We start from the raw sequence: 57,671 nt of genomic DNA on the forward strand, positions 1-57,671 counted from the left end.
CCGGAGCATGTTGTGAGAGGCTTATTACCTAGAAATCTTGATTCTTGTGACTAGAAACAAAAACAGCCCTGGTGCGCTCTCGCGCGAGATTGGAAACTCCCTTCCATGCGCGCCCTTACACCAACGCTGGCAATGACACCGCGGTTGATTCGGCAGGGGATTTCGCGCAGGGTCGGCTGTAGGGCATACGCCCCGAGAACATTGGCTCGCGGCAGGACGCTGACCCACACACCAACCGCCGTCCCGCAGACTGGCCTGCAAAAGACCTGCCACGCCCTGCCGCGGGCATCCCAGAAGCCCGCCATGACCTCATGGGAGCATGGGCACCGCCAGGGACTGGGCCACCTGACTCTAGCGCTCCCGCCAGTGCTGTGTCCGGCCCGCCGACGGGACGCCCATGGCTGACGGAGGTCTCGCATGCCTGGTCCCGGGATGGCCTGCGCAGTCGCCGGCACACAAGGGCAAGCATGCGCCCTGCGTGCTGGATGCCATGGGCAGGGCGGCTTTCACCGGGGAGTTCCCGGCGGACAGGCCCGGATACAAGTCGCCCGCCGCGGCCGCTCTCGGCATCGCCGCGGGAGACAATCCCGAACACATGAAGTCGGAGGCGGCATTCGCGTCGCTGTGCGGGGCGGCGCCCATCGAGGCGCCGGGCGGCAGGGCCGTCAGGTACCGGCTCAACCGCAGGGGCAGCCGTCAGGCGAACCGGGCGCTCCACACCATCGCGCTCAGCCGCATGGGGCACGACGGACGGGCAATGATCTGCAGGGGCCACGAGATGCCTCTTGACACACCACAATAGGAGCGTCATTCGGCACACTACCGAGGATGGCGGCGCACCCCTGGTTGGTCGCGAGCCCGTCCCCTGGCGCCTCGCCTGTCTTCCCGCACTCGTCCTGCCAGCTGCGCAGGCAGACTCCCCGTCGGGCACCCCAGCTCTGCGATGGTGTCGGCATGGCCATGGTCGAGTCTGGCGGACGCCCCCATCGCAATCCTCCTCTGCTCGATGCTGTGCGTGCGGCTCCCCTCCTGCCCCCGTTCTAGTCCAGGGCCCCCACCACAGTCCCACTGAACTATCGGCTTTCTGTTGCCAGATTGTCCCTATGGACCGTGCGGGCTGTGCGCGCCGGAAAAGGCGATGCGGAGAAAAGCGAAGGCGCGAGCATCGAAATATCCTGAGCGGCATCATGAGGCGATGTGACGTGGCGCGTGCCGGCAGCCCTTGCGCCGAAGCATGTGATGGGCAGCAGCAAGCCCAACGAGGATGGCAGCCGCCAGTATGAAGGGCAGCGTTCGTATCCCAAGGAGCCCCTCTATGGCATCGCCTGCGCTGGGGGCTTCGGGAAGCCCTGTCGTCCTGTGCGCATGGACCAGCAGCCTGTGGTCGTTGACACCATAGGGGGTGCAGGTCACCAACGTGCAGAGGTCCTTCCCAGGCTGGATCGCAAGAGACTCGGTCTCATCAGGAAGCACGACCTCCGAAGAATCGACCTCATAGGCATATGAGGTGCCGAGGGTATGAATGACGAACACGTCTCCCGGATCGAGACGACGGATGTCATCGAACATTCGTTGCGTATGCGTACCGGAATGCGCAGTCAGCACGGTATGGGTTGATAGGCCGCCGACAGGGAGGCTGCTGCCCTCCAGATGCCCCGAGCCTTCCGCCAGCGCCTCGTCGCTCGTCCCGTGATATATGGGGAGCTCGACACCAATCTTTGGTATCTCGACCCACGCCATCGCGGCATCTTGCCCGCAGGACAGCTGCTGCTCATAATCTAGCTGCTCGGATGGCTCCGAGCCGACGTCTGGGACTTCGGTGACCTCGCCACGGGCCTCCGCGTCAGCAGCCAGTTCCGCCGTTGCCGTCTCCTTCATGCCCTGGTACGGGACGCCCGCCAATGATGCGTTGTACTGATAGGCATGGGCCAGGCAGGACAGCCGTGCTGGGCTGTTGAGGTCGTCTGAGACGCTCGTCATGGACGAAATCGCCCGTGCGTTAGCCCAACGAGCATACAGATCCGTGAGTATCGGTGCTCCCAGGATGGCAAGGCCGACCAGAAGCCCGAGGATGGGCAGTATGGGGGGCTTTGTTGCATGTGTTACTCCCGGCGCTGACATATCCCTCTCCACCTCGGCACACCCCATATGTGCCGCATGGGTGCCGACCCGCATGCAGCATCGGCGCACGCTCAAACGAACATGTGGAGAGGGGCTAGCGTCAGCCCCTCTCCACCTTCTTCTAGGACATCATCGACCTGTCCTGCGCCCCACCCAAACGCTACTCCTTTGCACTCCTGTTACGCTTGGCCATGGCGACAGCGGAGACGGCAACAATCGCGCCGCCGACGATGACGGTGACCATCAGGCCAGACTGGCCGGTCAGAGGCAGGCCGTTGTTCTTGACATCGCTCACCGCGATCGTAACGGTTCCCGTGTTCGCATCGGCAGAGGTCGTGACATCCTGGCTGCCCGTGGAGGCTGCACTCAGCGTAAGCGTGTCATCGACGGTCGTCATATCCTTTGCATTGTCAGTGATGGTGACATCGAAATCGCTTATGGTCTCATAGTCTTCCGGTGCCTTGGTCTCCTTCACGGTATAGGTGCCCGCGTCGATGTGGCTGACGGAGATGGTGCCATCGTTCCCGGTGGTGAACTCGTATGCGGTGTCACCGAGCGACCCGTCCGCCTGGACATACTTGCCGTTGTCGCCCGACGTGTTGTTGGCGTTCTTGACCTGCAGGGTAAACTTTGCGCCGGAAAGCGTACGACCCTGGTTCTGCTTGTCCTTCTTCACAAGGCCCAGTTTGTAGGTGTAGTCCTTGACCTTATCGGGCTTGGTGGAGCCATGCTGATCGGTGTTGGGGTTGTTGGAATACTCGACGTGCACCTCGTTGGGGTTGTTCTGGGAGGCGATGACAGAGTTCGCATTGAGAGATGCCTGGTAGGTGAGGACGACCTTGGACGTGGCACTGACACTAATCGGTGCGCCATTGGTGCCCTTGGCCGCCTTCAGGTCTTGAAACTCGACGGAGAGGGAGCCCGTCGCAGCCGCTACGGTATAGCTGCTCGGGGCCACCTCGGTGTCGTCGATGGCCACGCGGATGGTACCCTGGTCGATGTCGAGGCCAGCGGAGGGCGTGTCCTTGAAGGCGTAATAGTAGGTGTCATAGGTCGCGAGGTTGGAGGCGACGGTGCCCGTGATCTGATAGTCGAGCTTCTTACCCAGCTCGGACGAGGCGGCCTTGCCGAACTCCGCCGCATCGTCGTCCTTGATCTGCTTCTCGACGGTCGGGACGGTCGTCTTCTCCTTGACCGTGACGGCAGACCCGCCGACAATCGCGAAGATGGGCGAGGTGCCGTTCTGGTCAACCTTGCCGGCCACGTCGGCAGTGACAATCAGATAATAACCTTCGGGGAGGGATGCCGCTGTGCCCGGGGTGACCGTGGTCTTGTCCGCGATACCGTCGACGGCGTCGGCAAGCTTGTTTCCGAAGCTCGCATTGTCGAGGATGGTCGTGTCGCTGGTGCCCGTGATGTGCGAGTTGATGAACTCCGCAGCCTGCTGTGCGGAGGCGGAGGCGTCGGTCGGGTCGGCATACGAGCTGTCCTCGGCCTTGATGGCGTTTACGACCGCGGTGCGGACGCCGTCGCTCGCCCAGGCGATGTTGGCAACCGTCTTGCTGCCGCCGCTATCAGTCACATCCCCCGCAAAGATCTGGTAGGCGCTGTATTTGGTGCTCGCATTGTCACCTGAATTGGCAGTGACGGTAATCTGTCCCGTCACACCGGGAGCGGCAAGAGCCACTACCGGCGTAAAGGTCATCGAGAGAGCCATCGCGGCAGCGATACCCGCGGTTACTGCTTTTCTTGCAATGCCTTTGCGTTCCATGTTCCTCACCTTTCCGGGCACTATGCCCTTTTTCCGCTACTTGCGGCTTCAGTGGAAGACCCAGCATGCTCAGGCGTCTCCGCCCTTGCATGCCTTCGAGCCCTTACACCCATTCCAACTGCAAACACACCTGCTATCAGCAATGTGGCAGCGGCAAAGAGATACGGAAGGTCTCCCGTCTGCGGCAGTAGGCCAGACACGCCTTCTGGCATCGGTGGCCACGTGGGGCCACCGGGAGGGGTCTCTCCCGTTGGAGTGTTCTTGATCTGGACGACGGCATGTCCCGCCGAGGCGCTGACGTCCTCCACGGCCGCCGCTTGGCTGGCGGCCAGCACGGCCAAGCTCTTCCGTGCGCTATCCCCGCTAAGCGACACATCGACAGGTGCGCCTAGGGTTTGATAGCCCCCGGGAGCCTTGGCCTCGATGAGCTTATAGTCACCCAAGCCAAGTGCGCGGACATAGATCATGCCGTCCGAATCGGTCACGAAGCGCCTGGCGCCATCTTGCGAATCCGACCACGTGTCACCTGCCGTGAGATACTTCCCGTCGCTTCTCTGGACGACGAACTCGGCTCCCGCAAGCACCGTGTCTGCATCGCGCGACGACGTCTTGCGCACCCTCAGCTCAAAGGAATAGACATTCGTCCCATGGTCCTCTGTCTTACCCACTCCTTCTGCGGAAGGGTCACGTGTGTATTCGATATGGGCAGCGTTCTTGTTGGGACTCCCATACCCCATCGTTGCCTTCGAGACGTCAAGTGTCGCATCGTACTCGAGCACGACCGAATCGCCCTGCACGTACCCTGGATATACGCCCTTGAGGTTATCGATGGAGACAACCAAAGACATACCCCCTTCAGGCGTACTCTGGGACGAAATCGTAAACCTGTCGGTAAGGTCAGCCTTCTCGGTGCCGTCTGCCTTAAGGACCCTCACTCGTATGGATTCCGTCCTGACGACGATGCTGGCATCCATGGTGTCCGCAAAGCGGTACAGGTAGGTGTCATAGCTGCCATAGCTCACAGGAAGCGTGCCCGTGATGCGGTAGTGCAGCGTATCGCCAACCCCAGCCGTGACGGAGTCGGAGTAGTCCCCTATCGAGCCGTCACCCTGCCGCTTGGCGACCTCCTTGCTGCTCGAGGGGACCGAGGGCTTCTCGTTGACTGTGTTGGCCCCTGGACCAACCAGAGCGCAGACTGGTACCGTGCCGTCACCGACGATTAGCCAATACCCCTGATGGAGGGGGACGTCCTCGTTTGCGTTAAGCGACACGCCCGTCGAGCCGCTCTGTTCGGCAAGGCCCCTCAACCGAGTGGCAAAGGAGAAGTCGCTATCCTCGGCGACCTGCTCTCCGATCCAATTGCGCACAATGCGGGGGTCCGAGGCGCTCTGGCTCGCATCCCGCCACTCCGGCATGGCGGTCAGACCCTGATAGAAGGCACCCGACATGGCACCATCGAAGGAGGGGTTCGCGAGCGAATTGCCATCGGCCGTTCCCGATAGCAGGCAATATGCCGTATAGGAATGCTCGGAACTCGAATTGACCCGAAGTGTTGGTGCTTCCTCAGCCAATGCAGGCCGAGTGAATCCCATGCAAGACAGGGCCGCTACCGAAAGGACCAGTACGGCCATAGCCATGATGCGCCCCACGAGGCCCCGCTGCCTAGCATGCGTCATCACTCGTCATCTCCCTTCTTGAGCGAGTCAAGCCAGCCGAGGCCATCTCTTCTCCAGAACACGACCAGCGCCGTCACCAGAACAAGGGTTCCCAGACCTATTGGCCAGCCGAGACCATTGCCGCCCGTCTGGGGCAACGCACTCGCAGCCGTATTGGTAAACGTGTTGTTTGAGGTATCAAGGCCAAACAGGCTATCCGTCTTGTACGTTGTCGTGGTCGTAAGGTTCCCTGTGCCATCATCGGCGACTGCAACCTCCACCAGGCACGTATGCGTATCATATGTCACGCCAGGCTGACCATCATTCACCTCGACAATCCGGTACGTGAAGGTCTTACCGTCATCCGATGCGGAGTAGCTGATGGGCGAGAAGGCAACCATCCCATTCGCGTCGTTATGGGCCGTCTGCAGCGTATGCCCCTCGGCGTCTCTCAGCTCGAAGGCAAACTGCCCATCGGCCAGTGAGGCACCCTTGAGTATCTTGGTGGCCTCCAGACTGATGCTGCCGCTCGTCCCATATGCATTCGTAAACGATGCCTCAGAGGAATCCCCCAGTGCTATCGTCCCTGTCGTGCCTCCCGAGGAGGCCAACGTGAACCCATCCGGCACATCAATCTCTTGCACCTCGTATGTCGCGTTGGCGGGGAGATTGGCGAGCACGACGTGCTGACCGTCCTTCATGGAGACCGTGCCGCCGTCTCCGACTTGCCCGGAAGCGCCGCCCACCGCATTGCCCTGCGCATCGTACGTTGCGTAGGGGTAGCTTCCTGGCAGCGGGTTGCCACTGCCGTCCTTGAGGGACAGCTTGAAGTGGAAGTCCTTGCCTTGGGCAGACGTCGTGGCTCCCTCTACGGCCTTGGAGATGCCGAGACTTCCTGTCTTTGACGTATTGTCGAAGCTCATGGTGTCGACGGATGAGCCATCCTTTGTGATGACAGGCGTGGCGACCACGGCCTCCTTGCCTTGGGCATCCGTCGTGTTGGTGGGAACGACCTGCACCGTATACGTCGCCTCGTCGAGCTGGTAGGCGTTCGCCACATCTGCGTCATCACTCTGGGCCTCCCGGACGGTATAGGTGAAGGTCTTGCCGAGGTCCTCCTCCTTGTACTCGATGGCGTCAAAGGTGACGTCCCCACCACTATTGGCCTTTGTCTGGAGCACGTTTCCATCGGCGTCGAGCAGCTGGAACTTGAACTTCCCGTCCAGCGAGACGCTCGGCACCGCACCATCCACCGTCTTCGTCGCATGGAACTTGACCGAGGGCATCTTGAGCGTCTTGGTCGTGTTGCCACCGTTGACGCTGTTATACACAGTGGTGCCGTCGGGCACGTCAGTGAAGTCCACGACGAACCGTACGTACTCGGTGTCATCGCCACTGATAGGCTGCTTGTTCCGTATGTGCACGATATGCGCATCGGGGTCATAGCTCACGTCGAACTTGTCGTTGCTCTCGGCATACAGGAACTTCACCCGGCTGTCCTGCAGCTGGTCGTCGAGCTTGATCTCGCCTTCCTGGAAGCCATTGTTGTTCCAGAACTTGAAGGTGTAGGTGACCCACTGGTCGGCAGGGTCCTGCGAAACGACCGTCTTGTCGACACTCTTCTCACCGCTGGCGGCACTGTAGTTATTCCCCTGGAGGACGTAGTTGCGATGCTCCTGATAGGTCTTGTTGTTGGTGTCCTTGTAGTTGATTTCGGCACGGTTGGTGTACTTGACGTTCTCTCCGCCCTTGGCGATGACCCAGTAGTTGATCTGGATGGAGCGATAGAAGAAGCCGGGGTGGCTGAAGGTGAGCCTGTTGCCCTCCGCGGACACCGAGTACTGGCCCGGATCGACCGGAGCGTGGTTGTCCTTATAGACAACCTCGATGGCATGGGAGGTGTCGAAGGTCATGCCGTCAGGAAGGGTGTCCACGACGGTGACGTCGTGCATCCACGCCATCTTCTGATTCACGTACAGGCGGTACTTGAGGCTCTGGTCGCTTGTCGAGTCATAGACTCCTGTCTGGGCGGCGTTGTTGCCCCGCCCCTCCGAGTAGTCATAGTCGCCGTACTGGACCTTGCCCCCGTTGTCCATCGCATCCTTCATGATGGCATCGGTGTACGTGCCCGAGGTCCCGCCGGCGCTACCTGTAGGGATGACCGTGATGCGCAGGGCATCTCCCCCCACCTCGATATCGTCCGAGGTCTCCGTGGTAACGTCGGCTGTGGTCACGAAGGCCGAGAACGATCCTGTGAGCGAGGCCTCGGCGTTGGGGCCGAACACCAGCCTGTAGGTGCCGTCACCATTGTCCACCACTTGCTTGAAGTGCTGGGGTGAGACGCTTATGCGCACGCTCTTCGCAATATCCTGCGGAATGCGCACGGTCACGTAGTCGTCCTCGTGGACCGAGTTGAGGTCGATGTCATACTTGACCGAGACGATTGCCGTCGACCCGGCGGAATAGGAGGTCTTGCCCGACGTGATAGTGGCGTGGAAATGGGAGCTCGTATCTGACCCAAGGGCATTGGGAGACGAGGCGAGCCTTCTGGTAGATAGTGGCGCCATGCCCGTACCAGGCACGCCAACCGCTTGATCGCTCGTTGGACCTATAGCGGCTGCACTCTCGTCCTCAGGCGTCCACTGGGCATACAGCGTAAGGGTATCATCCTTGACGGCATCCGAAAGGGCCACCGTCGCGTCTTGCCCGTTCTCTTGAAGGCTATAGCTCCAGCCGTTGAGCACTGCCTTGTCGGGCACGGCTATGGCAGGCATGGCCTCGTTCTGCTCGGTGGCTGCATCGTCCTTCACGTCAGCGCCATCAGCCGTTGTGGACCATCCCACAAACCTATAGCCCGGGCGCGTATAGCCACATGCAGGCAAGGCAAGCGACCAGGTGCCACCGGTGCCCTCGCTCGTGGCGACGACGTCCTCCATGGATCCGTCGCTTGCCGCATTGGCATCAAAGCACACCGTATGCCTTGCGAGCTGTGCAGGGGTGGCAACGTCACCGCCAGTGGTGCCTTGGCTCGCAACGGCATCCTGTAGGCTCGCCGTATCCGGCATGCTAGAGGCCGATGCGATGGCCACGCCCTGGCATACGAACAGCGCCATCACCATAAGCAAAATAAACCATACATGGTGCCTCGTCTGTCTCTGCCCACTACTCATAGTGACCCATTTCTACCTCGATGCCGCAAGCTCACGTACAGTGGACTGCTGTGTCTGCACGCATGCCAGACGTATGCTTTCCCACTTGTCTCCCCCCCGCTCTCGGAGGTGGCTCCTGGGCAAGGCGATGCCTTTAACATGCCGATGCGCTGAGTCTACCCCCCCCCCCCGAAAAACGCAAGGGCGAGTTCTGGCGAACGGCGTAATCTTGTGATTGGGATCCCATATTCCACACACCAGGTTGCGTTTTCGGGAAAGGCGCGAATCGGCGCCGGGCCGGAGGGAAGGGACCCGCGAGATGGAAAGCGGGAGACCCACGGAAGGGGGCGGGGGCGCCTGTCGCCGCCTGAGACGGTGGACAGGGCGGGCACCACGCAGATTGTCTGCAGCAGGCCGCCTAAGGACGAACGCATGCACCATCGAGCGCCAGCGCAAGGCACGGCTCCGTCGGATGGAGTCCCCGAAGGAGGGGAGGCGCGAGGTCGCACCCAATGCCGTGGACCGCGGCTCCATGCGCGGTGGGCCGCCCAAGGCCGTCTCGACGGGCATAGCCTGTCTGCCTGGGCGAGACGGGTTCGGCTGCCCGTCCGGCATCATCGACTACGAGACTGGCGTGGTCCTCGCCCACGTGGCGTCGGACTCCATGGAGGGGCGGCTCGTGCTGGACACACACGACCAACCCAAAGGCGCCAGTCTGCCTCCCGACGCCTGGTCACGCAGCGGCCGGGGAGCCCATTGCACGGCACGCTCCCCCCACGAAAGGCCCGCTGGGAGCCGACCAGTCGATGTCGCGGAAGGCGTGCTGCTGGGACGCGCCCCCATGGAGTCGTCCTGGGGGCAGGATGGGAAGCGAGTCGGCGATACGAGCGCCCTGACGCATGAGCAGATCTCCGCGCTCGTCGACGACTGTATCGACTGCTATGACAGCGGGAGGGGTCAAGCCCGACTGGGCTGGCTCACGCCAATGGGGTGCGCCGCATCGCCCGTCGCCTAGGAGCGTGCGGAATCAGGGGCCACATCAGAGGCGGGCGGGCCCGGCGCGGCCACCGGGGCCATCCTCGAGGGGGTGGCACCGCCCCCGCCCGAGGAGGAGCGCGTCGGGCCGCGGACGGCGCGACGCGCACCGTCGCCGTCGGAGGGCCGGGGACGGACGGGAGGACCCGCACGCATGCAGCCCGCAGGACGCCCGAGGGACGCCCCCAGGCCCGGGGCGATGCGATGCGCCAGGCGACACGCCGCACGCGAGCTCTGCCACGACACCATCGCCCAGAATCGCACGTTGGAAAACGGCTTGACAATTAGAAGGGCATCACAGGCGCGTCCCAAGACCTGCTCGTGAGAAGGGCCATCGCGGGAGACGGCGTGCGGCCGCACCGACCCTGCGACCTGTAACGAGTTCCTCGGGAAGACGGCACACGATGCAGGGTGGCGTGACAACGGTCGACACAGGCGTGGAGGCCGATAGGATAGAAGGTGCTCGCTTTAAAAATGCCGTCATGACCTCAGGGGGTACCCTCACAGGAGGCTCCGCTTGGGACACTCCACAGCCTCGCCTACTTGCCCTCCGGAAGCCCCTTTTTGCCCCTCGCTGCACCGTCAGCCTTGTCCGCCACCGTCTGGGCCTCTTCGCCCCAAGCGCGCAGCGCGTCATACACCGCCTGTGCCACCTCAGTCGGCACGCCCGGTACCCGCGCGATGTCCTCCACGCTTGCGGCACGCAGCCGTTTGAGGGAGCCAAAGCGACGCATGATGGCCCGCTTGCGCTTGGGGCCAACGCCGGGAACGTCATCCAGCACGGAGACGGTCATGGCCTTGTCGCGTAGCTCGCGGTGGAAGGTGATGGCAAAGCGGTGGGACTCGTCGCGCACCTGCTTGATGAGGTAGAGCGAGGCAGACCCCGAAGGAAGCACCACGGGCGTCTCGTCCCAGGGGACGAACACCTCCTCGTCGGACTTCGCCAGGCCGCACGCGGGAATATCGAGCCCAAGCGAGGAGAGCTGCTCCATGGCAGCCGTGAGCTGGGGCTTTCCGCCATCGACCACCAGGAGGTCGGGACGGGACCCAAAGCGCTCGTCGACCATGCGGTCGGGCGCATAGCGACGGGCGAGGACCTCCGACATGCTCGCGAAGTCGTTTGCCTCGGTAAGCGGCGTCTGGATCTTGAAGCGCCGGTACTGGGACTTGTCGGGACGACCGTTGGTGAAGACGACCATCGAGGCCACGGTGAAGCGACCGTGCAGCGTGGAGATATCGAAGCACTCGATGCGCATGGGCGGCGCGTCGAGCGCAAGGGCGCTCTCCAGCTGGAGCAGGGCCTGGTTTGTGCGGTCGTCCGCATAGCCCGTGCGCACCATGTAGCGCATGAGCGCGTGGCGGGCGTTGGCCGCCGCCATGTCGAGCAGATGGCGCTTCTCGCCTCGCTGTGGGCGATGGATGTGGCAGGCGCGCCCGCGCTTCTCGGCGAGCCACTCGGAGAGAAGCTCGGCGTCGGGCAGCTCCACATCGATGTCGACCTCTGAGGGGATGTCGGCCGTCTCGTCGTAGTAGCGCTTGAGGAAGCCGCCCTGGAGCTCCAGCTCCCCCACGTCGGCTCCCTTATCCAGGATGAACTCGACGGTGCGCACCGTGCGACCCTCGCGCACCACGAAGACACAGGCGGCGCTGATGGTCTCCTCTCGGTAGAAGCCGATGAGGTCGAGCGAGACATCCGAGGAGAACATGACCTGCTGTCGGTCGTCGAGCGCGTTCAGGCTCTCGAGGCGCGCCTTGAGGCGCCCGGCCCGCTCGAAGTCGAGGTCTGCTGCCGCCTCGCGCATCTGCTCCTCCACGGCCGAGACCACGTGCGAGCGCCGCCCGGCGAGAAAGTCTTCGACCTGCCGCACGTGCTTGGCGTACTCGACGGTGTCGATGGCGCCCACGCAGACGCCCGGCCCCTTGCCCATGTGGTAGTCAAAGCACGGGCGTCCCGTGCGCGCGAGCGCCAGGTTGGCGATGGAGGCCTCGTCCGGACGCCGCTCGAGCTCGCGGCGGCAGCGCTTCCACTCCGCGCACGTGGCGATGCAGATGGGCACCACCTTGCGCAGGGTGTCGATGGTATCGCGGGCGGCACGGGCATCGGTGTAGGGACCAAAGTAGCGCGTGCCCTTGCGATGGTGCTCGCGGGTGTACTTGATGGCCGGAAAGACGTCCGACTCGGTGATGGCGATGTAGGGGTAGCTCTTGTCGTCCTTGAAGTCGACGTTGAAGTAGGGGTGATACTGGGCGATGAGGTTGCGCTCAAGCACCAGCGCTTCGTGCTCGGAGCCCACCACAACATAGTCGAACGACCTCACGACCTGCATCATGAGGGGGATCTTGTCGCGGTCGTCCTGAAGCGTCACGTACTGGCGCAGGCGTGCGCGCAGGTTCTTTGCCTTGCCCACATAGACAACCTGCCCGCGCGCGTCCTTCCAGAGGTAGCAGCCGGGATCGGCAGGGGCATCGTCCACCTGGCGGCGGAGCTCAGGCAGGCTCTCCTCAAGGGAGCGCGCATCATCGAAGTCGGGACGTGCCCCGGGATCGCGAATCGTCATCGTGCGTGGCACCTTCCTGCAGGCAGCCCAGCCATCAGAGCTGGTCCGGCTCGGGAAGGTAGCGCTTGAACTTCGAGAGCTGGTGGCAGAAGTTGACCCTTGCCCAGAAGCGCTGGGCAAGGGAGTCCTCTGGCCAGTCAAGCGCAAAGCGGGCCGTGTGGTTGTCGTAAGCCTCAAGCACGCGCCCCTTCACCGGGACGTCCGGCATGCAGCGCTCGATGACTGCCTTGGGAACCCCCACATAGGCCCAGCCGTCCCCAGGCTCCACAGGCGTGGGGTCTACGCCGAGGACGACGTCCTCCGCCTGGATGCGGGCATAGTTGATGCCCGAGAGAAGCACGAGCCAGGAACTGCGACCGGGACGAGCGTTGACCTCGAGGAAGCGATAGCTGCCATCACGCGCGTCGTACTTGGCATCGAAGCAGCACATGCCGTGATAGCCGACCTTCTTGAGGAAGCGTGCCGCAGCGGCGCACATCTCCTCGTTTGGCTCGGGGACGATGGCAACCGCATTGCCAATGGCGCATGGATGGTGGTCCTCAAGGCCCACGTGGCAGCAGACCGTAAAGACCGGGTTGGAGTCCTTGTCGACGTAGCAGTAAAGGGCGTACATGTGCGAGTCGCCGCCGGGAACAAGCTCCTGGACTATGAGACTGTCGCCATAGCACGACTCCTGCAGCGCGGAGTAGACCTGGCAGAGCTCCTCCCGGGTCTGGATCACGAAGACCTTCTTCTTGCCCTCGAACTCTGCGTAGTGATAGTGCGCCGAGTTGGACGGCTTCGCGACCAGGGGGTACGTAAAGCCCTCGTCGTTTGGCGTGGCACCCGCAAGCGAGCAGTCGAGGAAGCGCGTCTTGGGATAGGACATGCCCACCTCTTCGCACACCTCGTAGAAGTTCTGCTTCTGGGTGACAAAGTCGAGAACGCCGAAGTCCACGACCGGTGTGTAGTACCAGCGCTCAAGCTCAGGCTTGTGCTTGGAGACGATGCGCGCGTAGAAGTCGCCGCAGGTCACGAGAAACGGCACGCGGCCTTCCACGCAGAGCTGGTCCCCCACCCGCTTGAGCAGCGGGATAAGTACGTCTTCAGAGTCGACGCCCGCTTCGACGCGATAGTCGGCAAATCTCGTGCGGGAGATGGACTTGATGTCCGAACCCGCATAGATAATCGAACGGACGCGGTAGGCCTCCCAGAAGGCACGAACGTACGCGTAGCAGGAGTAGTCGGCCCCCAGGATGACCGGCTGGATCTTCTGGGCAAGCTCGTCCCTACTTGCGACGTTGGGCCTCTGAGCCATGCTTGGATTACCTCCGGTTCTGCCTACTTGCGGCGGGCGTCAAGCTCGCCAGCCAGTTCGCCGAGGGAAATGCCGTACTTCTCGGCGACAACAAGCATGTGGTAGAGAAGGTCGCCCATCTCATAGCGGATGTGGTCATGGTCGTCGTCCTTGCAGGCCATGATGACCTCGGACGACTCCTCGGCGAGCTTCGAGAGGAGCTTGTCGCCCTTCTCGGGCTGGAGGAGGAGCGCAGTGTAGGACTCGTCTGGGGACGCCGAGCGCGCCCTTGCGTGGATGACGGCGGCAAGCCCCTCCAGGGTCTTTCCGATGTTGCCATCCTTGACGTTTGCAGTCCTAACGCCCATCTTCTTCTCCCTTGGTCCGTGCGAGCAGCCTGTCTAGTGTACGGCAAGGCCGCCTGCGGAATGTGCAGGCAACGTAGCGCTTGCGATAACGCTCACGCGAGAGGTGCCTCGCGGAAGAAGCAGCTGCGATGCCTTGTGTGACAGGCAGGGCCCGGGGAGTCCACCACATAGACGAGGGTATCGGCATCGCAGTCGACGAGGACGCGACACACCTGCTGCATGTTTCCGCTGGTAGCTCCCTTGTTCCAGAGCTCCCTGCGCGAGCGCGACCAAAACCAGCTGGTGCGCGTCTTGGCGGTGAGCTCGAGCGCCTCGCGGTTCGCCCAGGCAACCATGAGCACCTCACCGGTCCCCTCCTGCTGCACCACCACGGGGACAAGGCCATGGGCGTCAAATCTCACGCACGCAGGGAAGTCATCGCACGGCAAGGTAGGCTCACCCGCGTAGGCAGGCGAGACGTTCGTGTCATCTGTCATGGGTCTCTCCTTCTCGAAACGGCATGCGTTGGACGTGATCGCAAGGCTCGCCTTAGAAGTCGAGCCTCACCGGAATGCCCTGGCTTGCCATGTACTCCTTCACCTGGCGAACCGTGTACGTGCCAAAGTGGAAGACGCTTGCAGCGAGAACCGCATCGGCCTCGCCCTCGATGATGCCCTCGGCGAAGTGCTCGAGCATTCCCACGCCGCCCGATGCGATCACAGGAATGCCCACCGCACGGGACACGGCGCGCGTGAGCGGAATGTCGAAGCCGTCCTTGGTGCCGTCGCGATCCATACTCGTGAGCAAGATCTCGCCGGCGCCGCGGCGCGCGGCCTCCTCTGCCCACTGGACGGCGTCGATGCCCGTGGGGATGCGCCCGCCCGCGAGATAGACCTCCCACTTGTCGTCCTGTCCCACCTGCTTGGCATCGATAGCCACGACCACGGCCTGGCTCCCAAAGGCCGTGGCGGCACGCGTGATGAGCGTGGGATCGCGCACGGCGGCCGAGTTGATGGAGACCTTGTCGGCACCCGCGGAGACCATCACGCGGCACCCCTCAACGTCACGGAAGCCGCCACCAACCGTATAGGGAATGTGCAGCTGGCTCGCCGCACGGGAGGCAAGTTCGACCGTGGTTGACCGGTCGTCTGACGTTGCGGTGATGTCGAGGAAGACCACCTCGTCGGCACCTTCGCGGTCATACTTGGCCGCAAGCTCCACCGGATCACCGGCATCGCGAAGGTCGACGAAGTTCACGCCCTTAACGACGCGGCCGTCCTTGACATCCAGACAGGGGATGACCCTCTTTGTCAGCATGGTTACTTCCCTTCGGCAGGGCCTCTTCGCACCTCTCGCCAGGCTCGGCACTCGCCACCTTTGGCGGCTCGCTCGCTTTGCGACTCGCCAGGCGAGAGGTGCGAAGAGGCCATCAAACGAAACCAACACGTACAAGGGTCATCCCCTGACTGGAGTCTGGACCAGGGCCTGACCTTCTGGAAGAACAGAGAGCAGAGAGACGAGCAACGACCAAAACCAGAAGCCAAGTGGCGCTGTGCGAGTGCGCGCTGAGCCATGCGGGAGGACCGGCAGGCACCCCACGCTTACCCGCACGCGGCGAGAGCGTCCTCAAGCGTGAGCGTGCCCTCGTACAGCGCCCGCCCCGTTATGCAGCCCTCGATCACCTCCGGCCCCAACGCCGCAAGGGAGCAAATGTCCGCCGCACTGGCAATGCCTCCAGAGGCGACTACGGGGAACCCCGCAACTTCGGCGATGTGGCGATACGCAGACGCATCAATGCCCGTCTGCATGCCGTCGCGCGCGATATCGGTGAAGACAAGGTGGCGAAAGCCCATCTCAGCAAGGCGCGCAACCAGGTCGTCTGCCGCAAGGGAGCCTCCCTCGCGCCAGCCGTTCACCTTCACCACGCCATCTTTCGCCGCAACGTCTGCCACTGCCATGTCGCCAAACTCGCTGGCTGCCTGGCGGGCGAGCGCAGGGTCGCGCACGAGGGCCGTACCCATGGCAATGCGACGGGCCCCCAGGTCGGCAAGGCGTCGCATGGCGCCCATCGAGCGCACGCCGCCGCCCGCGTCAACCGAAATCCCCTCGACCTGGCAGATGGCACGTATCGCCTGCGCGTTGGCATCGCGTGCGGCCTCGCCTTCGCCGAGTGCGCTCGAGAGGTCGACCACGTGCACCCAGGTGGCCCCACAGGCGAGAAAGTCGCGCGCTACGGCAGCCGGGTCGTCTGAGTAGACGTCCATGCGCGAGCGGTCGCCGTTCGCAAGGCGCACGACACGGCCGCCCACAAGGTCTATTGCCGGAAAGAGAATCATCGGACACCTCCCGCGCGGACTATGTCCACGAAGTTGGAGAGCACCGCCAGGCCCGTGGCCGAGGACTTCTCGGGATGGAACTGCACGCCAAAGATGGAGCCGGAGGCAACGGCTGCGCCAAAGCTCCGTGCATAGTGCGTTTGGGCAGCCACCAGTGTTGGGTCGACGTCGTCGGCAAGCGCGTAGGAGTGCGTGAAGTAGAAGTTGGCACCTGAGGGGACGCCGCGCAGGAGCCGCACGTTCTCGCCCGCTTGGGTGGGATGGACCTGGTCCCAACCCACGTGCGGCACCTTGAGCCTCCCCGAGCGAAGGCGGGTGACCGAGCCCGCGAAGAGCCCGAGCCCCGCAACCCAGCGGTCATCGCCAGGAGTGCCAGCCGCGACCGGCTCCTCGTTCTCGCGCGGCAGGCCCCTCTCGCCAGAGCGCTCCTCGCCACGCGCAAAGAGGAGCTGGAGCCCCAGGCAGATGCCCAGGAAGGGAACGCCGCGGCCCAGGGCGTCGAGAATCGCCTCGCCCTGGCCCGAGGCGTCTAGGTACTCCATGGCGTTCTCGAAGCTCCCGACACCAGGAAGTACCAGGCCCGCGGCCGCAGAGATGTCTGCGGGGGCGTCGGAGACAACGGCCTCGCCGCCCACCGCAGAAAGGCCATGCTGCACCGAGAGGAGGTTTCCCTTGTGGTAGTCGATGACGACGATCTTCGCAGATGCCATCAGAGCGCCCCCTTTGTGGACGGAATCCCCTCCACGCGCGGATCTGGCTCGACAGCTGCCCTCAGCGCGCAGGCAAACGACTTGAACGTTGCCTCAAGGATGTGGTGGGCATTCTCGCCAGAGACCTCATGCAGGTGGACGGTCACGCCTGCGTCACGCGCCAGACCGCAGAAGAACTCGTGGCCAAGCTCGGTATCGAAGGTGCCCACCTTCTGGGGGCCAATGGGTACGTCCCAAAAGAGCTCGCCGCGCCCGGAGATGTCGACGGCAGCCATGACCAGCGCCTCATCGAGTGGGACCAGGGCGTCTCCAAAGCGGCGGATGCCGCGCTTGTCGCCCAGTGCCTCGCGGAGTGCCTGCCCTAGCACGATGCCCGTGTCCTCGACGGTGTGGTGGTCATCTACCCAGGTGTCGCCCGTAACGTGCACCGCAAGGTCGACGAGCGAGTGGCGCGAGAGCGCCGTGAGCATATGGTCGAAGAACCCCACACCGGTCGAGATGTCAGAGGCCCCCGTGCCATCGAGGTTTACCGAGACCTCGATTGAGGTCTCGGCAGTATTTCGGGATACGCTTGCCATGCGTGACATGCTCATTCCCCCTTAAGAATCGACGTGAGCGCACCCACAACCAGGTCGTTCTCCTCGGGCTTGCCCACGGTGATGCGCAGGCAGTCCTCAAGGCCGGGCGTGGATGAGAAGTCCCTCACCAGTATTGAGCGTTCGTCGCGCAGCCGACGCCACGCATCGTGGGCGTGCGGAACGCGAACGCAGATGAAGTTTGCCTGGCTGGGCCACACGCGCACGCCCAGGGACGCAAGGTCTGCAAGCGTTGCGGACAGGCGGGTGCGGTCCATGCGAATCGCCTCGATGGCCGGCAGGAAGGCATCGCGATGCGTGACAGCCGCAAGAGCCGCTGCCTGGTCAAGCACGCTTACTGAGTAGGGCTGGCGCACGGCGGCAAGCGCCGCCACCACGGGCGCGCTCGCAAGCACGTAGCCCACGCGGGCACCCGCAAGCGCAAACGCCTTGGAGAAGGTGTGCAGTACGGCAAGGTTGTCGTAGGTTGGGAGCAGGTCCTCTACGGAGGAGCCGGGATCGGCAAACTCCATGTAGGCCTCGTCCACAAGCACGATGCCCGGGCACGCCTCGCAGAGCCTGCGCACGCCGTCACGCGGGAAGAGGTCGCCTGTGGGATTGTTGGGCGAGGTCACCACGACAAGCGTCGCCGTGCGCGCAGCCTCGACCAGAGCGTCCACATTGGGCGCAAAGTCCTTCCCGCGCGCCACCTCGATCACGGGCGTCTCGACCATCGAAGCGTAAAGACCGTAGACCGAGAAGGTGGGCGGACAGCTCACCAAGGCGTGTCCCGCCCCGCCAAACGCCAGGAAGAAGTTGAAGAGAAGCTCGTCTCCACCGTTGCCAATGATGACCCGCTCGGGCACCACATTGTGCCACGCGGCAATCTGGGAGCGCAGCTCGCCGCCAAGCGGCACCGGATAGCGGTTCCACGCGGCCTCGGTCACGGCCGCCGCCAGCGCGGGCGCGACCTCGGGCGGGATTCCGTAGTTGTTCTCGTTTGCCGAGAGAATCACGTCCACGGGCGAGAAGGCCGGATCATAGGGATCGAGCGCCGCCGCAGACGGCCGCATGAGGGCGCGGACCTCGGGTGTTATTCCTGCCATGTTCCCCTACCCCTCGTACCCCGGAAGCTTTGGCACGCCCGGCGCGTCAAGCGCGCGCGGCCACGCGGCGTGCGCGGCATCCTCGCAGGCGGCAGCCGCGTCTGCAAAGCACTTCTCGCCACGCACTGCCAACTGCACGCGCAGGCCCGCCGAGAGGGCATGCGCCCAGAGACCCTCTGCCTGGGCCATGGCCTGGACGGCGGGTGCGTCGGCGAGAAGCCCCTGTGGCGTGTACGAGATGACGCTCGAGCGCTTCTGGAAGTCATAGACGCCCAGGGGGTTGGAGAAGCGTGCCGTGCCGCCGGTGGGCAGCGTGTGATCGGGACCGGCCACGTAGTCTCCTAGGGGCTCTGAGCTCCAGGCGCCCACAAAGATGGCACCGGCGTTTCGAACCTGGCCGAGAAGCGACATGGCGTCCTCGCAGTGAAGCTCGAGGTGCTCGGGCGCAACCACGTTCACGGCCTCCACGGCATCGGCCAGCGTGGCGGCGACCACTATCACGCCACGGTTGTCGAGCGAGGCGCGCGTGATCTTCTCGCGCGGGCTCTGCGAGACCAGGCGCTCGACGGCGGCAAGGACGCGGTCCGGAAGCGCTGCGTCTGAGGTCACGAGGTAGCAGGAGGCCATGGGGTCGTGCTCGGCCTGGGCCATGAGGTCTGCTGCGACCACAACCGGGTCGGCTGAGGAGTCTGCCAAGACGCAGACCTCAGAGGGGCCGGCAATCATGTCGATGCCCACGTCGCCCGAGACGTGGCGCTTTGCGGCGGCCACGTAGGCGTTGCCGGGTCCCACGACCTTGTCGACGCGGGGGATGGACTCGGTGCCGTAGGCCACGGCTCCGATGGCCTGGGCGCCACCCACGGCAAAGACCTCATCGACACCGGCAACGGCAGCCGCGGCTAGCGTGTATGCCGAGAGCGTGCCATCGTGCTGCGGCGGCGTCACCATGACCACGTGACGCACGCCCGCAACCTTTGCCGGAATGGCATCCATGAGCACCGTGGAAGGATACTGCGCGCGGCCGCCTGGCACGTAGATAGCAACGGAGTCAATCGGCGTCACCTTGACGCCCAGGATGGTGCCATCGGGGCGCGTCTCAAACCAGGAGTTCTCGCGCTGTCGCTCGTGGAATTCGAGAATCTGCCGGTGGGCGCGGCGAAGGGACGAGAGAAACTCAGCGTCCACCATGCCGGGAGCGGCATCCACCAGCTCCTGCGGGACGCGGAAGTCCTTGGGGCAGGCGCCGTCGAAGCGCTGGCAGTACTCGCGGACGGCGGCATCCCCCCGCTCGCGCACGTCGTCCACGATGGCAGAGGCACCCTCCATCACCTCGTGGGGAAGCGCCCCCGAGCGGTTGAGGTCTGCCTGCGTAAGCGCCTGACCGGCGGCAAGCGTGATCCTTCTCAAGGCTACTCCCCTCCCGCGACCCCGGCGAGGCGCGCCGCCAGGTCACGAATCCTCTTGTCGCATCGGTATGCGGCCGGTCCCGCAAAGAAGCGGGCGGTGCACTCCATTACCTCGTCGACAACCACAAGGTCATTCTCGCGAAGCGTCGTGCCCGTGGCCGTGATGTCTACGATGCAGTCTGTCATGCCCACGATGGGTCCAAGCTCGATGTTGCCGTGAAGAGTCACGATGTCCACCTGCTGGCCGATGGAGTCGTAGTAGGCCTGCGTGATGCGTGGGTACTTGGTTGCCACGCGAACGGTGCCGCGCCAGGCGTAGTTGCGCTCAGCGAGGCCCACCTTGGCACGAGGCTCGGCCACCACGAAGCGGCAGCCACCAAAGCCAAGGTCGACCAGCTGGAGCACGTCCATGTTGGCCTCCACGAGCGAATCGCGCCCGCAGATGCCGCAGTCGCAGCCGCCATGGCCCACGAAGGCCGGCGCATCCTGGGCGCGCACGATGACGTACTCCACGTCTCCCTCGCGCACCGTGAGCTGGCGGCCCGGATTGCGCAGGCCCTCGACAGGAAGGCCCGCTGCCTCGAGCACGCGGATGGCACCTTTGAGGAGGGACCCCTTGGGGACGGCGATGCGCAAGGGCCTCTCGGCAAGGCGCACTCCAGGCGTGACCACGCCCGACTCGCCCGGCTCGCCGAGAATCTCCTGCAGACGCTCGAGCGAAAGGGCAAAACCGCAGGCAGCAGTACCTTCTCGGCCGAGATTTGCCAGCACCGCGTCGTAGCGGCCACCGGAGGCCAGAGACGCTGCGATGCCTTCGGCGTAACCCTTGAAGATGATGCCGGTGTAGTAGTCGAATGAGTTGATGATCGAGAAGTCGAATGATGCGCGACCGCCAGAGAAGAGGTCCTGAAGCATAGCCACCAGGCGGTTGAGCTCTGCCGTGCCGCGGGCGGCCTGCTCGACACCCGCCTCCTCAAGCAGCGCATCGAGCGTGGAGGCCACTTCGGGGCCTCCCACCAGACGCGGAATGCCACAGATGGCCCGGGCTGCGGCAGGACTCAGCCCGCCTGCCGCAGTGGCCTTCTCGACTAGCCCGTCCAGCGAAACGAAGTCCGAGTCATGCACCAGGGCAAGGGCCTCTTCGCGGAAGCGGGCGTTGGGCGCACAGGCATCGAGCAGGGCCTTGAGCGGCGTGACCGACCCCAGCACGATGTGCCACGCCGGCACGTCAAGCACATCGAGCGTATCGGCGAGAAGGCGCACGACCTCGTGCTCGGCTGCGGCGCCGTCGCCGCCCACGAGCTCTACGCCCAGCTGCGTGAACTGGCGCGGCTGGCCCTTGAGCGACGACTCCTCACGCACGACCGGTGCCTCGTAGCGAAGACGCACCGGGAGACGGTCCTTCCGCACGCGGGTGGCCACCATGCGTGCGATGGGCAGCGTGAGATCCGGGCGCAGGGTGAGAAGGCTGCCGTCCACGTCGAAGAGCTGGAAGGGCAGGCCCTTGATGCGACCCGCGCGTTCGAGCGCGTCACGTGACTCCAGAAGCGGCGTCTCCACCGGCAGGTAGCCATGCGACGAGAACACCTCGCGCACGGTGCCGGAGATGCGCTCTCTCGCGAGCGCCTCCTGAGGAAGGATGTCTCGAAACCCGCTTGGTGTGCCTGCTATCACGCCTGCCCCTCTCCTTCTGGTACGTAGAGCATACCGCTCCGCCGCGACAGAAATTGCCGCGAGGCGCCTGCGGCCTGTGCGGTCGTACGTGCCTCACGGCCATCTGACGCACCCCCTCGGGCGTAAGTCACTTTAGCATACTAAAGTGCTCATGGCCGTATGGCGACTTGGCGCACAGAGCGTTAACCGTCCATTCATACGGGACCGGAGGAAGGAAGGGTGCCGGAGGGCGGCCGGAGCGATACCGGGAATGCGCAGGCAGTGCTTCTCGGCAGTGAATGTGCACGGTTTGCTCGCCTGCCGCCAATGCCAACGCGTCCCGTATTTTTTAGACGTTTACGGCCGTCTAACCGGCGAAATCTCACGAGGCCAATACCAACCCGTAAGTTTTCGACGGTTAGGGCAGGCTAAACGTCCGAGAAATCGCTAACCGGCGAAAAAGCGAGCCTCTTCGGCAGTCCCCAAGAATGCGTTCGACTGAACCGTCGGTACCTCCCAAGCTTTGTGTACGGCTTCGTTCAATGACCTTAACGCCTGGCCCCCTCAAGCGCCACAGCCACTGACGTCAAACTACATGCAGAACGTATGTTTGTATCGAATGTGACGAACATGTGTTCTATCTCTGATAAGATTGATTCGGCACTTCGGCTTGTGGTATAAGGAAGGTGGTCTTCCCACGTGGAGGGCTTCCGAAAGCCGGGGGTTTCCCCCCGGCATTTTTTATCTCGGGGGAGGCCATTCCGTGAAGGAGCTTTCCATATTTGTAGATGAGTCCGGCGATCCGGGGACCGAGTCAAAGTACTACCTCATCGCTCTCGTCGTACACGAGCAGAAGAACGCCATCGAAAAGTATGAGGACAACTACAAGGCCGCCCTTGCCAGGCAAGACCTAGAGGACATCCCCCTGCACCTCTCCCCGCTCATGAATGGGCACGATGTATATCGCAACCTAAGCGTTGGCATGCGCAAACGCCACCTTGCGGCGTTTCGCGTCTTCATGCAGTACCTTCCGTTCCGGTATGCCGCGTTTGCATATAGGAAGGATGAGCTCGCCAACGGCCCACTCGCTCCAGGAGGGCTTGTGCAACGCGTTCGGAGAGACCTCACGATTCTCCTACTCGACCATCTTGAGTATCTGCAGCAGTTTGATAAGGTCAAAATCTACTACGACAACGTCCAACCCCTTGTCACCAAGGCACTCCACGATGCCGTTGCCCATGCCCTTGCAAAGGACGCCACAATCTATCGAGATGCCACTCCTCAGCGCTATCGCCTCTCCCAGGTTGCCGATTACGTCTGCACAATAGAGCTCGAGGCAATTAAGTACTCCGGCTCTGAGGAAACCGCAACAGACAGGTTATTCCTTGGCACAAAGAGAAGCTTCGAGAAGAATTTCCTAAAGAAGATAAGGAGGCATTCCTTGCGTTAGGCAGATCAGGACCCGTCCCCTGGGGGCAATGGCGGAAATGCGCAGACGGCGCTTATCAGCAGTGGATGTGTACAGGCTTCCCACCTGCCACTAGTGACAGCTAGGCTTTTCAAAGCAGTACCACCGCTGCACCCCCCTACCGGCGCCTGCGCCGCGTTATGCGTGCAAGGGCAGACCTCACGAAACGGGCCTCGGGCACCTTGAAGAGCATGGCAAGTCCGTAGGTGACCAAAACCGAGGGGATGCCCGCCGCCGCGCAATACACCAGCGAGAGAAACGTATGCCCCTCACAGCTGCCCACCAAAGCAGTGAGCGCCCGAAGCACCACGAAGCCAACACCGGAACCGGCAAGCCCAAAGAGGGCCGACTTCGCAAACGATCTCATCGCCGAGCCAAATCCCATGCTGCCAAGCGTGCCACGCAGGTTCATGATTGTCACGATATCGACCAGCAAGAAGAAGACGAACGAAGTCAGGGCGATCACGAACATGGACACCGCCTCGCCAAACCAAGCGGGGTCGAGCAGCAACAGCATGGCCACCTGACCGGCGCCGCCAACCACGTTGGCCAGCGCATACACGCGCATCCGGCGCATGGACGAGGTGACCTTCTGGAAGTACATGCCAATGCCATAGAGCGGCAGCGCACACGCAAGGCCGCAGATGTAGGCGGCCGTCATCCCAAGCTGGTCAGCGGTGAACTTACCCGCGGCAACCAGGGACGAGAGCGGCATGGAGAACGTTACGAGGTACATGCCAAACGGCACCATGAAAAAGAGGATCTGGCTCATGCCCGAGACGACGCCACGCTTGAATCCATCGATGTCGTCGTGCGCAAAGCGGTCGGAGAGCTCGGTGAACATCGCTGTCGTGATGGGGACGGCGAGAATGGCGTAGGGGAGCGTATACCAGAGGCGCGCGTAGTAGATGACCGACGCACCAGAGACCGAGACCGAAAGCGAGGTGCTCTGCTGCACGGATGTGGTGACAAACGAGGTGATCATCACCACGAGGGACGGAATGCCAATCGAGAGCGTATCCCGCAGCGCGGGGTCATGCCAGTCCACGCGCCAGGTGAGGCGTATGCCATGCTTGCGCAGGGAGGGCATCTGAACGAGGACCTGCACGGCCACGCCGGCGGGGTTGCCAATGGCCAAGATCAGCGTTGCCAGCGTGGGGTTGGCGTTCACAAGCGCGGCATAGAGCAGGAACGACGCCGTGATGACAAAGTTGTTGAAAATCGAGCTCGCGCTGCTCCAGAAATAGTCCCTCTCGGCGTTAAGCACGCCCGAGAAGATCGACGACAGCGAGTAGAGCACAACTTCCACTACGAAGAACCTAAAGAGGTAGGTGGCAAAGCCTGCATCGAAGTCGCTTGTCGCCGAGAAGGACTGCGTCCACACGAGCTGGGCGGCAAAGACAAAGCCCAGGATGGTAACGGCACCCATGAGCAGGATGACGATGGAGACTAGGTTGGACGTGTAGCGGCTGGCCCCCTTGGCCCCCTCGCGCTGCTTGACCGACATGTACACCGGCAAAAACGCCGTGACGAGCATGCCGCCCACAACGATCTCGTAGAGCTGGTTGGGAAGGTTGTTTGCCACCGAGTAGCAGCTGGCCACCATGCCGGCGCCAAGGGCGAAGCTCTGCCCCCAGGTGCGGAAGAACCCGGTGATGCGGCTCACAATGACGAGGAAGCTCATGAGCGCGGCATTGCGGCCAACCTGGTTTTCGGTTGACTCAGGGGCCTTTGATGGCTCGGCAGCGGCGACCGTCTGAGCCGGCATCGCAGCGCCCGCCCCCCTGCCGCCCCTCTTGCGAGCCGGTGCCATATGATTGGGCTTCCAGTTTGAGCTGCTGCTCACGCGAGCCGGCGCCATGTGCCTGGGCTTCCAGTTTGAGTTGCTGCTCACCGGGCCTCCTCTCGGCAGATGTCGGCATAGGTGGCGTCGCAAAACGCCTGGAGGTCGTCGGGGGCAAGGCGCAGCGAGAGCCCGCGCCGCCCGCCCGAGATGCCAATCGTGCCAAAAAGCTGGGCCGTCTCGTCTATGAGCGTGGGAAAGCGCTTCTTCATGCCCACAGGCGAGCAACCCCCGCGCACGTAGCCGGTAAGGCCCTCCAGCTCCCTGGTGGGAAGCATCGAGAGGCTCTTCTCGCCCGCCGTCGCGGCCGCCTTCTTGAAGTCGAGCTCCTCACCCACGGGGATGCAGCACACCACATGCGCGCCGGACGGGGCAACCGTCACCAGCGTCTTGAACGAGGACTGCGGGTCGACACCCGCCTCGAGCGCCATGCGCAGCCCCAGCCCGCGCGTGAGATTATCCTCCTCGACCTCTCGGTACGTGAAGGAGATGCCCGCGCGCTCAAGCTCACGCATGGCGTTGGTCTTCTGGAACTTCTCGCGCCTCGCCATGGCTCACGCCTTCTCGGCAGAGAGTCTCGCGCGGTCACGCTCGAGAATGCGGGCCAGGTAGCGACCGGTATAGCTCTGCGGGACCTTGGCAACCTGCTCGGGCGTGCCGTAGGCCACAACGGTTCCGCCGCCCTCTCCGCCCTCCGGGCCCAGGTCAAGCACGCGGTCGGCCATCTTGATCACATCGAGGTTGTGCTCGATGACAAGGACCGTGTTACCGGCGTCAACCAGGCGCTCCAGCACGTCAATGAGCTGGCGAACATCCTCGAAGTGAAGGCCGGTGGTGGGCTCGTCGAGAATGTAGAACGTCTTGCCCGTCTGCTGGCGGTGGAGCTCCTTTGCCAGCTTCACGCGCTGGGCCTCGCCTCCGGAGAGCGTGGTGGCGCTCTGGCCCAGGTGGATGTAGCCCAGGCCCACGTCGTGCAGGGTCTGCAACTTGTTCTTGATGCGCGGGATGTTGGTGAAGAATGCCAGCGCCTCGTTCACGGTCATGTCGAGCACGTCCGAGATGGACTTGCCGTGGTAGGTGACCTCAAGCGTCTCCCTGTTGTAGCGCTTGCCGTGGCAGACCTCGCAGGGAACGTAGACGTCGGGCAGGAAGTTCATCTCGATTTTGATCTGGCCGTCGCCCTTGCATGCCTCGCAGCGGCCACCAGGGACGTTAAACGAGAAGCGACCAGGGCTGTAGCCGCGCGCGCGGCTCTCGGGCGTGGAGGCGAAAAGGGCGCGCAGGTCGTCCCAGAGACCGATGTAGGTTGCGGGGTTGGAGCGCGGCGTGCGGCCGATGGGGCTCTGGTCGATGTCGATGACCTTGTCGATGAGCTCGATTCCCTCGAGCTTCTTGTACGGGCCAACCGGGCGCTTGGATCGCTGGACCGCGTTTGTGAGGGCCGGTGCGAGCGTGTCCGTGACCAGCGAGCTCTTGCCCGAGCCCGAGACGCCCGTGACCACGGTGAGCGTGCCCAGCTCGATCTTGGCGCTTACGTTCTTGAGGTTGTTTGCTCCGGCACCCGTAATCTTGATGACACCACGTCCGGGCTTGCGACGCTCCTCCGGCAGGCGGATCTGACGCCGACCCGTGAGGAAGGCACCGGTAAGGGAGTCGGGGCTCTCCTCAATCTGTTGCGAGGTGCCGGCGGCAACTACGTGGCCGCCCAGCTCGCCCGCACCGGGCCCCATATCGATCACGTAGTCGGCGGCGAGAATGGTGTCCTCGTCGTGCTCGACCACGATCACGGTGTTCCCCATGTCGCGCAGGCTCTTGAGCGTGGCAATCAGGCGGTCGTTGTCGCGCTGGTGAAGGCCGATAGAAGGCTCGTCCAAGATGTAGAGGACGCCCATGAGCCCGGCACCGATCTGCGTGGCCAAGCGGATGCGTTGCGCCTCTCCGCCAGAGAGCGTGGCGGCGGCGCGGCTGAGCGTGAGGTAGTCGAGACCCACGTTAACCATGAAGCGCAAGCGAGCCTTGACCTCCTTCACGATGGGTACGGCGATTGCCCGCTGGCGCTCGGGAATCTCGAGCGCTTCGAAGAAGGCCAGGCAGTCATGGCACGAGAGGTCGCAGACCTCGTTGATGTTCTTGTCGCCCACCGTGACGGCGAGGATCTCGGGCTTCAGGCGCGCACCGTGGCAGGTTGGGCAGGGCACCTCGTGGATGAAGCGCTCGAGGTGCGTCCTCATGGTCTCCGAGGTGGTCTCCTGGTACTTGTCGAAGAGGATCTTGCGCACGCCGGAGTACGTCGTGAACCAGTGGGTGTTGCGTCCGTCTCGCGTGCGGTAGTCAACGCGGACCTTCGTGGTGCCCAGTCCGTCGAGAAGGGCCTTCTGGACCTTCTTGGGGAGGTCCTTCCAAGGCGTTTGGTCCGAGGCACCAAGATACGTGCAGACGGCCGAGAGAATCTGTGGGTAGTAGTTGGAGTGACCAAAGATCGACCCAAAGACGCCCTCGGAAACGGAGAGCGACGGGTCGTCGATCAGGGCCTCGGCGTCCACGACCTTGCGAAAGCCCAGGCCATCACAGTCAGGACAGGCGCCATAGGGCGCGTTGAACGAGAAGTCACGCGGCTGGAGGTCGTCAATCGAGTGCCCGTGGATGGGGCATGCCAGCGCCAGCGAGTACTGCAGAAGCTCGCCGGGCATAGCCTCGGGGTCGTCGCGGTCGGGCAGGAGGTAGACGCCAACCTTGCCGGCGGCCAGCTTGGTTGCCTGCTCGATGGCCTCCACGATGCGGTTCAGGGAGTTCTCGCGGATAACGATGCGGTCGACCACGACCTCGACGGTGTGCTTGAGCTTCTTCTCCAGGCGGATCTCGCCTTCGAGCTCGCGCACCTCTCCGTCGATGCGCACGCGAGAGAAGCCCTCGCGGCGCAGGTCCTCGAAGAGCTTGGTGTACTCGCCCTTGCGGCCGAGAACGACGGGCGCCAGCACAAGAGCGCGGCGGCCAAGCCCCTGAGCCAGGACCTTGTCGGCAACCTGGTCGGTGGTCTGACGCTCAATCACGCGCCCGCACTCGGGGCAGTGGGGCACACCCACGCGCGCAAAGAGGAGACGCAGGTAGTCATAGATTTCGGTGACGGTGCCCACCGTCGAGCGCGGGTTTCTCGACGTGGACTTCTGGTCAATCGAGACGGCCGGCGAAAGGCCGTCGATGGAGTCGAGGTCGGGCTTGTTCATCTGGCCCAGGAACTGGCGCGCGTAGCTGGAAAGGCTCTCGACGTAGCGGCGCTGGCCCTCGGCGTAGATGGTGTCAAAGGCAAGGCTCGACTTGCCCGAGCCGGAGAGGCCCGTGATGACCGTGAGCTTGTCGCGCGGGATGCGCACGTCGATGTCCTGCAGGTTATGCTCGCGTGCCCCGCGTATGACTATGGAATCGGATGCCATGTGAGGTGGCTCCCCTCGTCGTTGCTTGTGTTTCTGGTGGCCGGTTCCGCGGGATGGCGTTGGGTGCCATCTCTCGCGGACGTTTTTTGCCAGCCTTTGAGTTTAGCTAAGCTGTGCCCCGGAGCACAGCCCCGCCCTTCTCGCACACGTCGCAACGACAATTCATACGGTTGGGCGCCCGGTGTCAGCGGCAGTCGATGCGCCTCTTCCTTCTCGCCTCTCGACTCTCGTCGGGCTTCCACGGGCGGACGTTGTCCGCGACTCTCCGCCGTACCTCCTGCCCTGTCCGCGCCGACCCCCAAGCTGCGCCGCCACGCCCCCTCGTTCTCGAGCGGAATCCGTGACCATGGCCCCCAAGCTCGCGCATAATCCGCTCGCTCTCGCCACCCCCTAACGGGCCGGCAGCACCACCTATTGGCGCCCGGCGCTTGTTACCGGCTCGACGTGACGCCCGGACATTCCCCAGATAACGTCTGCACCAGCTCGACGCGCCGGTAACAACGGCAATCGGGCAGCGCATGTTGTTACCGACTCGCGGCTTCCATCGGACCTCACCTGGGAAAACGAGGAAGGATAATGCTGGGCCGGTAACAACGGGCTCGATCGCCGGGCGAGCGAGGGGGCCTTGTTGCCGGCTCGGCAAGCAAATTGTGCGTATGGCCACCAAGCTCGCGCGCGACCCCCTCACTCCCTCCGCCCCCCGGGGTCGCCCGACCCGACTCGACGCCCTCGCCCCGCGGCACCAATCGTGCGACGGGGGCACAACACAAATTAGCTGTCCTTATGCGCGAGCTTGGGGGCCATGTCCGTGACTTTGGGATTGCGTTTGCCCAGCTTGCGGGAGGTGCGACTCAGGGATTCCGCTCAAGAACGCGCCGCCCCGCTGGGAGTCGCCGGGAGACGACGAGGGAGGGTGCCCCACATATAGCACTCAGACGTAGTCGGAAGCCCCGCCATTGGTGGGGCTTCCTCCATTACTGTGCCCGAAAAGGGCCCGATGCTAGGAGGAGGCTTCGGGTGGGTTGAGCAATTGGGAGCAAACGGCGGCGTCGGGGAATCAGAGATGCGGCCGCGTTCGGGGCCGTCGGTGAGCGGCCGTTGGAGGACGCCGATTGCACGACGGGACTTTCTGTCAGTCCGTCGTTCAGCTCAGCTGAGCAGGACGCCGTTCCGGTTGCTGGACTGCCGATGAGCGGCTCGCCCCTCTCGCCAAACCTAAAGATTCCGATCGTTTATCGGTCCTTCTGGCGGCGGACTCCCTCAGGCCGCGCCCCCCGTGCCCCCGCTGCGGCGACGGGGGCGCCCCGTGAGGGACGGGCGTGCGCCCAACGGGTCCCAGAGGTGGCGCTGCCAGGCGTGCGGCAGGAGGTACGGCTCGCTCGCGGGCACGATATTCGAGCGCACGAAGGCCGACTTCCCCACCTGGGTCGCGTTCGTGTCGGCGATGTGCCGGAACTGCCAGCTCGACGCGGCCGCCGAGCTCTGCGGCATCTCCCACAGGTCCGCCTTCGAGTGGCGCCACCGGGTCTTCGCCGCGGTGAGGACGGGGCAGGACTCGATCGCGCTGTCCGGGCGCGTGCGGATCGACGAGACCTACGTGACCGACGCCTCGCTCATGGGGGACCCGGACTGGAGGCCGAGGAGCGGCCTGACCAGGAACAAGCTCTGCAACACGACAAGGAGAGGTCCCACAGGGCGCTCGTCAGGGCGCTCGGCGGGACCGACGAGGCGTACAAGGCCGACGCCCGCGACCCCGCCTACATCGAGGGGATGCGGCTCGTGAACAGCCTCTGCTCCTGAATCAAGCGCTACCTGTGGCGGTTCCCGGGGATGAGGCCGGAGAACCTGCAGGACTACCTCAACTGGTACGTCTACCTCTTCAGGGCCAAGCGCGACGACGAGATGTGGCCAAAGCTGGAAAGGGTGGTCCGCCACCTGGTGATGACCGACGCCACATACCGCAGGACAGGAGGGTTATAGCATCACCCGTTTGATCTACTGGTAGATTTTTACATTATCCTAATTTTAAAAACACCTAAGAGAACTCTCCATTGGCCGAAAGGCTGTCGACATTGTAGACACATCCAATACATTTTTACTGAGGAGGTGATGAAACCAAACAATGGGCTACATGCAAGTTGGCAAACATGCTTCAGAAACGGGCGATCAAACGAGTGCTCATTGCGATGTTCTAGCACGTTAGATAGGGAAAATCAGATGTCAGGAGGTCTAGATGAGTCGACGCGCGCTAAGTTACTATGCTCTCTTCAGTCTTACTTATACTGACAATGATTTTAGGTTGCATCTTCGGTCCGTCGACTGCGTATGCAGCCGAGCCAAACGGCCAAGAGGAAGTCGAGGCAGCCTTCGATCTCGAACAATATCTGCCCCAATCAAAAACGATATTTCTTGCTAACGGCGAGGAGGCCGAAATTGGTATCCGACCAGTTCCGACCATCCGTCCAATGTGGGATTCGTACTATAGCAATGCGTCTGGTGACTGGGAGATTTACTACAACTCCCCCATCATCTATCGCCATTTTTATATAACAATCGACAATCACAAGATCACTCGGGCCCACAGCCCCTCATATACAACATTTCTATGCTCTGTAACTGGAGAGCAGTTTAGCTGGAGCAGCACCGTAGCCACATATCGATTGAACATCGAAGTCACAGGGGGAATGGGGTCGACGGTTGCAGCACTTCAAGCGCTTATGGAAGGCACAACCCTGCACACGTATGCAAATTATAGGAGCTGAACAGTTATGTACCAAGGTCTGAGCGCGCCTGAGCCCATAATCTTGGGGACCGTTGCCATCATGGTTGGAGTGATTGTGCTTATCGTGCGCGTTATTGTGCGCGCAATTCGCAAGTAGCACCGGTTCGGTTGTGAATCAAAGGATTTGCCCCCAATAGTTTCGAGAGAAAGGGTAATCCCCCGTCTTAGAGAAGGCGGAGGTCTTTTCGTGCGAGAACCCCCGGGCATCGTTCTGACCGTCAAACGCACAATATCTCCGACAGACAAGAACCGACGAGAAGGTCTGACAACACCACACAACGAGCTGGCAAAGCACTCGCATTAAGAGCCCCCCATCAGTTGCCGGAAGAGCCCCAATGTTGCCAAGCGCAACAAAAACGCCCCTCCGGCGACTTCAATCGCCGGAGGGGCACCAAAGTTGCAATCCGCGAGCGGCGCCTGTGCGCCACGTCCTCGCAACTACGCCTTGGCCTCGGCCTTGTCGTCCTTCTTGTCCGGCATGATCCAGAACTTGAGCAGCGGGAAGCTCACGACGACGGCCGCCAGCGTGTTGACCGCAGAGGCAACGGTACCGGAGAGACCCGCGTCCCAGCCAAAGGTGGTCTGGCAGAAGGACGTCACGTAGCTCGGCAGAATCAGGTTGACCACCACGATGAGCACGGCGAGCAGGGCGTACTTCCAGGCGGCATCCTTAAACGAGGTGTCGGAGTCGAACACCAAAAACATCTGCACGAAGAAGTTCACGACCTGCGCCAGCACCTCGGCGATAAGAAACGTGATAAAGCCACCCAGGTAGTTCGAGCCCGCGGTGGTGTAGTCGAACAGCCAGAACTTAAACGGGCTGTCGAGCTGCATCGCGTTGATGAAGATCGCGGTGCCCACCCACGTGCACACGAAGCGCGTGATGGTGGAGATGTTTGACAGCACGTTGAACTTGATGAACTGCCAGAGCGTCTTGTGCTCCTCGGTCCAGGTCTTGAAGCTCATTGCTCGCCCCTCCTTCCCGGCACAACGGCCGATAAACCCTCGCATATCCAACCCCGCGCCATCCCACCTGGCAGCGCGGTCAAGTGCAGGGACTACTTCCCCGCAGCCTTAAGCGCACCTGCGGTGCGTGCGTTACCGATGAGATTCGCGACAAAGGCGACAAGGATCGGCACAATGAACCAGAGGAACCACACCAGAACAAAGCCGTTGCCAGTCCTAAGCTGGACGAGCAGAGCCGGCACGATACCCGCAATTCCCCACCATCTGATCTCACGCACGATCGCGTCGACCATACCTACTGAGACCATGCCATTGGTCATCTTGGCAAGGGCGCGTAGCGGCATGTTCCAGATGAACAGCACGTTGAGGTTGGGCTTGCCCGAGGCATCCGATGCACGCTTCATGGCAGCCAGCACCAACCACACAACCCAGAAGATCGGCGAACGGCCGTGGTTGAGGTCGCAGAAGCACATGTTGCGGTCAATGCGCACCTTGGGGCTGGGGATGGGGTGGCCGAGAAGCGCCGCGAAGCGCGCGTCGTCCACGTTCTGGACCTTGCCCGTCTCGTAAGGCATTGCGTCCACGCTAGCGTACGGGTCGGCCGCGCCGGTTCCGGCAACCTCGACGGTCCCCACCAGCCTGATGTCCTCGCTGGAGGCACCAACGCGCAGCTCGTAGGTGCCGCCCTCGACCTCCCACGCATCGGTGGCAACGTTGAAGTAGCGAAACGCCTTGTCGTCCAAGGCGATGCTCGCCTGCCTGCTCTCGTGTGCCGCAAGCTCCACGCGCGCAAAGCCCTTGAGCTCCTGCGCAGCGCGGAACACATTGTGATCCGGCTTGGCCACGTAGAGCTGGCAGACCTCGGTACCAGCGCAGTCGCCCTCGTTGGCAAGGGTGAAGGTGACGCCCTCGGGGGTCGCGGTAAGGTCGCTGTACGAGAAGTTCGTATACGAGAGGCCATAGCCAAACGGGAACGCCACATCGACGCCAGCGGTCTGGTAGTAGCGATAGCCCACGTAGATGCCCTCGCGGTACTCCGCGCTCATGCCCTGGGCAGGGAAGCGGCCCGCTGTGGGTGTGTCGGCCAGACGGTGTGGCCAGGTCTCGGTGAGCTTGCCGGAAGGGTTCACGCGACCGCAGACTAGATCGAGTGCCGCACCGGCGCCGGCCTGACCGCCGAGGGCAAGATAGAATACCGCACGGGCATCGGCCGCCCAGTCCGTCTCGACGCAGGAGCCAGCCGAGAGAAGCACGACCACGTTGGGGTTTGCCTGAGAAAGGGCGTGGAGCAGCTCCACCTGGTTGTCGTTGAGGCGCATGTCGCGACGGTCCGCGCCCTCAGACTCGGCAATCTCGTCAAGCGCGAGGCAGGCGATAACAACGTCGGCGTGGCGCGCAAGGTCGACGGCAGCATCGCGCTTGGCAGCATCTTCTCCGCCGTGGCGAAGGAAGCCAGGCTCGTATCCAACGAGGGTAAGGCCGCTCTCCCCTACCAGGTCAAGCACGTTGTCGACCTTCGTGGAGTTGACCGCAGAGGAGCCGGCGCCTTGGTACCTGGGCTCGCGGGCAAAGTCGCCCACGAGGGCCACCCTGGTACCGGCGGCCAACGGGAGAAGCGAGCCCTCGTTCTTGAGCAGCACCGCACCCTCGGCCGCCGCCTGGCGGGCAAGCGCGTGGTGCGCGTCCTTGTCAAACTCGCCCGTGGCACGCTCGACAGCCGGGCGCGTGGAGAGCACGAGCTCCAGCGCGTCATCCACGCAGCCGTCCAGCACCTCCTCGGAGAGCCTTCCGGAGTGCACCGCGGCCACAAGCTGGCGAATGGAGTCCATGCCCGGCGCGGGCATCTCGAAGGTGGAACCCGCCCCGATGCCGGCGACGTGGTCGTTCGAGCCGCCCCAGTCGGTCACCACGGCACCGCCGAAGCCCCACTCACCGTACAGGATGTCGCGCAGCAGATGGCGGTTCTCGTTGGCATAGGTGCCGTTGATGAGGTTGTAGGAACTCATGATCGACTTTGGATGGGCCTCGCGCACCACAATCTCGAAGGCCGTGAGGTAGTTCTCGCGCAGGGTGCGCTCGTCGAGCACCGAGTTGGATGCCTGGCGACGCGTCTCCTGGCTGTTGGCGGCAAAGTGCTTGGGGCAGGCAGCAATGCCCTTCGATTGGATGCCGCGCACGTAGGATGCGGCCATCTTGCCCGCAAGATAGGGGTCTTCGGAGAAGTACTCGAAGTTGCGCCCACAGAGCGGCGAGCGCTTTATGCACAGGCCCGGCCCCAGGAGTGTCCCCACGCCCTGTGCCGCGGCCTCCTCGCCCAGGGCCTCGCCGATCTTCTCTCCCAGTGCCTTGTCCCAGGTGTTTGCCACCGTGACCGCCGTGGGAAAGCAGGTGGCGGGCTCGGAGCCCGCGATGCCCAGGTGGTCGGCCGCACCCAGCTGGTGGCGAAGGCCATTGGGGCCGTCGGAGAACTCCATGGCAGGGATGCCCAGGCGCTCACTGCCCCAGCTTCCAAAGGTCGTCGCCCCCTGGAGGAGCGCGCACTTCTCCTCTAACGTCATCTTCCCGATAAGATCCGCGTGCTTCATCGAATCCGCTCCCTCGCATACAGGGCGCTCCACCGCGCCCCTCGACTGCATCAACTCTATTTCCTCTCCCGTTGCGCCGGTGAGATGTGTCACATTCGGTCTGTCACACGCCACGAATGGCCGGTCCCATGGCCGGCCGCCGCGGATCCACAGCCAGCGCGCTGCAGAAGAGCCCCCTCAGCCGTAACAGTAGGCGGCACAATCGCGGCCGAGCGCCAAGGGGCGTAATCCGTCAAAACTGGGTCGCGGACTGCAGCGGCCCCGCGCGGGTGCACTGCCGGCCAACGCAAGGGTCGAGAACCACAGGCGCATGGACGCCCAAAACAACCTGGAATCCAAGCACCTCGCACGCTCGCCCGCCTTCGCGTACCATATTTCATGGGAATGGAGGGCATTCATGTATCGCATACTCATGGTTGAGGACGACGAGCGAGAGGCTGAGACGCTTCGCCACAGCCTCGAGCGCTACGCACGCGAGAACGGCGTGGAGTTCCAGGTGAGCTGGGAGAAGTCTGCCCTGGGCGCAACCGCGGGCGACGCGAAGTTCGACCTCATCTTCATGGACATTGGGCTTCCCGGCATCAACGGCATGGAGGCGGCAACGCTCATCCGCACCTACGACTCCGAGACACCCATCATCTTTGTAACCAACCTCGCCCAGTACGCGGTGCGTGGCTACGAGGTGGATGCCCTGGACTTTGTGGTGAAGCCCGTCTCGTACTACAACTTCAGGATGCGCATGGACAAGGCGATGCGCATCCTGAGGAGAAGCTCCGGCACAAACGTGGTGGTGACCTCCCACGACGGCCTGCGCGTCATACCTGCCGCCGAGCTGGTGGCCGTCGAGGTCTCCAACCACAGTCTGGTCTATCACCTATCCAACGGCCAGACCTACGTGGTGCGCGGGAGCCTCTCCAAAACGGAGGAGAAGCTCTCACAGGCCCCCTTTGTGCGCATCTCGAACAGCTGCCTGCTCAACATGGCATACGTACGCACCGTAACCGGGTCCGAGGTGCGCACCACCACGGGCGAGACGTACTTCTTCAGCCGGTCGCGACGTCGTCCCGCCATTGACGAGATAGCCAAGTACCTGGGCGGATCCATCTAATGGACGCCACCCTTGCGGCAAGCTCGCTCGGGACTGCAACGCAGATTGCGGTGGCCATGCTCCTTTTTGCCTGGCCGCTTCCCAAGCGCCCCCACTTCTGGGCTCGTCTTATCAGCCTGACCATAGTGGGAGTCGCCCTCACGCTTGTGGCGGTTGGCGCGTCCAATGCCACCGGCATGTCTTCAAGCGTGGGTCCCACGCGAGTCCTTGGGGAGTTCCTGCTCTTCTCGATTGTGCTCGTGCTAGCCGTACCGTTGCTGCTCGCCCTCTTCGACGCCTCGGTCTGGGTGGCGCTCTTCTTTGCCACCGCGGGATACACCCTGCAAAACTTCGCGAGCGGCACCGAGGGCCTTATCGTCTTTGTGATGGGAGAGCCCCCTGCCCCACTCTACCTGGCACAGGCGGCAGCCGTCACCTGCATCATCTACGTCCTGGGCTACCTGGCCTTCGCCCTGCCGGTGAGACGCCACCGCCTGGCAGACGTCGAAGACCACGCCATGCTTGTGGTCGTGGCGGCGGTTATTCTCGTGGTCATTGCCTTTGACCTGGTAAACAAGTCATTGCCCGCACTTGGCGCAGGCGGGATGGACGTGGTGCTTCTACGCCTCATCCACGGCATCTCCTGCGTGTTCATGCTTACCGTGGAGTTCGAGCTGCTCTACACGAGAAGCCTGCGCACGAGCATTGCCGCCAGGGAGCGTGCGCGTGCCGACGATGCCAAGGGCCTTGCGGCGTCACGCGCCAACGCACAGGCCATCAACATGCGCATGCATGACATTCGCCACCAGCTGCGCGACCTCGAGTCGCTGGGCTTTGTGGGCGCCGACGCCCTTGCAGACCTGGAGCGTCGGCTAAGCGTCTACGATGCCGCCATGAAGACCGGAAACGTGACCCTCGACACCGTGCTCACCGAGAAGGGCCTGGTGTGCGAGCGCGGGGGCATCGCTCTTGGCTGCGTGGTCGATGGCGACGCGCTCTCCTTCATGGCACCCGCAGACATCTACTCGCTCTTTGGCGACGCCGTCGACAACGCAATGGAGGCCGTCGAGAAGCTCGATGACCCCGAGAAGCGCGTGATCGACCTCTCCGTGAGAAGCACCGGCGGCATGGTGAGCGCGCACGTGGAGAACTACTTCCAAGGAGACGTCCGGGTCTCGAACGGACTGCCACTTGCACAGACGCGCCAAGACGCCCGCGGCTATGGCGCGCGTCACATGCGTGCCGTCGCAGAGCGCTACGGCGGCTCGATCACCACGAGCACTGACGGCGACCTCTTTAGGCTGGATGTTCTCATCCCAATCCCGGCTAAGGGGGAGGCCGCGCACGCGTGAGCACGACCATCGCAGCCATCATGACAAGGTCGGCCCTCATCCTGGCCGCAACCATATCCACGCAGCTCGTGATAGCTGTAGGGATGTTTGCGGCCCTGCTTCCCAAGCGCAGTCTCTTCGCGTTGCGCGGCGTTGCGTCCTGCACGGCCATGGCACTCGTCTCGTTTGCGCTCTATAGGAACTCGCTCGTCATCTCGGTCTTCTCGTCGCGAACGGTCTCGTTTGTGGCCGAGGCGCTGGGCTTTGTGGCAATGCTGGCGCTCATCGTTGGGTCGCTGGTCCTTTGCTTTGAGGTGTCCATCTGGACGGCGCTCTTCTGCGCAACGGCGGGATACATCATCCAGAACCTCGCGAGTTGCGTGACCTACTCGGCGTTTCTTCTTGCCGAGGGCACGGGAACCAACATGGCCAGCCCCTTGTTCTTGCCACTCAACCTTTTGGGCATGGCCGTGGTCTACCCGGTGTGCTACTGGTTCTTTGTGCGGCCCATCCATAAGAACGGCCTGATAGAAATCGAGAACAAAAGGATCCTTCTGGTGCTTGCGCTGGTGGTGCTCATCGCCATCGTCTTTGACATGGAGAACAAGTACCTGCTGATTGCCGGCATTCCCGTACCGCTCGTGATGGTGCTGCGCGCCGTACACGACGTGATCTGCGTCTTCGCGCTGGCACTCGAGTTTGAGATGCTCTACTCGCGCCAGCTCGAGTCTGACATGGCAGCCTTGGAACGCATGGATGCCGACCAGGAGGCCCACTACACGCTCATGCGCGAGAGCGTAGAGGCTGTAAACGCACGCATGAAGGCGCTGCGCCGTCGCGTGCGTGCGGCGGCGCGAGAAGGCGGGGCAAACGCTGCGAAGCTCGAGGAGCTGGCGGGCGAGGCACGCATGCCAGAGCTTAGGCTGAAGACCGGAAACGACGCTCTGGACGCACTCCTCCTTGTGAAAGGCCTTGTGTGCGAGCGCGAGGGAGCCACGCTCTCGTGTATCGCCGACGGCTCGGCACTGTCATTCATGGACCCTGTCGACATCTATTCATTGGTGGGAAACGCCCTCGACAACTCGCTGGACGCCATACGCAAGCTCCCCGACCCCAACAGGCGCGCCATTGGCCTGGTGGCTCGGCGCACGGGCGGGATGCTCACACTCAACGTGACCAACTACTTCGACGGCAACGTGACGATGGTCGACGGACTGCCCAAGACCACGGCCGCCGACCCCACCGGCCACGGGCTGGGCTCGCGCTCCATGCGAGACGTTGCCGAGAAGTACGGCGGTTCCGTGACCTTCAGCCACGACGATGACGTGTTCCACGTGAACGTGCTGATACCGATCCCGGAGTGAGGGCAGCGCCGGCCGTGTGCCCTTGTCGGACTGTCGAGGTCCCCTGCAAGTCTGCTGAGGAAGCGCTACGCCAGCGTGACCAGGAGCGCCATCTTGAATTGCTTGTCGGCACGCACGGCATGGTGGCCACCGGCGTCAAACTTGAAGGTCTGGCCAGCACGGACAACGTTCTCGACGCCCTCGTAGGTGATGGTCGCCTCGCCGTCCAGTGCGAACACCAGAGCATCGCCGGGAGCGGCGTGCTCCGAAAGGCCAGTGCCGGCGTCAAAGCTCATCAGCACGAACTTCATGCTGTCGTTGTGCGCCAGGTCCATGTTCACGATGCGACCGTCCTGGTAAGGGATGAGGTCTTTGAGGGTGAACGCCTCGCCTGGCTTGATCACGCTGTTCATGGTTGTACCCTTCTCGAGCGAAACCTCGACGTAGACAGTATCCTTCTCGGCGCGCACTCCCACCGGGACATCTGTGGGAGTAGCCACGGCCTGGCCGGTGCAAACGATAGCAGATGTGTGGCCCGTCATCTGGGCCTCGCCGGCAACGACCAGCTCAAGCCGATGATAGCCATAGAGCTCCGCGCTGATGTCGGTCCCGGCCCCGAGACTGAAGTACGAGAGCCCGTTGCCGCCCGCCACCCACACCGGACGCGACACGGTACAACCTGCAACCGGCGGATTATCTGCTGCGATGTCAAATACGTGGCCCGCTGTTTCGTTCATGAGCACTGCTCCTTTCGCTCGGCAATCAGAGATAGGATGGCGCGATACGCAAAGAAGGTATGTTGTCTTTGCAACTGATTAGGTACTGAGTCGCGCGCATATGCCTTGGCTCCCCACTGCAACGACCTTCAAGGGTACGAACGTCACCTAGCCACCATGGCTAAAGCAGTGTTTCTCAGGCCTGACCGTACAGCACCCACGCGCTCCATTGCTGCGCCTACGTCAGCGAGTTCCCCAATGATAAGTCGCCAATTACGAATGACGGTTGGTGGCAGTTCTGAGAAAATCCTTGATGTGAGAGCGGCAAGGTAGTAAATCGCTGACCAGCACTTCATCAAGGCCTGAACCACTTGATACTTGAGGCGCCCCCGGAAAACTGCCACCAACCGTAAAAACGAGCCACCCGGCAATCAGGTTTGCTGTAAAGCGCCCCTCTGGCAGCGATGGAACGCCACGTCACTTCACCAAATGGCACAAATTTACGGTTAGTGGCAGTTTCCGAGGGTATCTCAATGTATCAGAATCTTCGAGGTTTGATTAACTGCTGGTCATCGAATTGATATCAAGAAAGTGACACATCAAGGATTTGCCCAGAACTGCCACCAACCGTCAATTCGTGAAATGGGGTGGCCCTATGGGGCCTTAAACCCAACTGGCCGCAGCGCTCGCCACTCATGCAGCTCATCGCTTTTCTGAATCAAACATCCGATGACCTGCGGAAACGCCAGACTGGCTTCAGGAAAAGCGATGAACCACGGCTGGAGCTAAGCCGCCGCCCCGAAAAAGGCGGCCGCGTTTTCAGCGGGTAAGTGGCATCGACCAGTTGATGCGTGAAGCCCTTTGACATGAAGAAGGCCGCTACATCCCCTCGCAGCGTCCCCTGGCGAACTCGTCATCCAGTCGGGCGAGCCGTACGCGACAGTCGTCGATGGCCTCCTGCAGGCGATCCTCCGCCTCGCGGCGTCGTATGTCGCGACTGCGCCCCTCGTCCTCGGCAACGCCCTGGAACCATCTCAGCTGGGCAGCCGCGGCATCGACCTTTGCCATGAGGGAGGCGGGGAGCAGCCCGGAGGCGACGCGCTCGCTCACGCCGAAGAGCTCTTGGCCCGTGAGGGACGCGGCCTCCTCCACGCGCTCGGCAAGTCTCCTGCCCTCGTCGCGCATGGCGTCGGGCTCGCGCTCCAGCGTGCTGCGCCGTGCCGCACCCTGCCGGCCGATGGCCTCCCGCCTGTGCTCGTACTCCACTCTGTTCATCGGTGCCCCTAGAGCGTCCGCGCGCGTATGCCATCCACCACGTGGAGCGCGCCGTCTGCGGCGACAAGCGCCTTCGCGTCTGCCTCGGCGACCTCGGCCAGGCCGTCATGGTCGCTGCTGCCGGGCACCGGAGCGAGGGAGGAGAGGCGTGTCACTTTTGCCTGGGTTCTCCCCACCTCGGCCTGAAGCAGGTCGCCCGTCGCGGCCTCGGCGGCCGCCTCGCTGGTGCGTATGGTCCCCTCTGCCATGAGGTCCCTCCGTTCCCGCTCGTGCGTCGCTAGTTGCCGGCAAGCTCCCTCTCGAACTCGTCGTGCTCCTCCTTGGTCATGGGGTTGTTATGCAGGAATATCTTCACCGGATAGCCCAAGATGTCGGAAAACTTCTTCTCGTAGGCAGGGATGACCTCGTTCTGGATGTAGAAGCGCCACTCGGTGTCGTCCCGTTCGTAGATGTCGTTCCTCTCCTCCACGCTGCGCGACATGTCGCGCAGCGTCTCGTCTTTGAAAGTGAGCCACAGGACGAGGCTCTCGGCCGGAGCGGGGTTATTGCCGGGATCTGTGGGATTGTGGCTACCGAGGTCGCAGTACAGCACGGTGTGGATGCCATCCCCAAGGGTCCAGGAGCCGTGCTCCCCCTCGTAGCTCGTGAGCTCCTGGTAGGTGCGCGCCGCGAGGACAGCGAGCGCCTGCCTGCCCTCGTCCGTGTCAAGCGATTCGGTGCGCAGGACCTCCATATCCCCCCCTGATAGACGCTCGATGCGCAGGTTGTTCCTCAGGTAGAGGTAGGGCGAGTCGAGATGCGAGCGGCTGCGAAACCATTCCCACATGGTGCTGACAGGGTCATCGGGACGCACGTTGTAGCCTGGAATCCCTTTCGCCTCGAGCTCGGCATCGAGGCTCTGCATGTCGAGCGTCTGCCCGAGGAAGAGCGACAGGGCCCGGTCGTACTTCCCCTGGAGCTCGATGTAGCCCAGGTCCGGCCCGTCGTCCCTCGAGCAGATGCCCTTGGACTTCGCGAGCTTGAAGTCGTAGTCGTAGTCCTGCAACTTCCTCAGGTGCTTGAAGCCGTTAAGCAGGCTCTTCTGTTCCTCGGTCATCGGCCCCCCGGTGGTGGCGAACCATACGCTACCCGCACAGACTGCCGCAGCGCCGAGCGACACCGCCAGCCTGATTACACCCCGACGCGTCAGCTGGCTACTCACCATAGTCCACCGTCTCGTATATCAGGCCGAGCGGGCCGAAGTCGCTCGGCCACACGTACAGCCGCTGCCCCCAGGAGGAGACGATGATCCGGCCTCGCGCGTCGATGCCAATGACCGTAACAGCATGCCCCCCATCGGCATCGAAACACACGCTTCCGTCTTCATGGCAGAACTCCGTGCGAGGCATGTTAAGGATGACGTGCTTCCCCTTGCGCTGGTCGTCTTTCATCGCGTCCATGCCCCCAAGAATGTTCACCGGACGGACAAGCGAAACGCTGGCATCGATATCATACCCCTCAAGCCAACGATGAAGGCGGTACCGCTCGTCAAAGGTGTTCATACCCTCACTGTGCTGTTCATCGGGATCCTCGTGCTCGTCGTACGTGTCCTCATTCTATGACCAGGGCCAGTGGCTAGGGCTGTGGTTGTCTTGGCTCGCATAGTAGTCGAGCAGAAGCCAATCCTTCACCTGACTGTCGGGCACGTCGTCCAGAATGCCGAACCTCTGGTGCAGATCCATGATGGAATATTGCTGCATTGGGACCTGGCCAACGGCGCGCGAGAGGCGATGTGCGCCTGGGATGCCCGAGCCCACGCCTGGTGGGGGCGCTGCGCCCCCCGTGGGCGAGGCAGCGCCTGGCTGCGGCCTTCCTCTGTCTTGTCGTGCAGCGCTTAAGGCCATGCCCATGGTCTCGTCCCCGCCGTCTTGCCACTCTCCGCACCAGCCGGCCAGCCGAACGCGGCCGGGGTACCCGAGCTCCCGCATGGCGCCGTGGCCTTGAGGCCGTGCCTGATGTAGGGCTTGGCTGCCCTGGCCTTCTCCCCCCTTGCTGTAGATCCTGCCCTCCAAACGTCACCGCTTGGTACGTCGGCACCAGGCCCAACCCGCAACATCAAGGCTATCAAACACAGTGCGGCTCGAAGTTCCCCCCGGAGGGATGGGCGGGAGCCGTCCGACGTGCAGCGGTGGAGGTGCCCGCACTGCGGGGCGCGCTTCACATCGCTGACCGGCACGGTGCTCGGAACTGCAAGCAGCCAATCGCCTCCTGGGTGTTCTTCATCAGGCTCGCGCTGTTCGCCGTACCGCTCGACGCGTGCACGGGGCCTGCCGCACCAGCTACCACACCGCCTGGGAGTAGCACCACCTGTTCGCCGTCGCAGGCGGTTACCAGGAGCGAATCGTACTGCGCGGCCATGTCTGAATCGGCGAGACCAACATCAACGATGCCGACCTATCGAAGGCTACGGCCAGACCCACAAGAAGCCGGTCGCCGTCGGCAAGCCGTCCACGACCAGGGTCAGGAAGGCACTCGGGACGCACATTACCGAGGGCTCGACGCTCGTGCACGAGTGGGAGCACGTCCACAACAGCGTCACCCGGGACCTCTCGCTCGCCGACGAGTCGTACAAGATGGACGTCTGGGACCACGCCCACCTGGAGGCCATGGCACTCGTCAACAGCCCCTGCTCGTGGATCAAGCGTTACCTGTGACGCTTCACGGGCATGGACCCGAAGAACCTCCAGTCCTACCTCAACCTCTACGTCTGCCTGTTCCGGCTCAAGCGCGACGACGAGTGGCTGCCAAAGCTCGCAGGGGTGGTGTGCCATCTGCTCATGGCCGACGCGCGTTTCCACAGGCAGCGCATGCCTTCTTATCACCTATCTGGGTAACTGTTAGATTGCCGAAACCCCCGCACGGGCGGAAGGGCTCCGCTTCGTCCCGCGCCCGCTACGCGCACGGGCGACGGCCTTGCCATCACACACGACAGCGGCACCGATGGGCACCTCGCTCTCCTCGGCGGCGAGACGGGCATCGACAAGCACCATGCGCAGTAGTCCTCACCGGTCATGGAGCCCTCCTTGGAAGCTGTTTCGCCCATGTTGCCCCCTATCGACCGCACGAGCATACAAATGCGTCCAGAGCCAGTGGAAGGGGGAACCGGACTCTGGACGCGGGAGACGGCACACCCAAGACGGGCGTGAGCCATGTGATGCGTTATGTGGATGAGCGGCATTCGTGTGCCGTCCTGATGCGGAAGCTCCGCTGGAGCCCGTCTCTACTTGGCAATGTCCTGGAACATCTCCCAAGCCTCGACGTCAGTCATACCCTCGTGCACAATCTTGTTGACACACTGGGCCATCTCGATGGGGTGTGTGGACTGGAAGATATTACGGCCCATGTCAACGCCGTGGGCACCCTTGCAGATGACGTCGTAGGCGAGGTGCAGGGCGTCCTTCTCGGGGAGCTTCTTGCCGCCGGCAACAACGATGGGCACGGGACAGGCGGCCACGACCTCATCGAAGTCCTCGCAGTCGTAGGTCTTAACCATCTGGCAGCCCATTTCGGCGATGATGCGCGTAGCGAGCTTGAAGAAGCGCGGTGTGCGCTCCATATCCTTGCCCACAGCACAGACGCCAAGCGTCGGGATGCTGTAGCGCATGCCGACGTTGATAGTGCGGCTCAGGTTGTCGATGGAGGACAGCTGGCCGTCGGCACCGATGAAGACCTGGGAGGCCATGCAGTCCGCGTTCATGCGGATAGCGTCTTCGATATCAACAGCGACAACCTCATGTGAGAGGTCACCCTGAAGCATAGAAGAGCCAGAGGTGGTGCGCAGAGCGATGGCCTTCGTGATCTCGGGCGGCACGCAGGTGCGGAGGGCACCGCGAGTACCCATGAAGCAGTCCACGTAGGGGGCGAGCTTGGGTAGGAGCAAATCGAGGCGCTCAAGGCCAGCTGTGGCGCCCATGAAGTAGCCGTGATCGAAGGCAAACATGACGGTATTGCCACTCTTGGGGCTAAAGATGTTGGAGAGGTGCTTCTTCATGCCCCAGTCAAGGCTGTTGGCTCCCTTGACGTAGAAGCCTTTATCGTTGGCGAAGGGCACATCGACGTGATAGTCGTGGGCAACCTTGAGATCATCCAAATCAGCCATGTGTCAGAATCCTTTCCACTTGCCCTCCCCACTCCTGGGGAAGACTCCTGTAATGGTGATGGGGGTCTAGGGATGCGGTCGCCGCCAAGCGAACGACCAGCGGAGGCGATGCCGAGATGATTCCGACTTTGCCCTGTCTCGCGCAAGAGCATCGCGTTAATCATAACGACCCCGCAGAAACAAGGAGGGCCGCCGCGCCTTTGCGGCGCCCCCCGTAACAAGCAGGCGCCTATAGCTTAGAAGTTGTAGTTATTCATATTATCCTTGGTGAAGACGAGACGCTCGGGCAACAGCACGACACCGTTGTTCTCATCGCCAGTCTTGGCACCCTCAGAGATGGAGTCGTTGGCCTCGACCTTGACGTCACCGATGCTCGGGATGGAGATGGTGTCGCCAACCCTGACCTTGTTCCCAGCGGCGAGGTAAGCAGCGACGTAGCAGCCCATGGCGCCCTGGATGCCGCAGTCCCAGAGGCCCCAATTGTAGATGGTGCCGTTGGCGCAGTAGTCCTTGATGGACTGCGGGGAGGCAAAGCCGGTTATTGTGATTTTGGTCTGGTCATAACCGGCGGCCTCAGCAGCAGCGAGCTGGCCGGGAAGAGCCGTGGAGTCGTTGCAGATGATGAGGTCAATGTCGGGGAACGCACTCAGGACAGCGGCACCGACCGTCTTGGCCTGCTCGGCGTCCTGATTGGAGTAGTAGTTGTCGGGGTGGACGTTCTCCCAGTTGGGATAGTCCTTCTTGATAATGGCCTCAGCAGCGACCTGCCAGGAGTTCTGGTCGGTAACAGTGGCCTGAGAGTAGTGCCAAGCATAGGTAATCTTGTCGGAGCTGGGATCCTTGCCGCGCTGCTTGAGGCCATCGACGGACATGTCGATGAGCATCTGGCCGAGAATCTCGGGTGTGCCCTGGGAGACCATGAGAGTGCGGTCCTCGGGCTGGGCGTCGGAGTCCCACGTGGCGACGACGATGCCAGAGTCCGTGGCCTTCTTCAGGGCGTCGGACACGCCAGCGGCGTCAACCGTGGAGATACAGAGAGCGTCGACGCCATTGGCGACGGCCTGGTTGATGATGCCAACCTGGTCGGAAGCAGAGGCACTGGAGGAGCCGATGTAGTCGACCGTGAAGCCCCAGTCCTTGGCATACTTCTGAGCACCGTCATTAGCGGACTCGAAGAAGGCGTTGCCCGTGATCTTTGGGATGAAGGCAACGGTCTTGCCGGCAACGTCACCACCGGCGGCGTCGCCGCCGCTCGCGTCAGCGGTCGTAGCGGCGGAACCAGAGCCGCCACCACAGCCAACCAGGCCGAGGCCTGCGACGGCTACGCCAGCGCCAGCCGCCTTCAGGAATCCGCGACGAGTCATGTTCTTCATAACGAACCTCCCTTTTCCTTGCCCCTTACTGGGCACTTGCCTCCGAGTTACCCTTCCTTGCGAATAGCGAGCGCAACCACGGGACCATTCCCGTATTAGTCGCTGCAGAACGCCCGATGATAACCGCGACGAGCAGGATGCCCACCGGGATATCCAAATACTGCGTGCCAATCTTGAAGCACAGGGGAAGACCAAAGCGAAGCAGCGCAATGGCGAAAGACGCAAGCGCCGTACCGATGACCGAGCCCTTGCCACCCGTGGAGAGCGTGCCACCCAGGACGACGGCCGTGATGATGTCCATCGTGAGGTCGCCACCGAGGTCGGACTTTGCGGTCCCCAGGTACGCCGTGAGCACGATGCCGGCAATCGCAGCTGCCAGTGCGCTCAGGACATAAGTGGACATCATCACGCGACGGGTGTTAATCCCAGAGTATTCGGCAGCTGACTGATTTACGCCAGTGAGGAGGACCTTGCGGCCGTACTTGGTCTTGTGCAAGAGGACGAAAGCGACTGCGAGCATTGCACCATAGATGAGGACCTGGAACGGCAGGACGCCACCAATCTGGTAGTTCGCAATGAACTTGAACTCCGGAGGAAAGCCGCTGATGGACTCATAGGACGCAGTGCTCGAAAGCGTGGAGACGAGAAGCGCAACACCGGAGTACAGGAAGCTGCCGCCCAGAGTGATGACCATCGCTTGCACCCTGCAGTAGGCGATAAAGAAGCCCGAGAGTGCGCCACACAGGCAAACAACCACAGTCGCGAGGGCACAGGCGCCCCAGATGGAGAACCCAAAGTCCTGCCAAGCCACACCGATGATGATTGACGTGAGGCCCACGAGCGAGGCAACCTGGATGTCGATGCCTCCGGTGCACATGACGAGCGTGACGAACAGGGCAAGCATGAACACAGCAAGGTTATCGTTCACCGCAGTGAAGAGCAGCTGTGGACGAAGGAACTTGGGGTTCACGGTGCCAAAGATTACAAACTCGAGCACGAGCAGGGCAATGAGGACGAGATTCCAGCCAGCCTGTCCTCGATTGAGAAGCTCCCTGGCCTTATCCATTACGCCTCACCGCCCTTATCGGCCTGAACTGCCGGAGCGTCCTGGGAGACGCGGGCCAGCAGACGATTGCGCTTGTTCTTGATGAGGCTTCGGTGTTGGAGCACAGCGTCGATGACAACGATGACGAGCAGGATGATGCCCGTGATGGCGTTGTCGTAGTTGGATGAGAAGCCCATGAACACAAGCAGGTAGCTGATGGAGGACATGATAACGGCGCCGATGGCAGAGCCAATCACGGAGCCAACACCGCCGGTGAGCGAGATGCCGCCGAGCACGCAGGCCGCGATGGCCTTCATCTCGTAGCCGTTGCCGCTCATCGGGGTGATGAAGCCGATGCGGCTTGCGAAGATGATGCCGCCGACGGAGGCCATGACCGCGCAAATCACATAGGCGATTATCTTGGTCTTGAGCGTGGGCAGGCCGACGAGCGTGGCGCCCTGGGCGTTATCCCCGACGGCCACGAAGTAGCGGCCCTGGCGCGTACGGGTGAGCAGAAGGTGAATGGCGATGACGAGCACGATGATGCAGCAGTAGTACACCGACACCGATCCGATGAGGTTCACCGCGGCGAAATCCTTGAACGCCTTGGGGAGGTTCTCTACCCAGGCACCGTTCGTATACAGGTAGATGAGACCACGCAGGATACCGTTAACGCCGAGTGTGAAAATCAATGAGGGGGCACCCATGATGCACACGCCCCAGCCGTTGATGAGGCCGATTGCGGCGCCGATGACGATGGCGACGACAATGGCAAGGGCAAGCGGCTGGCCATCCCTGAGTAGCGTGCCCACGACGGCGGCCGTGAGACCCAGGTTTGCGCCAACCGAGACGTCGATCTCACCAATGAACAGGACAAATGCCATGCCAACTGCAACGAGCGTATAGACAACGGACGAGTTGAAGCAGGCAGAGATGTTAGACGGATCAAGAAACATTGGGTTCATCGCGCCAACGATGGCGAACAGCATGATGAGAAAGACCGCGCTCGTGAGTTCGCGTGCCCTGAGAAGCTTCTTGACTTTCTCCATCGATTACACCCCTTCCCTCGCATCGCTTGCGAACAGAGACATTCCACCCAATTGGCAGGCTAGGCACATGCCGACACCGCCCCCTTGTCTTTCACGACACCGAACGCGGCGGACATGAGGTTGTCCTGCTTGATGTCGGCCTTCTTGAACTCGCTGTTGATGCGGCCTTGGAACATGACGACCGCGCGATCGGCAAGCTCGACGACCTCCTCCATGTCGGAGGAGATGAGAAGGATCGAAACGCCCGTCTCGCGAAGCTGGTTGAGGACGGCATAGACGTCGCCGCGAGCCGCAGCGTCAATGCCACGTGTTGGCTCGTCGAGAATGACCAGGCGCGGCACGGAAGCAAAGGTGCGGCCGATGACGATCTTCTGTTGATTGCCACCGGACAGGCCACCGACCTCCTGGTCAAGGCCGGTGACCTTTGTGCGAAAGCTGTTCACGTACCGTTGGGAGGTCTCCTCCTCCTTCTTGAAGTTGAGCAGGAAGCCCCCCATGCGCTTGCCGCACAGAAGCGAACTCGTCGTATTCTCGGAGACATCGCGAATACGGAACAGGGCGTCTGTGAAACGGTCCTCGGGCACATAGTTGATGCCGGCGTTGATGATGTCCGCGGTGCTCTTGCCTGTGATGTCCTTACCGTCAAGCAGGACCTTACCGCCAAGCGGCTTCTCCCTGCCAAAAATGGTCGTGGCCATCTCGGTGCGGCCCGCGCCGATGACGCCGGCCATGCCCACGATCTCGCCGGGATACACCTTGAGATTGATATCCTTGAAGCCATAGCCCGAGAAGTCCTTGAGCTCTAAGATGGGCGAGGCGTCGTAGTCGATAGCGCGCGCGGAGGAGGCGGCATCTACGCAGATGCTGGAGGCATCGGGCGGAAGAAGGCCGCGCACGAGATCCTCGCGCGTGAAGTCGCTAACCTTGCCCTGCATGGCAACGATGCCGTCGCGCAGGATTGCGACGTTCGTAGCGAGCTCGAAGACCTCAGCCAGGCGGTGCGTGATGTAGATGATGCCGATGTTCTGCTTCTGCAGCTCGCGCACACAGTTGAACAGGCTCTGTACCTCATCGAACGTGAGAGCAGAGGTGGGCTCATCGAGAATGAGCACTTCGGGATTACGCATGAGTCCACGTAGGACCTCAACGATGCCCTGCTCGGCAATCGACAGCGTCATGGCTTTGCGCTCGAGGTCCATGTGCCAACCCGTCCGATTCATGACATTCTCGAGACGCTCATTCAAGACGGTGGCCTTCTCCTCGAAGCCAATCGTGATGTTCTCGCGAACGGTCATGTTCGGGAACAGCATGGGCTCCTGTGGAACCATGTAGATGCTGTGCGCAAGAGCTGCCTTCGGATTCGAGATGTCAACCTTGTCGCCACCGATGATGACGTCACCGCTGTCGGCCGAGTAGATGCCCATGATGATTTTCATGAGCGTGGACTTGCCGGCACCGTTACCGCCAATGAGCGCGAGGACCTCTCCGTGGTCGACCTCAAGGCTGATGCCCTTGAGAACGGCGTTCGCTCCGAACGACTTGTAGATGTCACGGACGGACAGGAGCTTGGCTTGTCCCTCGATGCCCTCGACAACCTCACGGGGGGCGTCGACGTTGCCCGCAGCGGGTGACGACTAGGTCTCGTTGTCCATTCGATTCCCCTCCCTTGAAACAAATGAACCCGCACACGACTTTTGAGCCTGATTTCGATTCAAAGGTATCCGCATGTCACCACTCCCTAAAGCCCCTAGGGACTGAACGGTAGGATTTGTTCAATAAGCGGTAAATTGTATGTTTGTCAGACGATTGTTCGCCACAATTTGCCAGCAGCCCTTAGCGTCTGTCATCAGCAGAACGGAGATATCGCAGCTTACGGAGCCGTTTCCCGGCAGAGGTGGCCGGGGGTCATGCTTTCACCTCATCGTCTAACATTACCTTTGTAGTTGAGGCTAACAAAACGGCAACTCACCAGCCACAGACCACCCCTCACAGGATTTCCCAAGCGATTCGATTGACATGTCCCCATCCGCGCGTTATATCAAATTTGTACTTTTGTAATTAGCTTCGACATTTGTTTTGTTCTTTGCGACTCATGAGAAGCTTGAAACCAATCGGAGGAGGCTCTCGATGGCAGAGACCGGAAACGAGTACGAACTCGTTCTCAAGGCGGCCTGGTGCTACTACATGGAGAACTACACGCAGCAACAGATTTCGCAGCTCATGGGCATCTCGCGCGGTAAGGTCATACGCCTGCTTGAGAGCGCCCGCAACGAGGGCGTCATCCACTTCATCTTTCGCCAGGAGGACCAGTCGCGCATGGTCATCGAGCGCGACCTCGTCGGCCGCTTTGGGCTGAGTGACGCCTTCGTGATTCCCACGCCGGCGCGCGCAGCCGACCTCACGAATAGCATCGCCAGCGCAGCCTCCATGTACATCGCCAACCATCTGCGCGCAGACGGCTTCCTCAACATCGGCTACGGCGACATGACGGGCATGATTTTGGAAAACCTCGCCGTGAACCGCCGCTCTGACATCAACGTGGCAAGCCTCACGGGCGGAGTGAGCTACTACCTACCCAAGGTGAGATCTGAGGTGTTCTCAATGCACCTCTACCTTACCCCCTCGCCACTCATCCTCTCCACACCAGAGCTACGCGACGCGCTGCTTCACGAGCCATCGGTCCAGGATGTCTACCGCATGACGCTACATGCCGATATGACGGCCGTGGGCATCGGCAGCATGAGCGAGGATGCTACGATCATCCGCAACGGCATCCTCTCCAAGACCGACTTCGCGCTGCTCAAGATGCAGGGTGCCGTGGGTGACGTTCTCAACCACTTCATCGATGCCGATGGCAATCCCGTCGCAACCGACATCGAGCGCCGTGTCGTGAGCACCGACCTTGAGGCACTCCAAAAGATGCGCAACGTCGTGGGCGTGGCGGGCGGCTCGGTCAAGGTGCCGGCAATCAGCGCCGTACTGCGTCACCACTACCTCAACGTCCTTGTCACGGACGAAGTAACGGCAACAGAACTCCTCGACTATCAACCCGAGAGCTAGGAGATGGACACCATGGCAGAGTACCTCATGGCAATGGATGCGGGAACCGGCAGCGTGCGCGCTGTCATCTTCTCCACCAGCGGCGAGCAGGTGGGTTGCGTCCAAAAGGAGTGGACCCACAACGAGAATCCCCGATGGCCCGGTAGCATGGACTTTGACTGGGTCACAAACTGGGAGCTCGCACGCACCTGCGTGAGCGAGGCCCTTGCCAAAACCGGCATCGCACCCACCGACATCGCCGCTGTCTCGACCACCTGCATGCGCGAGGGCATCCTGCTCTACGACAAGGACGGCAATGAGATCTGGGGCTGCGCCAACGTCGACGCGCGCTCCAACGACGAGGTGGACGAGCTTATCGCCATGGACCCCAATCTGGAGGCGGAATTGTACCACGAGAGCGGCCAGACCTACGCCCTTGGCGCCCTCCCTCGCCTGCTATGGGTCAAGAACAAGATGCCCGAGGTATACGAGAAGACCGCACGCATCGGCATGTTCAACGACTGGCTCATCTACAAGCTCACCGGAGAGCTTGCTGTGGAGCCCTCCAACGGCTCGACGACTGGCATCATGAGCCTCAAGACCCGCAACTGGGACCCGAGCATCGCAAAGCGCTGCGGGCTGCGCACCGACATCTTTGGCCCCGTCAAGGAGAGCGGCGAGCTTGCCGGCACCGTAAGCGCCAAAGGTGCGGCCGACACCGGCCTTGCCGAGGGCACGCCCGTCATCGTTGGTGGCGGTGACTGCCAGCTTGGCATGATTGGCGTGGGTGCGTGCCTCCCCGGCCAGGCAGGCATCTTTGGTGGCAGCTTCTGGCAATATGAATTCAACACTGGCAACGCCACGACCGACCCCGCATGTCGCGTGCGCGTCAACTGCCACGCCACCCCAGGCGTCTGGCAGTACGAGGCCCTCGCGTTCAAGCCCGGCCTCGTCCTGCGCTGGTTCCGCGACGGCTTCTGTCAGGCCGAGAAGGAGCAGGCCAAGGCCGAGAGCCGCGATGCCTACGATCTTATGAACGAGAAGGCTGCCAACATCCCCGCGGGCTCCCACGGCATGCTGTGCTGCTTCAGCGACATCATGAACTACATCCACTGGGCGCACGCCGCGCCCACGTTCACCAACTTCGAGCTTGAGCCCGAAAAGTTCAACAAATACACGTTCTACCGCTCGATTCTCGAGAATACGGCACTGCTCGTCCGCGGCCACATCGAGCTGGTCCACGAGGCCACTGGCAACGAGCCCACCGAGCTCATGTTTGGCGGCGGTGCCGCCAAGAGCCCACTGTGGAGCCAGATCGTGGCAGACGTCACGGGCAAGCGTGTGAAGGTCCCCGTGGTGAAGGAGGCCACCGCCCTAGGCGCCGCAATCATCGCCGGCGCAGGCGTGGGCATCTATCCGAGTGTGGCCGAAGGTGCAGCACGGGTCGTGAAGTACGACACCACCTACGAGCCCAACCCCGAGAACGCCGCCGTGTACAGGGAGCTCTACCAGACCTGGAAGAAGGTCTACCGGCAGCAGCTCGAGCTGAGCGAGGCGGGCATCACCAAGAGCATGTGGCGGGCGCCCGGCCTGTAGGACCTCTCGGCAGGACCCTAGCAGGCAAGGATTGATTTTGGCGGAGCCCGGCACCTTCGGGCAGAGCAAGGGAGACAGACATGGCAGAGACGTTTGTCGTCAACGAGGACGATTTTGAGTACCGCTTTGGCGACTCGGGTCCCAAGTACCTGATGAAGGGCCCGCGCATGAACTTCGCGCTCGTACAGTTCCAACCCCATCAGAACTTCCAGGCCCATCATCACAACGTCATGGAGGAGAACTTCTTCATCCTCGATGGCAAGGCGGACATCGTGGTCGACGGCGTGGTGCACACGCTATCTGCCGGTGACTTCATCCACATTGGCCCGGGTGAAATCCACTTTGTGAACAACCCGTACGACGAGCCGATCAAGATGATCTCAACACTTGCCCCCTACCAGCAGACCGATAAAATCGAGGACCCCAACCCGGAGTACTGATATGTAGCTCTTCCTGCCAAGAGGCAGGACCGCCCAGCCCAGTTTTCCCGGAGCTGGGCGGTCTTCGATGTGGTCCTACGAGGGTATCGGCCCCACGTAAGACATGATTGCGAGGAGCGCTACCGGGCACTGCCGCAACCGTAGGGACCGCGCTCCACACGGCTATCCACCATGAGGGCCTCAAAGGAGGCGATGCCTGTCTTGCCCACGCGCGCAATCCGGCCGAGCTCCGGCACGCAGCACCTAGCACCTGATCCGGCGGCAGTAGTCGCTGACGAGCTTGACGAGAGCGGCGGGGGACCGTGCCGACTCGAGGGCGGGGACAAACCCGGGGTGCTCGTCAACCAGGCTGAACAGCTCGTCGAGCGCCCGGGCATGCGCGACGGGAGTCTGAAGGCAGAGGACCATCACGATGCCGATGGGGACCTCGTCACCACCGATTGACACCTTCACCCGGTCGCGAAGCGTGACCACTGAGACGGCCGGCCTGTTCCTGCCGTCGGGCTCCGCATGCGGGGCGCAGAGCGGCGCGAGAATCACGCCGTACTGCTCATAGTCGGCAGCAACGCCGAGAATCGCCCGGTAGTAGTCCTCTGTCATCCAGCCGGCATCAAGCAACGGCCCAGACGCCTTGGCCACGGCGTCCTCCCAAGAGCTGGAGGCAATCCCGACCTGTGTGAACTCCTCGCTCACAAGCTCGTCGAGGGACAGGAGCCCGGGAAGCGCGGGCGCGTCCGCTGTCTGCCTTTCGCCCACGATGTCACGGATTCCCCGCTCAAGGGCAGCAGCGTCCTTGATGTCGCATGTTGCACGCACCAGACCAAGGAGGTCGTCCACGATCTCGCTCTCGCCATGCAAGCCCACCGGAGAATGGAGGAACGCTTCGATCTTTCGTATGTCAACGCGCGAGAGCATCGGAGTCACGCGAATCGTCGGCTTTGGAAGCGCACCGGGCAGCTCGACGGTCGTAAGGACAACGTCAACGTCAGAATAGTCAAAGAGGCGGCAGTCGCGCGCCGACAGCTTGGCGACGACTTCCAGATGCGAGAACTCCTTCGCAAGCGACCGAGAGAGAAACGCAACTGTCCCCATCCCGGCGCCGCAGACGAGCACTGCCCTGACGGACCTGTTGACCGCCGGATTTTGGCGAAGGCGCTCGAGCGCGGCCCCAACGTACATGACAACGAAACCGACCTCGTCGTCACTCGCGGTCAGCCCATACTCCCCTTGGGCGGCAAGCAGCGCCCCCCTGCAGATTGAGAACAGGTCCGGGAAGCGCCCCCGGACGCTTGGCAGCAGGTCGCATCTTGCCTGGATGCCAAGGCGCTCTCGTGCGAGAAGGGCCTGAACGTGGATGCGCAGCCCGTCAACCAGCTCCTCGTCCAGGTACAGATCGTAGCCAATCTTCTCCGAGATGACGGAGACGAGCCTGCCCACGACGCGCTCTGCGGCACCCGTACGGATGCGCCCCGAGGCGTCCACACGCATCTTCGGTGCCGCCAGCAGCATCGCTCCCAAGGCATCAACCTCACGGTCAAGGCTCTCCCCTTCGGCAACGGCGCCAGCCCCATCGAACAGGGAGACAAGCGATGCACGAGCCTCATCGGTGACCGCGTCGAGCTCGGCGGGCAACCCGGAGACATAGTGGCCCTGACGGGTCCTGATGCGCGTGGCATTGAGGTAGTACGTCAACTGGACATAGGCCGAGTCCGTAAGGCTCTCGCCAACGTCATCGAGGTAGCGGTCAAGCGCAAACGCCATGCGCTCGAGCTCCCCCTCGCAGGCAAAGCCCCTCTCGTAAACCGAGCAATCGCTCGCGTCGCCTTGTACGGAGAACAGGTTCGCGTAGACACCAAGCCCCTCCCCGACGAAGTCTGACATCACCTGGCGCCTGCGATATTCGCTCACATCAAGCGCCCAGCCGCCTTGGGGTGCGTCGAGAAGCCCGACGCCATGAGCCCACAGCCATCCGGCGGCGCGCTCCATGTCTCGCAACGCCGTCGTCCTGCTTACGCCGAGGGCGCAGGCAATGTCGGCTGCGGTGGAGGGGCAGGTTTCATCCAACAGGCCCGAGACGATGGCGTACATGCGCTGCTCGCCGGACAGACAGACGCTCTTCGCATCCGGGACCCCATTGCTTTGGGAGACAAGCTCCGCTGCGCGAGCGACGTCTTGCATCGCAATCGAGAACCCCCTGCGAGGAACGCGCTCCAGCACGATGCCGCGCTCCCCGAGCCAGTCGGAGAGCGCGGCAACCTCATACCTCACGGTCCTCTCGGAGACGCCGAGCTTGCGGGAGAGCTGTTGGGCCGTCACAGCAGAGAACGGGTCGTCCATGAGACACCGCAGGATATCCCATGAACGGGCGTTCATCTGTCGCATTCGCAGGTCCTCCTACTCGTCAAGGGCCGCCCTCAGCGAGGAGATGTACTCTCTGGAATTCCCCTCAAGAACGGCCTCGATGATGCTGCTCCCCACGATAACGCCGTCGGCCCCCATCGCCATCAGGCTCTTGACCTGGCTGGGCCTGGAGATGCCGAAGCCGGCGCAGAGTGCGGCTGTGGCCCCCGCGTTGCGTAGGCGGGCGATGTCGTCCGCAACGCAAGGAGAGACGCCCTCGCGAGGCCCGGTCTTTCCCTCCTGTGCCTGGAGGAACAGGTAGCCGCGACCAGCGGCGGCATAGCCCGCAACATCCTCGTCCGCGAGATCGATGGGAACGAACAGCGGCTCAATCAGGCCGTTGCGCTCAAGGGCCTCGGAGAGCGCCGCCTTCGCTGCATCTGGGACATTGGGGGCAAGTACGCCATCCGCCCCTGCTGCGGCGACGTGCTCGCAGAACACATCGACACCCATGGCCTCTATGACCTCATAGTAGGTCATGAGCTGGAGGCAGACATCAGGGTAGGCGTTTCTGAGCGCAGAGATAGAGTCCACGGCGGCCGCAGGACTCGTCACCTCAAGCGCACGAGCCATCGATGAGGCAACGACAGCGCCATCAAGCACGGGCCTCTCGTATGGAATGCCGAGTTCGAGGACGTCTATGCCATCATCGATGAACTCACCGACACGGGAGATTGCATCTCCCATCTTGAAATCGCCTAGTGGGAAGTACCCCACGAAAATCTTGTCTCCTGCGCTTTTCTTCTCGCCCAGAACCTTCTCCATGTGGTTCACGGCTACCCTCTCCCATTGATTGCGTCATTGATGATACGGGCGATTTCCGAAGAGTCCCGGCAGGCAAGGAGCCGGCCGCACATGGGCTCATCCGAGAAGACGCCAATCAGCTTGCCAAGAACATCGAGGTGGCCTGTCGGGTCATTGACTGCGAGCATTGCAATCAAGCCGACCTCGATATCCTGCTCAAAGTCGTCCATTCTCTTGAAGCTGACCGGGCCAGCGCAGCGGCCGATTGCGATTGCCGCCCCGAGCACGCCGTCCGGCTCCCCATGCGGCATCGCAACGCCGCAGAGGGGAAACTCGATTCCGGTGGGATAGTCCCTCTCCCTCTCCAGAACGGCGTCGACATAGGTGGCCTTGGCGAAGCCATCGGAGACGAGCAGGCCCCCAAGTTGCCTGATTGCGTCCTCAGAGCTGGTCGCGCGAAGCATGGGTATCACCAGCTTTGGCGAAATCGCAATCGCATTGCTCATCATGCATCCCCCCACAACACCGCAGGGGGCGATTCCAGCGTTTCTGCCCCCTGCCAAAAACCGCTACTTCACGATGTCGTAAATCTGCTCGAAGACCTTGTCGGCACCAACGCCCGTCAGGATTGCCGTCGCCTTAATCGTGGGAACGTCAAGGGGTGGAAGCTGCGTTGCCGAGCAGACCACATCGGGATGGATCTGTGAGACCAGGGCGACCACCTCGCTCACACGACAGGTCGAGGCCTTTGCCTCTACTCCCTTGCCCTTGAGGTACTTCTCGATCTTCATGGCGATGTTCTTCGAGGTGACGCCACCCGTACCGCAGGCAACGACGATCTTCTTTGCATCCATTGCTACCTCCAAACAAGACTTGCATCCGCTACCTTGTGTCGCACCAGCAAGCTCGCCTTACGCGAAGATTGCAAACACCTGGCCGATTGCCCAGGCAACCCAGCTCGAGCCGATACCCAGCGTCGTAGAGAGGGACTCGAAGGGCAGGCCGTTCATGGCGGCGCACTGCGTGTACCAACCGGCCGTGGCGGTGCAGACGTAGAGCGTAATGATCATGACGACCACGCCGGCGATGAATCCACGGAAGATGTTCTTCTTGCAGAAGGGCATGCAGCAGCTGATGAGGAACGGTGCGGCAATAGCAAGGTCGGCCATCGGCAGGACGCGGTTGCCCGGAAGGATGAAGGCAAGGAGCAGCACGACGGGGGTGACCAGGATACCGGTTGCCATGACGTCGGGCATGCCGATGAGAATGGCGGCGTCGAGACCGATGTTGAGGTCACGGTGGAACCTCTTGGCGCAGATGTC

The 57,671-nt window shown here is 62.4% G+C and carries 52 protein-coding genes (1 of these 52 running past the window's edge); 15 read left to right on the forward strand and 37 right to left on the reverse strand.

Annotated features, from left to right (window positions below):
- The first annotated feature begins 397 nt into the window (after positions 1-397).
- The gene (locus ACO59D_RS05135; protein WP_485126054.1) at positions 398-802 is read left to right on the forward strand and encodes a transposase; all 405 of its coding nucleotides are present in this window, start codon (positions 398-400) and stop codon (positions 800-802) included.
- Between the two features lie 383 nt (positions 803-1,185).
- Here ACO59D_RS05135 and ACO59D_RS05140 read toward each other — a convergent pair whose 3' ends face one another.
- The 4 genes from ACO59D_RS05140 to ACO59D_RS05155 form a co-directional block, all read right to left on the reverse strand.
- Entirely contained in the window at positions 1,186-2,175 is a 990-nt protein-coding gene (locus ACO59D_RS05140; protein WP_485126055.1) for a class C sortase, read from the reverse strand.
- Between the two features lie 106 nt (positions 2,176-2,281).
- Positions 2,282-3,892, reverse strand: a complete 1,611-nt coding sequence (locus ACO59D_RS05145; protein WP_485126056.1) for an isopeptide-forming domain-containing fimbrial protein — start codon at positions 3,890-3,892, stop codon at positions 2,282-2,284.
- Between the two features lie 20 nt (positions 3,893-3,912).
- The gene (locus ACO59D_RS05150) at positions 3,913-5,340 is read right to left on the reverse strand and encodes an isopeptide-forming domain-containing fimbrial protein (RefSeq protein WP_485126057.1); all 1,428 of its coding nucleotides are present in this window, start codon (positions 5,338-5,340) and stop codon (positions 3,913-3,915) included.
- A gap of 227 nt (positions 5,341-5,567) precedes the next feature.
- A complete protein-coding gene (locus tag ACO59D_RS05155) occupies positions 5,568-8,660 on the reverse strand; it encodes a Spy0128 family protein (protein ID WP_485126058.1) in 3,093 nt (1,030 codons plus the stop codon).
- 436 nt (positions 8,661-9,096) lie between these two features.
- Between ACO59D_RS05155 and ACO59D_RS05160 the strand changes: the two genes are divergently transcribed.
- Positions 9,097-9,711, forward strand: coding sequence for a transposase domain-containing protein (locus ACO59D_RS05160; protein ID WP_485126059.1), 615 nt, complete (start codon positions 9,097-9,099; stop codon positions 9,709-9,711).
- Positions 9,712-10,270: 559 nt separating this feature from the next.
- Here ACO59D_RS05160 and uvrC read toward each other — a convergent pair.
- The 11 genes from uvrC to hisG all read right to left on the reverse strand — a co-directional run bounded on the left by uvrC (position 10,271) and on the right by hisG (position 21,719).
- Positions 10,271-12,289: an excinuclease ABC subunit UvrC gene (gene uvrC / locus ACO59D_RS05165; RefSeq protein WP_130811795.1), complete on the reverse strand. Its 2,019-nt coding sequence runs from the start codon at positions 12,287-12,289 to the stop codon at positions 10,271-10,273.
- A 34-nt stretch (positions 12,290-12,323) separates the two neighbouring features.
- On the reverse strand, positions 12,324-13,586 hold the full coding sequence (locus ACO59D_RS05170; protein WP_485126060.1) for a carboxylate--amine ligase: 1,263 nt from the start codon (positions 13,584-13,586) through the stop codon (positions 12,324-12,326).
- A gap of 23 nt (positions 13,587-13,609) precedes the next feature.
- Complete coding sequence (gene hisE, locus ACO59D_RS05175) at positions 13,610-13,933, reverse strand: phosphoribosyl-ATP diphosphatase (RefSeq protein WP_485126061.1); 324 nt, start codon at positions 13,931-13,933, stop codon at positions 13,610-13,612.
- A 92-nt stretch (positions 13,934-14,025) separates the two neighbouring features.
- Positions 14,026-14,409 (reverse strand): phosphoribosyl-AMP cyclohydrolase, encoded by a 384-nt coding sequence (hisI, locus tag ACO59D_RS05180; RefSeq protein ID WP_485126062.1) that lies wholly within the window; start codon positions 14,407-14,409, stop codon positions 14,026-14,028.
- 52 nt (positions 14,410-14,461) lie between these two features.
- Positions 14,462-15,229: an imidazole glycerol phosphate synthase subunit HisF gene (hisF, locus tag ACO59D_RS05185; protein ID WP_485126063.1), complete on the reverse strand. Its 768-nt coding sequence runs from the start codon at positions 15,227-15,229 to the stop codon at positions 14,462-14,464.
- Positions 15,230-15,513: 284 nt separating this feature from the next.
- On the reverse strand, positions 15,514-16,248 hold the full coding sequence (locus tag ACO59D_RS05190) for a 1-(5-phosphoribosyl)-5-[(5-phosphoribosylamino)methylideneamino]imidazole-4-carboxamide isomerase (protein ID WP_485126064.1): 735 nt from the start codon (positions 16,246-16,248) through the stop codon (positions 15,514-15,516).
- A complete protein-coding gene (locus ACO59D_RS05195) occupies positions 16,245-16,958 on the reverse strand; it encodes a glutamine amidotransferase-related protein (protein WP_485126065.1) in 714 nt (237 codons plus the stop codon). Before ACO59D_RS05195 ends, ACO59D_RS05190 begins: the two co-directional genes overlap by 4 nt.
- Positions 16,958-17,545 (reverse strand): imidazoleglycerol-phosphate dehydratase HisB, encoded by a 588-nt coding sequence (gene hisB, locus ACO59D_RS05200; RefSeq protein ID WP_485126066.1) that lies wholly within the window; start codon positions 17,543-17,545, stop codon positions 16,958-16,960. The genes ACO59D_RS05195 and hisB overlap by 1 nt, the downstream gene beginning before the upstream one ends.
- Before the next feature lie 2 nt (positions 17,546-17,547).
- Entirely contained in the window at positions 17,548-18,639 is a 1,092-nt protein-coding gene (hisC, locus tag ACO59D_RS05205; RefSeq protein ID WP_485126067.1) for a histidinol-phosphate transaminase, read from the reverse strand.
- 6 nt (positions 18,640-18,645) lie between these two features.
- A complete protein-coding gene (gene hisD, locus ACO59D_RS05210) occupies positions 18,646-20,046 on the reverse strand; it encodes a histidinol dehydrogenase (protein ID WP_485126068.1) in 1,401 nt (466 codons plus the stop codon).
- A gap of 2 nt (positions 20,047-20,048) precedes the next feature.
- Positions 20,049-21,719, reverse strand: coding sequence for an ATP phosphoribosyltransferase (gene hisG / locus ACO59D_RS05215; protein ID WP_485126069.1), 1,671 nt, complete (start codon positions 21,717-21,719; stop codon positions 20,049-20,051).
- A gap of 742 nt (positions 21,720-22,461) precedes the next feature.
- Between hisG and ACO59D_RS05220 the strand changes: the two genes are divergently transcribed.
- A complete protein-coding gene (locus tag ACO59D_RS05220) occupies positions 22,462-23,148 on the forward strand; it encodes a DUF3800 domain-containing protein (RefSeq protein ID WP_485126070.1) in 687 nt (228 codons plus the stop codon).
- Positions 23,149-23,284: 136 nt separating this feature from the next.
- Here the strand turns inward: ACO59D_RS05220 and murJ are convergent, their stop codons facing one another.
- Genes murJ through uvrA form a run of 3 tightly spaced genes read right to left on the reverse strand, consistent with a single transcriptional unit; the run spans position 23,285 to position 28,440 of the window.
- Complete coding sequence (murJ, locus tag ACO59D_RS05225; RefSeq protein WP_485126071.1) at positions 23,285-25,060, reverse strand: murein biosynthesis integral membrane protein MurJ; 1,776 nt, start codon at positions 25,058-25,060, stop codon at positions 23,285-23,287.
- Positions 25,057-25,560 carry a Cys-tRNA(Pro) deacylase gene (gene ybaK, locus ACO59D_RS05230; RefSeq protein WP_485126072.1) on the reverse strand — a complete coding sequence of 168 codons (504 nt, stop codon included), beginning with the start codon at positions 25,558-25,560 and terminating at the stop codon, positions 25,057-25,059. Before ybaK ends, murJ begins: the two co-directional genes overlap by 4 nt.
- Positions 25,561-25,563: 3 nt before the next feature.
- On the reverse strand, positions 25,564-28,440 hold the full coding sequence (gene uvrA, locus ACO59D_RS05235) for an excinuclease ABC subunit UvrA (protein ID WP_485126073.1): 2,877 nt from the start codon (positions 28,438-28,440) through the stop codon (positions 25,564-25,566).
- Between the two features lie 1,306 nt (positions 28,441-29,746).
- Here uvrA and ACO59D_RS05240 point away from each other — a divergent pair.
- The 3 genes from ACO59D_RS05240 to ACO59D_RS05250 all read left to right on the forward strand — a co-directional run bounded on the left by ACO59D_RS05240 (position 29,747) and on the right by ACO59D_RS05250 (position 31,202).
- Positions 29,747-30,223: a transposase gene (locus ACO59D_RS05240; RefSeq protein ID WP_485126074.1), complete on the forward strand. Its 477-nt coding sequence runs from the start codon at positions 29,747-29,749 to the stop codon at positions 30,221-30,223.
- 47 nt (positions 30,224-30,270) lie between these two features.
- On the forward strand, positions 30,271-30,420 hold the full coding sequence (locus ACO59D_RS05245) for a hypothetical protein (protein WP_485126075.1): 150 nt from the start codon (positions 30,271-30,273) through the stop codon (positions 30,418-30,420).
- Positions 30,421-30,728: 308 nt separating this feature from the next.
- Positions 30,729-31,202, forward strand: a complete 474-nt coding sequence (locus tag ACO59D_RS05250; protein WP_485126102.1) for a DUF5626 family protein — start codon at positions 30,729-30,731, stop codon at positions 31,200-31,202.
- 458 nt (positions 31,203-31,660) lie between these two features.
- On the opposite strand, the gene ACO59D_RS05255 is transcribed toward ACO59D_RS05250, so the two are convergent.
- Positions 31,661-32,188 carry a PTS cellobiose transporter subunit IIC gene (locus ACO59D_RS05255; protein ID WP_485126076.1) on the reverse strand — a complete coding sequence of 176 codons (528 nt, stop codon included), beginning with the start codon at positions 32,186-32,188 and terminating at the stop codon, positions 31,661-31,663.
- 92 nt (positions 32,189-32,280) lie between these two features.
- Positions 32,281-34,773: a glycoside hydrolase family 3 C-terminal domain-containing protein gene (locus ACO59D_RS05260; protein WP_485126077.1), complete on the reverse strand. Its 2,493-nt coding sequence runs from the start codon at positions 34,771-34,773 to the stop codon at positions 32,281-32,283.
- 397 nt (positions 34,774-35,170) lie between these two features.
- Between ACO59D_RS05260 and ACO59D_RS05265 the strand changes: the two genes are divergently transcribed.
- From ACO59D_RS05265 to ACO59D_RS05275, 3 genes are read left to right on the forward strand one after another with little or no spacing between them, the layout of a single operon-like run.
- Positions 35,171-35,881: a LytR/AlgR family response regulator transcription factor gene (locus tag ACO59D_RS05265; RefSeq protein ID WP_485126078.1), complete on the forward strand. Its 711-nt coding sequence runs from the start codon at positions 35,171-35,173 to the stop codon at positions 35,879-35,881.
- Positions 35,881-37,212: an ATP-binding protein gene (locus tag ACO59D_RS05270; RefSeq protein WP_485126079.1), complete on the forward strand. Its 1,332-nt coding sequence runs from the start codon at positions 35,881-35,883 to the stop codon at positions 37,210-37,212. Before ACO59D_RS05265 ends, ACO59D_RS05270 begins: the two co-directional genes overlap by 1 nt.
- Positions 37,209-38,555 carry an ATP-binding protein gene (locus ACO59D_RS05275; protein WP_485126080.1) on the forward strand — a complete coding sequence of 449 codons (1,347 nt, stop codon included), beginning with the start codon at positions 37,209-37,211 and terminating at the stop codon, positions 38,553-38,555. Before ACO59D_RS05270 ends, ACO59D_RS05275 begins: the two co-directional genes overlap by 4 nt.
- A gap of 65 nt (positions 38,556-38,620) precedes the next feature.
- On the opposite strand, the gene ACO59D_RS05280 is transcribed toward ACO59D_RS05275, so the two are convergent.
- The 6 genes from ACO59D_RS05280 to ACO59D_RS05305 all read right to left on the reverse strand — a co-directional run bounded on the left by ACO59D_RS05280 (position 38,621) and on the right by ACO59D_RS05305 (position 42,246).
- Positions 38,621-39,271 (reverse strand): cupin domain-containing protein, encoded by a 651-nt coding sequence (locus ACO59D_RS05280; RefSeq protein WP_485126081.1) that lies wholly within the window; start codon positions 39,269-39,271, stop codon positions 38,621-38,623.
- A gap of 858 nt (positions 39,272-40,129) precedes the next feature.
- The gene (locus ACO59D_RS05285) at positions 40,130-40,525 is read right to left on the reverse strand and encodes a hypothetical protein (protein ID WP_485126082.1); all 396 of its coding nucleotides are present in this window, start codon (positions 40,523-40,525) and stop codon (positions 40,130-40,132) included.
- Positions 40,526-40,533: 8 nt separating this feature from the next.
- Positions 40,534-40,773 (reverse strand): hypothetical protein, encoded by a 240-nt coding sequence (locus tag ACO59D_RS05290; protein ID WP_485126083.1) that lies wholly within the window; start codon positions 40,771-40,773, stop codon positions 40,534-40,536.
- A 29-nt stretch (positions 40,774-40,802) separates the two neighbouring features.
- Entirely contained in the window at positions 40,803-41,621 is an 819-nt protein-coding gene (locus ACO59D_RS05295) for a hypothetical protein (protein WP_485126084.1), read from the reverse strand.
- 97 nt (positions 41,622-41,718) lie between these two features.
- Entirely contained in the window at positions 41,719-42,066 is a 348-nt protein-coding gene (locus ACO59D_RS05300) for a hypothetical protein (protein ID WP_485126085.1), read from the reverse strand.
- Positions 42,067-42,120: 54 nt separating this feature from the next.
- On the reverse strand, positions 42,121-42,246 hold the full coding sequence (locus ACO59D_RS05305; protein WP_485126086.1) for a hypothetical protein: 126 nt from the start codon (positions 42,244-42,246) through the stop codon (positions 42,121-42,123).
- Between the two features lie 822 nt (positions 42,247-43,068).
- Here ACO59D_RS05305 and ACO59D_RS05310 point away from each other — a divergent pair.
- Positions 43,069-43,218 carry a hypothetical protein gene (locus ACO59D_RS05310; protein ID WP_485126087.1) on the forward strand — a complete coding sequence of 50 codons (150 nt, stop codon included), beginning with the start codon at positions 43,069-43,071 and terminating at the stop codon, positions 43,216-43,218.
- A gap of 12 nt (positions 43,219-43,230) precedes the next feature.
- Positions 43,231-43,398 carry a hypothetical protein gene (locus ACO59D_RS05315; RefSeq protein WP_485126088.1) on the forward strand — a complete coding sequence of 56 codons (168 nt, stop codon included), beginning with the start codon at positions 43,231-43,233 and terminating at the stop codon, positions 43,396-43,398.
- A 3-nt stretch (positions 43,399-43,401) separates the two neighbouring features.
- Here the strand turns inward: ACO59D_RS05315 and ACO59D_RS05320 are convergent, their stop codons facing one another.
- From ACO59D_RS05320 to ACO59D_RS05345, 6 genes are all read right to left on the reverse strand, one after another.
- A complete protein-coding gene (locus ACO59D_RS05320) occupies positions 43,402-43,554 on the reverse strand; it encodes a hypothetical protein (RefSeq protein WP_485126089.1) in 153 nt (50 codons plus the stop codon).
- 230 nt (positions 43,555-43,784) lie between these two features.
- Positions 43,785-44,663 carry a 3-hydroxy-5-phosphonooxypentane-2,4-dione thiolase gene (lsrF, locus tag ACO59D_RS05325; protein WP_485126090.1) on the reverse strand — a complete coding sequence of 293 codons (879 nt, stop codon included), beginning with the start codon at positions 44,661-44,663 and terminating at the stop codon, positions 43,785-43,787.
- 236 nt (positions 44,664-44,899) lie between these two features.
- A complete protein-coding gene (locus tag ACO59D_RS05330; RefSeq protein WP_485126091.1) occupies positions 44,900-46,036 on the reverse strand; it encodes a substrate-binding domain-containing protein in 1,137 nt (378 codons plus the stop codon).
- 25 nt (positions 46,037-46,061) lie between these two features.
- Positions 46,062-47,102 carry an ABC transporter permease gene (locus tag ACO59D_RS05335; protein WP_485126092.1) on the reverse strand — a complete coding sequence of 347 codons (1,041 nt, stop codon included), beginning with the start codon at positions 47,100-47,102 and terminating at the stop codon, positions 46,062-46,064.
- Positions 47,102-48,130 (reverse strand): ABC transporter permease, encoded by a 1,029-nt coding sequence (locus ACO59D_RS05340; protein WP_130811771.1) that lies wholly within the window; start codon positions 48,128-48,130, stop codon positions 47,102-47,104. The genes ACO59D_RS05335 and ACO59D_RS05340 overlap by 1 nt, the downstream gene beginning before the upstream one ends.
- Positions 48,131-48,189: 59 nt before the next feature.
- On the reverse strand, positions 48,190-49,677 hold the full coding sequence (locus ACO59D_RS05345; RefSeq protein ID WP_485126103.1) for a sugar ABC transporter ATP-binding protein: 1,488 nt from the start codon (positions 49,675-49,677) through the stop codon (positions 48,190-48,192).
- On the opposite strand from ACO59D_RS05345, the gene ACO59D_RS05350 reads away from it, so the two are divergent.
- The 4 genes from ACO59D_RS05350 to ACO59D_RS05365 all read left to right on the forward strand — a co-directional run bounded on the left by ACO59D_RS05350 (position 49,618) and on the right by ACO59D_RS05365 (position 53,205).
- Positions 49,618-49,761, forward strand: a complete 144-nt coding sequence (locus tag ACO59D_RS05350) for a hypothetical protein (RefSeq protein ID WP_485126093.1) — start codon at positions 49,618-49,620, stop codon at positions 49,759-49,761. The genes ACO59D_RS05345 and ACO59D_RS05350 overlap by 60 nt on opposite strands.
- Before the next feature lie 496 nt (positions 49,762-50,257).
- Positions 50,258-51,190 carry a sugar-binding transcriptional regulator gene (locus ACO59D_RS05355; protein ID WP_130811769.1) on the forward strand — a complete coding sequence of 311 codons (933 nt, stop codon included), beginning with the start codon at positions 50,258-50,260 and terminating at the stop codon, positions 51,188-51,190.
- Positions 51,191-51,202: 12 nt separating this feature from the next.
- Positions 51,203-52,765, forward strand: a complete 1,563-nt coding sequence (gene lsrK / locus ACO59D_RS05360; protein ID WP_485126094.1) for an autoinducer-2 kinase — start codon at positions 51,203-51,205, stop codon at positions 52,763-52,765.
- An 80-nt stretch (positions 52,766-52,845) separates the two neighbouring features.
- A complete protein-coding gene (locus ACO59D_RS05365; protein WP_485126095.1) occupies positions 52,846-53,205 on the forward strand; it encodes a cupin domain-containing protein in 360 nt (119 codons plus the stop codon).
- 243 nt (positions 53,206-53,448) lie between these two features.
- Here ACO59D_RS05365 and ACO59D_RS05370 read toward each other — a convergent pair whose 3' ends face one another.
- The 5 genes in view from ACO59D_RS05370 to ACO59D_RS05390 are tightly spaced (at most 60 nt apart) and all read right to left on the reverse strand, a layout consistent with a single transcriptional unit that may run on beyond the window.
- On the reverse strand, positions 53,449-55,587 hold the full coding sequence (locus ACO59D_RS05370; RefSeq protein ID WP_485126096.1) for a BglG family transcription antiterminator: 2,139 nt from the start codon (positions 55,585-55,587) through the stop codon (positions 53,449-53,451).
- Between the two features lie 12 nt (positions 55,588-55,599).
- Positions 55,600-56,370: a tryptophan synthase subunit alpha gene (gene trpA, locus ACO59D_RS05375; protein WP_485126104.1), complete on the reverse strand. Its 771-nt coding sequence runs from the start codon at positions 56,368-56,370 to the stop codon at positions 55,600-55,602.
- Between the two features lie 11 nt (positions 56,371-56,381).
- Positions 56,382-56,858: a PTS sugar transporter subunit IIA gene (locus ACO59D_RS05380; RefSeq protein ID WP_485126097.1), complete on the reverse strand. Its 477-nt coding sequence runs from the start codon at positions 56,856-56,858 to the stop codon at positions 56,382-56,384.
- 60 nt (positions 56,859-56,918) lie between these two features.
- Positions 56,919-57,203, reverse strand: coding sequence for a PTS sugar transporter subunit IIB (locus ACO59D_RS05385; protein WP_130811763.1), 285 nt, complete (start codon positions 57,201-57,203; stop codon positions 56,919-56,921).
- Positions 57,204-57,260: 57 nt separating this feature from the next.
- On the reverse strand, positions 57,261-57,671 hold the 3' end of the coding sequence (locus ACO59D_RS05390; protein ID WP_485126098.1) for a PTS transporter subunit IIC. It continues 849 nt past the right edge of the window; the window shows 411 of its 1,260 coding nt (coding positions 850-1,260); its start codon lies off the right edge, out of view; it ends in the stop codon at positions 57,261-57,263.

Source organism: Tractidigestivibacter sp. (genome assembly GCF_057241865.1).

Coding starts and splice junctions, on each gene's coding strand:
- ACO59D_RS05135 (WP_485126054.1), top strand. CDS start 398: ATGGCTGACGGAGGTCTCGCATGCCTGGTCCCGGGATGGCCTGCGCAG.
- ACO59D_RS05140 (WP_485126055.1), bottom strand. CDS start 2,175: ATGCGGGTCGGCACCCATGCGGCACATATGGGGTGTGCCGAGGTGGAG.
- ACO59D_RS05145 (WP_485126056.1), bottom strand. CDS start 3,892: ATGGAACGCAAAGGCATTGCAAGAAAAGCAGTAACCGCGGGTATCGCT.
- ACO59D_RS05150 (WP_485126057.1), bottom strand. CDS start 5,340: ATGTCGGGTGCCTTCTATCAGGGTCTGACCGCCATGCCGGAGTGGCGG.
- ACO59D_RS05155 (WP_485126058.1), bottom strand. CDS start 8,660: ATGGCGCTGTTCGTATGCCAGGGCGTGGCCATCGCATCGGCCTCTAGC.
- uvrC (WP_130811795.1), bottom strand. CDS start 12,289: ATGACGATTCGCGATCCCGGGGCACGTCCCGACTTCGATGATGCGCGC.
- ACO59D_RS05170 (WP_485126060.1), bottom strand. CDS start 13,586: ATGGCTCAGAGGCCCAACGTCGCAAGTAGGGACGAGCTTGCCCAGAAG.
- hisE (WP_485126061.1), bottom strand. CDS start 13,933: ATGGGCGTTAGGACTGCAAACGTCAAGGATGGCAACATCGGAAAGACC.
- hisI (WP_485126062.1), bottom strand. CDS start 14,409: ATGACAGATGACACGAACGTCTCGCCTGCCTACGCGGGTGAGCCTACC.
- hisF (WP_485126063.1), bottom strand. CDS start 15,229: ATGCTGACAAAGAGGGTCATCCCCTGTCTGGATGTCAAGGACGGCCGC.
- ACO59D_RS05190 (WP_485126064.1), bottom strand. CDS start 16,248: ATGATTCTCTTTCCGGCAATAGACCTTGTGGGCGGCCGTGTCGTGCGC.
- ACO59D_RS05195 (WP_485126065.1), bottom strand. CDS start 16,958: ATGGCATCTGCGAAGATCGTCGTCATCGACTACCACAAGGGAAACCTC.
- hisB (WP_485126066.1), bottom strand. CDS start 17,545: ATGTCACGCATGGCAAGCGTATCCCGAAATACTGCCGAGACCTCAATC.
- hisC (WP_485126067.1), bottom strand. CDS start 18,639: ATGGCAGGAATAACACCCGAGGTCCGCGCCCTCATGCGGCCGTCTGCG.
- ybaK (WP_485126072.1), bottom strand. CDS start 25,560: ATGGCGAGGCGCGAGAAGTTCCAGAAGACCAACGCCATGCGTGAGCTT.
- uvrA (WP_485126073.1), bottom strand. CDS start 28,440: ATGGCATCCGATTCCATAGTCATACGCGGGGCACGCGAGCATAACCTG.
- ACO59D_RS05245 (WP_485126075.1), top strand. CDS start 30,271: ATGAGGCCGGAGAACCTGCAGGACTACCTCAACTGGTACGTCTACCTC.
- ACO59D_RS05250 (WP_485126102.1), top strand. CDS start 30,729: ATGATTTTAGGTTGCATCTTCGGTCCGTCGACTGCGTATGCAGCCGAG.
- ACO59D_RS05255 (WP_485126076.1), bottom strand. CDS start 32,188: ATGAGCTTCAAGACCTGGACCGAGGAGCACAAGACGCTCTGGCAGTTC.
- ACO59D_RS05260 (WP_485126077.1), bottom strand. CDS start 34,773: ATGAAGCACGCGGATCTTATCGGGAAGATGACGTTAGAGGAGAAGTGC.
- ACO59D_RS05265 (WP_485126078.1), top strand. CDS start 35,171: ATGTATCGCATACTCATGGTTGAGGACGACGAGCGAGAGGCTGAGACG.
- ACO59D_RS05270 (WP_485126079.1), top strand. CDS start 35,881: ATGGACGCCACCCTTGCGGCAAGCTCGCTCGGGACTGCAACGCAGATT.
- ACO59D_RS05280 (WP_485126081.1), bottom strand. CDS start 39,271: ATGAACGAAACAGCGGGCCACGTATTTGACATCGCAGCAGATAATCCG.
- ACO59D_RS05285 (WP_485126082.1), bottom strand. CDS start 40,525: ATGAACAGAGTGGAGTACGAGCACAGGCGGGAGGCCATCGGCCGGCAG.
- ACO59D_RS05290 (WP_485126083.1), bottom strand. CDS start 40,773: ATGGCAGAGGGGACCATACGCACCAGCGAGGCGGCCGCCGAGGCCGCG.
- ACO59D_RS05295 (WP_485126084.1), bottom strand. CDS start 41,621: ATGACCGAGGAACAGAAGAGCCTGCTTAACGGCTTCAAGCACCTGAGG.
- ACO59D_RS05300 (WP_485126085.1), bottom strand. CDS start 42,066: ATGAACACCTTTGACGAGCGGTACCGCCTTCATCGTTGGCTTGAGGGG.
- ACO59D_RS05305 (WP_485126086.1), bottom strand. CDS start 42,246: ATGGATCTGCACCAGAGGTTCGGCATTCTGGACGACGTGCCCGACAGT.
- ACO59D_RS05315 (WP_485126088.1), top strand. CDS start 43,231: ATGGACCCGAAGAACCTCCAGTCCTACCTCAACCTCTACGTCTGCCTG.
- ACO59D_RS05320 (WP_485126089.1), bottom strand. CDS start 43,554: ATGGTGCTTGTCGATGCCCGTCTCGCCGCCGAGGAGAGCGAGGTGCCC.
- lsrF (WP_485126090.1), bottom strand. CDS start 44,663: ATGGCTGATTTGGATGATCTCAAGGTTGCCCACGACTATCACGTCGAT.
- ACO59D_RS05330 (WP_485126091.1), bottom strand. CDS start 46,036: ATGAAGAACATGACTCGTCGCGGATTCCTGAAGGCGGCTGGCGCTGGC.
- ACO59D_RS05335 (WP_485126092.1), bottom strand. CDS start 47,102: ATGGATAAGGCCAGGGAGCTTCTCAATCGAGGACAGGCTGGCTGGAAT.
- ACO59D_RS05340 (WP_130811771.1), bottom strand. CDS start 48,130: ATGGAGAAAGTCAAGAAGCTTCTCAGGGCACGCGAACTCACGAGCGCG.
- ACO59D_RS05355 (WP_130811769.1), top strand. CDS start 50,258: ATGGCAGAGACCGGAAACGAGTACGAACTCGTTCTCAAGGCGGCCTGG.
- lsrK (WP_485126094.1), top strand. CDS start 51,203: ATGGCAGAGTACCTCATGGCAATGGATGCGGGAACCGGCAGCGTGCGC.
- ACO59D_RS05365 (WP_485126095.1), top strand. CDS start 52,846: ATGGCAGAGACGTTTGTCGTCAACGAGGACGATTTTGAGTACCGCTTT.
- ACO59D_RS05370 (WP_485126096.1), bottom strand. CDS start 55,587: ATGCGACAGATGAACGCCCGTTCATGGGATATCCTGCGGTGTCTCATG.
- trpA (WP_485126104.1), bottom strand. CDS start 56,370: ATGGAGAAGGTTCTGGGCGAGAAGAAAAGCGCAGGAGACAAGATTTTC.
- ACO59D_RS05380 (WP_485126097.1), bottom strand. CDS start 56,858: ATGATGAGCAATGCGATTGCGATTTCGCCAAAGCTGGTGATACCCATG.
- ACO59D_RS05385 (WP_130811763.1), bottom strand. CDS start 57,203: ATGGATGCAAAGAAGATCGTCGTTGCCTGCGGTACGGGTGGCGTCACC.